Raw genomic sequence first — 52400 nt, 5'->3', positions numbered from 1 at the left:
TAGGGAGGTGGGTACCACGCGGTTCTACGCTTTCGAAAGGCGGAGCCCCCCTCCCGCTATTGCAGGAGAATTCTGACCCCAATCGAAATGCGAGTCTGAGAGACAGAGCTTTGTCGGGGGGAGTCAGGGTGTCGAACGCTTTGAAAGCGTTTCAGGCCGTTCACGACCAGTACCTGTCTGTGGTGGAGCACGCCTACCGCACGGGGGAGACGGATCCGGTCCTGCCGTTCCTCGGGCCGGGGTACCACGGGTACTACGGCATGCCCGACCAGGACCGGGCCGACTACTTCGACACGGCCATCGCCATCGAGGGCATGCGGCAGACCGCCAGGCAGCTGCCTTGGGTGCGAGCGGGGTGCGTTAACCGCAGCATCCGCATGCCGTCAGAAACCAGTGCGGTCGTCTTCTACGAAAAGCCGATGGTATTCGGGGACAAAACCATTTCCGCCTTCGCGATCGAGGTATGGCGCCAGATCGATGGGAATTGGGTGATCGTGCGCGAGACGGTCGAGCACCTGTAAATCCTGCACCGCGGTACTGCCAGTCGCACACCCGATTCCGCACGTCCGTCTTGGAGTCTGCCGGACGATTCTCTGGGAGCTGATCGTGCGGATGCAAAGAAACCGCCATCCTGATTCAGATTCGGAGGGGGCACGAGTGAAAGTTTATCCGGACAAAACGGTATTCGGATGGCCGGGGGATAACGGTCTTAGCGAAAGGCTCATCACGAAAGTGCTACGGGGCGAAAAGACGGCGACGTGCAGCCTCAAGCAAGCCTACACGCCCGAAGAGTTGAACCAAATCCGTTCGACTTAAGGGAAGGTGGTCTCCGCTCTTGATTCGCTCGGTCGACATAGATCATATCCTAATTAAGTAAATTTTTGAGACCACCTTTGGAAACCCCGATCCAAGACTGTCAGCCGCGAAGGTTATGGCAGCGATGTGGGTCGCTTCCAGGAGGCTCATCGCAAAGCGTGGGCCGAAGAAATCGCCTTCCCCGCCGCGCCAGCGTCGGGGAAGGGCGCCCTCTTTCGGCGCCGGACTGGGCGCAACCTGGCGCGCCCGCACGACGAGACCTCCCCTGCGGAGCGTTCTCCCGGCAACGCTCCAGCTTGCACATCAGCACGCCCCGGAACGCGCGGCCCGTCACCCGGGGATCAGGCAAACCGGGCGGTGGTCGTGCCCTGCCACCGCGGGGCGTGATCGCCAGCCGAATCTGGTGGTTGCGCCGAACTATTCTATGCTTGCATTTTCGCCAGCCACGAGTCAGTATTAGGAATTGAGGTTATCGCGCGTGGTGGACCTGTGGGGAGAGGTGGTTACACCCGTATATGATCAGGATGGAGAAGGTCAACAAGTATTTCGGCTCGCTGCACGTGCTGGTGGACGTCGACCTCACCGTGAAGCCCGGCGAGAAAGTCGTCATCATCGGCCCGTCCGGCTCGGGAAAGTCTACCCTGATTCGCTGCATGAACCTGCTGGAGCGGCCCACCAGCGGTACGGTCATCGTCGACGACGTCGACATCACGGCGCCCCGCGCACCCCTCACCAAGGTGCGCCAGTCCATTGGCATGGTGTTCCAGCAGTTCAACCTGTACCCGCACAAGACGGTGCTGGAGAACGTCACCCTGGCGCCGATCCTCGTCAAGGGTGTCCCGAAGGAGGAGGCCGAGGCATCCGGCCTCGCGTACCTGGAGCGGGTCGGGCTGAAGCACAAGGCCAACGCCTATCCCTCCCAGCTCTCGGGCGGCCAGCAGCAGCGGGTCGCGATCGCCCGCGCCCTCAACATGCACCCGAAGATCATGCTGTTCGATGAGCCCACCTCCGCCCTCGATCCCGAGATGGTGCAGGAGGTGCTGGACGTGATGATCGGCCTCTCCCAGGAGGGCATCACCATGGTCGTGGTCACCCACGAGATGGGCTTCGCCCGCGAGGTGGCTGACCGGGTGATCTTCATGGACGGCGGGCGGATCCTCGAGGAGGGGCCGCCGGAGCACTTCTTCGAGGCGCCGACCCACGAGCGGACCAAGCTGTTCCTCAGCCGCATCCTGCGCTGATGACAGATACGAATGGAGACACAGGGGGAGTGGTTCGGAATGAAGCGTACGTGGGGGATTCTTCTGGCCTTGACGCTGGCCCTGTCGGTCCTCGCCGGCTGCGGCAGGCAGTCGTCACACATCGAGCAGATCAAGAAGGCCGGCGTCCTCAAAGTCGGTGTGAAAGAGGACGTCCCCAAGTTCGGCTACCTCAACCCGCAGACGAACCAGTACGAGGGCATGGAGATCGATCTCGCCCGGCGCATCGCGAAGGAGATCCTCGGCGACGAGAACAAGGTGCAGTTCCAGGGCGTCAACGCCAAGACCCGCGGTCCGGCGCTGGATAACGGCGAGGTCGACCTAGTGATCGCCACGTTCACCATCAACGAGGAGCGCAAGAAGAGCTGGAACTTCTCCGAGCCGTACTTCACTGACTATATCGGCTTCCTGGTCCGGGCCGACAGCGGCATCACCTCCTGGAAGGACCTCGACGGCAAGAACATCGGCGTGGCACAGTCCGCCACCACCAAGCAGGCCCTGACGGCACAGGCCGAGCAGGACGGCATCAAGCCGAACTTCCTGGAGTTCGCCACCTACCCCGAGATCAAGGCTGCGCTGGACTCCGGCCGCGTCGACGCCTTCTCGGTGGACCAGTCGATCCTGTGGGGCTACAAGGACGACAAGAACGTGATGCTGCCCGACAAGTTCGCCCCCCAGGAGTACGGCGTTGCCACGAAGAAGAGCAGCACCGATCTGGCCGAACTCGTCGACAAGCTCATCAAGGACATGAAGGCGTCGGGTGAACTGGACCAGCTGTACGAGAAGTGGGGGCTGAAGTAGCCCGTGGACCGCTTCGCCGCCTTCAAGTGGCAGGCGCTCTTCAGGGACTGGCACATCCTCCTCGAGGGCCTGGGCCGGACCGCCTCCACGGCGGGTCTGGCCCTCCTTCTCGCGCTGGCGCTGGGCGTGCTCTTCGGTGTCCTCGCCACCGCCCCGTGGGGAAGCGGCCGGGCCGTGAGCCGCCTGTACGTGAGCATCATTCAGAACACGCCGCTGGTCACCCAGGTCATCTTCCTCTACTACGCCCTGCCCCACTTCAACCTGGTGCTCCCCACCCCGGTGGTGGGCGTGCTGGGCCTGGGCGTCTACCACGGCGCCTACGTGTCGGAGGTGGTACGGGCCGGGATTCAGGCCATCCACCGGGGGCAGCTGGAGGCGGCACTGTCGCAGGGCTTCACCTACGTCCAGGCCATGCGCTACATCATCCTGCCCCAGGCCTGGCAGATCGTGCTGCCGCCCATGACCAACCAGGCGGTGGCCCTGATCAAGAACTCATCGATCCTGGCCATGATCTCCGGCGGTGACCTCATGTTCCAGGCCGACTCCTGGTCGGCCGCCACCGGCTACTACGGCCCGGCCTACCTCACAGTCTGGGCAATCTACTTCGCCATCTGCTTCCCCCTGGCCCAGCTGGCCAAGCGGTGGGAGGAGCGGGTGCGGCTGAGCCGCGGCGGGGAGGTGACGGCCGCATGATGGAGGAACTGGCCGCCCTGGCCCAGTGGCACAACGTGCGCTTCCTGGCGCAGGGCCTCCTGATCACCCTGCGGATCGGCCTGCTGACCATCATCTTCTCCTTCATCCTCGGCACGCTGCTGGGCGTGATGCGCTTCAGCGGCCACTGGCTGCTGAGCCGGGTCGCGGCCGTCTACATCGAAAGCTTCCGCGCCTCGCCGCTCATCCTCCTCATCCTGCTCTTCCGGTTTACCCTGCCGCTGAAGCCGATCAACTCGGGCACCCTGGCCATGACGCTCTTCACCGCAGCCATCGTGGGCGAGATCGTGCGGGGCGGGCTCAACTCGGTGGACAAGGGCCAGTGGGAGGCCGCCTTTTCCCAGGGCTTCACCTGGCTGGAGACATTGCGCTACATCGTGCTGCCCCAGGCCCTGCGGAAGATGGTCCCGCCGCTGACCGGCCAGTTCATCACGGTGGTGAAAGACACCTCGTACGTCTGGGTCGTCGGCGTGCAGGAACTGACCGGCAAGGGGGTCATCATCCTGGGCCAGTACGGTTCCACGGTCCAGTTCTTCGCGATCTTCGGCATGATCGGCCTCATCTACTGGGCGCTCTGCCTCGCCGTCTACCGGCTCGGGCGCTGGCAGGAACAGCGGATGTCGTGGCTGACGATGTGAACGTGCAAAAGGGGGCTGTTCTGGACCTGCCGGAACAGCCCCCGTCTCGTTCGAACCTCCCCCGGCCACCGGGGAGCACCTGCGCCGGTCCAAGCGCGGGAAGCCTTCGACACGATGCGGATGAGTGCGCAAGGATATCCCCTGTTGATCACCGTATTCCAGCTTGCATTGCCGAATGTCTAAGTTATAAAATGATTTTGGTAGGTAAGTGATAATGAAAAGCTGCCGGAACACAAGGCCCCCCTGGTCCCCTTTCCGGCGATTTCGCCGGCGAAGCGCTCATGGCTCTGAGAAGTGCCCAGCCCCACCATCATGAAGTGACCCGCACAGTCTTCGATACAGGTAAGGAGGCAGCAATCGTGTTTGGGATCTTCTTCAACCGGACTAGGGAACAAGTCGGGGAGGAGGCCTACCGGAAAGCCATCGCCCGCTGGGCAGCGCACGACTACGCTGGTGCCCTGGTCTACTGGCGCAAGTGCGCAGAGTCTCTCCCTACGAGCCCGATTGGCCTGTTGGCCAGGGGAATGGTCTGGTACGAGGAGGCGCCCGAGGGAAGCGAAAGTGGCCCCGCGAAGGAATACCGAGAAGCGGTTAAGGCCTTCGGTGAAGCTGTTCTGACATCTGACCAGTTCTTTGCGATCGCCGTGCACTACCTGGCGGATACTTGCGCAAAACTGGGAACAGGGTTTGTTCGTGGCTACGAGACGGAGCAGAAGGTATGGCGGCAGTGCGCGCTCCAGTGCTGGCGGGACCTCCTGTACGGGTATCTGAATGGTCACCCTTCGTGCAAGACCGTGGCTGATACCCTGGGTCCTGACGTCATCCTGGACCGTTTCGTCTCCCTGCGGGGGTTTCACGAGAGGCGGGGAATGGACCCGGGAGATCTGCAGCTCTTGGATCTGGACTGGCTTCCCCAGTCGGGGTCCGAAGTATATCACCGCAACTTGCTGCAGTTTGTGACGACCGTTCAGAGTCACTACGGCCCAAGCGAGCCCCTCGACCTCCTCATGAAGGCTTGCGTGTTAAGCGTGAAAGACCGCGGCAGTGATACCGCCGCGCTCATCCGGCAGGCCGTGCGGGCTTGCGGTTAGTTCACGGCGTGGTGCCGCAGGGCGCCGGCGACAGTCGTACCTCACCGTATCACAATCGGGGCTGCACGCCTTCCAGAGTGCAGCCCCTCTGCTCTTTCATCCCAGGTTTCTACTGCAGGGCGACGTCATCGATGAAGAAGCTGGTGGGCAGCAGCCAGTCGTTGGTGGCGCTGAACTCCAGGCGCACCGTCTGGCCGGCGTAGGAGGAGAGGTCGATGGTCTCCTGCACCCACTGATTCGGGGTGTCCTGGTTGGTGTGGGTGGCCAGCTCGGCCAGGAGGGCGCCGTTCGGGCTGTAGAGCCGCACCCGGAGGTAGTCGAAGGCGGCCCAGGGGAAGTCGCTCGAGGACATGTACCACCAGTAGGTCAGCGTGCCGCCCTGGGGCACCGTCACCGTCTGGCTGATGGTGTCGGTGCCGTAGTTGTAGCCGCCCAGCCAGGCGCTGTAGCGCCCGGTGCGGGGCCGGTAGTTGCTGACCAGCTGGTAGCCGCCCGAGGAGCTCGGCACCCACGGGGCGGTGCCGTTCTCGAAGCCGCCGTTCTGAATGCGGTTCTCGCCCGGCTGGCCCGGATTGCCGGGATCACCGGGATCACCAGGATCACCAGGATCGCCCGGGTCGCCGGGATCGCCCGGATCCCCCGCCTGGTCGACGGCCCGGTAGGCGTTGATGCGGCCGCCGACCCAGTAGGTGCCCGTGCCCGGGATGTCGTCAGCCGTCTCCATGATCCGGTCCCAGATCTCCTGGTTGCTCAGCCCCTGCGAGGCCAGCAGGCCCGCGAGGCCGGCGACGTGCGGCGTGGCCATCGACGTGCCGCTGATGGTGTTGTAGCCGCTGCCCAGCCAGGTGGAGTAGATGTTGGAGCCCGGAGCGGCCACCTCCACCCAGTTGCCGTAGTTGGAGAAGGAGGAGCGGGAGTCGGTGCTGGTGGTGGAAGCGACGGCGAAGCACCGGTCATAGTAGGCCGGGTAGGACGGGCTGCTGGTGTTCTCGTTGCCGGCGGCGCAGGCCAGGAAGACGCCCCGGTTCCAGGCGTAGTTGACGGCGTTCTGCAGCGTGGTGGCGCCGGTGGAAGCCCCCAGGCTCAGGTTGATCACGTCCGCACCGTTGTCCGCCGCCCAGATGATGCCGTTGGCCACGGCGGCCAGGGTGCCGGAACCCGAGTTGTTCAGCACCCGCACGGGCATGATCTTGCACTCCGGGCAGAGGCCGGCGCCGCCGGTGCTGTTGTTGGTCTCGGCGGCCGCGGTCCCGGCCACGTGGGTGCCGTGGCCGTTGCCGTCGTCGGGGGCGTTGTCGTTGCCGACGAAGTCCCAGCCGGGAACGATCTTGCCGTCCAGGTCGGGATGGTTGCGCTGGACGCCCGTGTCCACGATGGCGATCACCACGTCGCTGCTGCCCCGGGTGATGTCCCAGGCCTCATAGGCGTCAATCCGGTCCCACGCCCACTGCTGGGAGAGCCCGGGATCGTTGGGGGTCCAGGTGACGGTGAAGATGTAGTTCGGCTCCGCGTAGACCACGTTGGGGTTCGCCTTCAGGGCCCGCAGCGTGGCCTCCGCCGCCTGCGGGTCCGCGTTGGCCGACAGGGCCGGGAACTCCAGCACGTCGACATCCAGGACGGCGACGCGATCCACCATCTTCGCCCCCAGCTCCTCCGCGATCGCCGCCCTCTGGGCCGCAGCGAGGCCCGGCTTGAACTTCACGAGGAACTGGCCGGGAACCGCCGGGGCCTTCAGGTCGGCTCGCACCTGGTCCTTCACCGACGTCGCGGGCGACTGGGCCAGCGCCGGGTTCTGGGCCGAGGCCGCGAGCACCGTGCACAGAGCCGTGAGCCAGATCGCCACTCGCTTCATGGTTCCTCCTCCTTCCCGAGTCTTCTGGCCTCAACGAGGCCTGTCCCGCATCGCTTGCGGTGAGGCTATCGTAAGGGCAGCTTGTCCGGAAGGACAAGGGAGGACTGGAGCTTTTCGCCATCGGGTGAACCTGGGGATCTGAAGTTGAACCCGTCGCCGCTCGCGCTCCCGAATCCCCAGGCCCACCGCCCTGGCAAGACCTGGCGCACAGAAAACACAGAACGCACCGACAGTCTGTAACAGACCGCAGGTGCGTTCCGTGTCCGTCTCGTCTTGAGGCGACAACATGCGGGCTCCCGTGGGCACCCTCTCGGGTGCCCATCTGCATCATGCCCCATCTGAGCGCAGGCTATTCACCGGGGCGCGCCGGGAAAGAATCTCCGCGGCCAGCGCCAGCTGCTTCTCCACCTCGGCCGGTGCGGTGCCCCCCTGAGAAGTACGCAGGTTCACGCACGTCTCGGGAGCGATGGCCTGGTAAATGTCCTCCTCAAACAGAGGCGAGAACGCCTTGAACTCCTCCAGGGTGCAGTCGGCCAGGAACTTGCCCCGCTCGATGCAGTAGAGCACCGCCTTGCCCACCACCTCGTGGGCCTCCCGGAACGGCATGCCCTTCTTCGCCAGGTAATCGGCCATGTCGGTGGCGTTGGAGAAGTCCTGCCGCACCGCCCGGGCCATCCGCTCCCGGTTGAACTTCACCGTGGCCATCACGCCGGTCATCACCGTCAGACAGGCCTTGAGGGTATCCACGGCGTCGAAGAGCCGCTCCTTGTCTTCCTGCAGGTCGGTGTGGTAAGTGAGGGGCAGCCCCTTCAGCACCGTCAGCAGGGCCATCAGGTCGCCGTAGACCCGCCCGGTCTTCCCCCGCACCAACTCGGCCACGTCGGGGTTCTTCTTCTGGGGCATGATCGACGAGCCGGTGGCGTACGCGTCATCCATCTCCACGAAGCCGAACTCGGTGGAGGACCAGTTGACCAGCTCCTCCGCCAGCCGGGAGAGGTGCATCTGGCAGATGGCCGCGGCGGCCACGAACTCGATCACGAAGTCCCGGTCGCTCACCGCGTCCATCGAGTTCGGGTAGACCCCAGCGAACCCCAACTCGGCCGCCGTGAACGCCCGGTCGATGGGGAAGGTGGTGCCCGCCATCGCCCCGGCGCCCAGGGGCGAGAGGTCCGCCCGCCTGAGGGCGTCGGCGAGGCGGCCGTAGTCCCGCTCCAGCATCCAGAAATAGGCCATCAGGTGGTGCGAGAGCAGGATGGGCTGCGCCCTTTGCAGGTGGGTGTACCCGGGCATGATCACACCCATCTGCTCCCGGGCCCGGTCGAGCAGGGTTCCCTGCAGATCGCTGATCAGCCGCTGCACCGCCGCGATCTCATCCTTCACCCAGAGGTGCACGTCGGTGACCACCTGGTCGTTGCGGCTGCGGGCCGTGTGCAGCCGCCCCCCCGCCGGGCCGATCTTCTCGATCAGCCGCTTCTCGATGTTCAGGTGGATGTCTTCGTACTCCTGGCGGAAGGGAAACTCTCCCGCCTCGATCTCGGCCTCGATCTCCCTGAGCCCCCGCTCGATCAGGGCCGCGTCCTCGGGCGAGATGATCCCCTGCTTCGCCAGCATGCGGGCGTGGGCGATGGAACCCCGGATGTCCTGCCGGTAGAGCCGCCGGTCGAAGGTGAGCGACGATGTGAACCCCTCGGCGGTCTTGTTGGCGGACTTGGTGAAGCGCCCTCCCCAGAGCTTGGTCATGGCACGCGGCCTCCTCGCAATCCGAATTTCGCATAATTATACTACCTGATGCATAGTCATTCAACCACAGGCGCGAAGACCCGGCCGGGTACCACACCCGGCCGGGTCCACGATTGCGCGGGTCTGGGCTGCGTGGATCGGACAGGCAAGCGAGGTGGGGGGGTCGGCCTGCGTGCGGCTTACCGCGGCCGAACCGTCACGGTAAACCCGCCCTGCCGCTCGACCACGAGCCGGCGGCCCGCCCCGCCGATTACGTCCGCGCCGGCCGCCGCTTCAGCCGCGCCCCCCGCCACGGGCGTCCCGTCCACGACCAGGTCGCCATCGAAGCCGTGGAGCACGACTTCCACCCTTCGCCACGTGGGTGTGTAGCCCCCCTCGGGCCGGCCCACGGTCACCTCGTCCGGCCGCACCGTAACCCGGGTGCGGGCGCAGACGCCCCGCCGGTAGCCGTAGCCCTCGCCCTCGTCCTCGTAGAGGGTGAACGCGCCCTCGCCGGCGTAGACGTGCAGCGTCAGCGTCTCCACCGGCGCCTCGCCGGTGTAGCGCATCACGGGCGCCATCGGCAGCACCGCACCCGCCCGCACGTAGAGCGGCAGCACGTCCAGCGGCGCCCGGGCCACGATGTATTGCCCGCCCTCGTAGCGCTCGCCGGTCCAGAAGTCGTACCAGGCCCCGGCGGGCAGGTAGACCAGCCGTCGCGTAACGCCGGGCTGGTAGACCGGGGCCGCCAGGAGGTCCCGGCCGATCAGCACCTGATCGGAGATGGGGTAGGTCTCCGGGTCGTCCTGGTACTCCAGCACCAGCGGCCGCATCACCGGGAGCCCGGTGCGGGCGGCCTCCTCCATCAGCGTGTAGAGGTAAGGCAGGAGCCGGTAGCGCAGCCGGATGTACTTGCGGCAGATCGCCTCGACCTCGGGGCCGAAGGACCAGGGCTCCTGGTCGCGCGTGCCCCAGGCCGTGTGCATGCGGAAGAAGGGCGTGACGGCGCCCAGGGCGATCCAGCGGGCCACCAGCTCGCCGCTGGGGTTCTCGCTGAACCCGCCGATGTCGGTGCCGACGAAGGGAACGCCGGAGAGCCCCATGCCCGCGCACATGGTCATGTGGGCCACGATGTGCTCCCACCAGGAGTGGTTGTCGCCCATCCAGACGGCCGCGTACCGCTGGATGCCGGCGTAGCCCGAGCGGGTGAGGATGAAGGGACGCCGCTCAGGACGGTGCCGCTTCCACCCCTCGTAGGTGGCCCGGGCCATGTTGAAACCGTAGAGATTGTGCACCGCCGCGTGGGGCACCTGGCTGCCGGGCTCACCCTGGAGGGCATCATGCGGGAGGGTCTTCTCGCCGGCGGCATTGGCCACCCAGCTCACCGGCTCGTTCATGTCGTTCCACACGCCCGCGACGCCCTTCTCGTAGTACGCCCCCCGGTAGAGGTCGCCCCACCAGCGGCGCACCGCCTCCCGCTGGAAGTCCGGAAACACGGCCGCGCCCGGCCAGACCTCGCCCACGGTGAGGGCCCCGTCGGGCTGCGTGATGAAGTACCCCTTCTCCACGCCCTCCCGATAGACCTGGAAGTGCTCGTCCTGCTTCACGCCCGGGTCGACGATGGTGACCACGCGGAAGCCGTCGCGCCCCAGATCGGCGATGAGACCCTCCGGGTCAGGGAAACGCTCCCGGTCCCAGGTGAAGACCCGGTACCCGTCCATGTAGTCGATGTCGAGCCAGATGGCGTCACACGGGATATCCCGCTCCCGGAAGTTGCGGGCGATGTCGCGCACCTTCGCCTCCGGGAAATAGGACCAGCGGCACTGGTGGAAGCCCAGCGTCCAGAGCGGGGGCAGCTCCATCCGGCCCGTGAGCTCGGTGTAGCGCCCGATGATATCCGCCATCCGGGGGCCGGCGAACACGTAGGCGTCCAGCACCGGGCTGTGCACCTCGACCGTGTAGAAATCGGTCGGATCCAGCGATCCCATGTCGAAGATCGACCGGGCGCCGCTGTCGACGAAGAGCCCGTGGGCCCGACCGTCCCGCAGGGCCAGGAAGAACGGGATGGACTGGTACATCGGATCGGCGGTGGGCGTGTGGAGGGTGTTGTCGGTCGCCCACATCTCCATGCGCCGGCCTCGCTTGTCGAGGAAGCCGGTCTTCTCGCCGAAGCCGTAGTAGTGCTCGCCGGGCGGCATGCTCCGCCGCAGCACCACCCGGTCGGGTGCGACGAGCAGCGCCTCGTCCCGGGCGAAGAGCCGCTCGCCCTCGTACCAGGTGAGCTGCAGCGGGGCAAGGCGCACGTCCACGCGCACGCGGCCGGTGCGGAAGACGAGCCCGCCCTCCCGCTCCGTCACCTGCGGTGCAAGCGGCGAGAGAGCACTGATCACGGCGCCGGTCTCCGGGGCCTGGGCGCCCTCGGCGGCGACCCGCAGCCGAACCAGGTCGTCGGCCAGAGGGGTGAGCGTCACGGTGGCGGCAGGGAATCGGAGGACGAGACCTTCTGCGGTGACGTTCCAGTTCAGCGCGTGTTCCAGCGGCTGCATGAAGCGTTCCTCCTTCGAGCCGTCTTGTCAGATCCAGGGCGCATCCTGGCGCAGGCGGAGCCCCCGCTCCAGCTTCGACTGCCCGGCGGGGCAGAGCTGACCGCCGGCCAGCCGCTGCAGTTCCGCCTCCAGCGTGTGCAGGAGCGCCGCGTCAGCCCGGTCCGGCACGGCTTCTACCTCGATATCGTAGTACGGGTCGGGGGCGAGTCCGGGGTAGGTGACCCGGTCCAACGAGAGGAGGGCGACCTCGCCGACGGGGCGCACCACCCGCTCGGTGTGCACGTCGAGCACCGGTGTCAGGGGCCCTGCTGGGCGGCCGGCGGCAAAGGCGGCAAAAGGCACGTGCACGGACCCGATGAGCGGGCGGAGACGGTCGATCAGCGCCTCGAGGGCCTCGGGCTCCAGCGGCACCTCGACCTCCTCGCGGGCCACCAGGGCCCCGTCCTGCTCCCGGGTCACCTTGAGGGTGACGACGGCCCGGCCGTCCTCGTGGCGCAGCCGCAGACCGGAGCGAGCCGCGGCCAGCGCGCCCTGGTCGGTGTCGAAGTACGTATCCCGCACCACCATCGTGCGGGCCGGCCCCAGGGGGTAGCCCGCCAGCTGCTCCGCCTCCGCCAGCCGTGCGAACAGTGCGGCGGGGCCCCCTTCGACGGTGGGCAGCACCTGTAGCTTGATCTCCACTTCCACGGTCGTCACCTTCCTGTGCGCAGCCCGCGGGCGGGCTGTCCTACACGAACTCCGCCCATACCACGTTGCCCAGCCTGAGCCCCCGCTCCGTCAGCCGCAGCCACTCCCCGTTCCATTCCAGGAGCCCCTGCGCCACCAACCGCCCGATCGCCGGCCCGTAGACCTCCTCCGGTTCCTGGCCGAACCGGCCGGCAAAGCGCCGCCGACTCACGCCTTCCAGCAGCCGGAGGCCCATGAACATCGTCTCGGCCATCTCCTCGCGCCGGTCGATCGGCTCGCCGGCCTCCACCGGCAGCACGCCCTGTGCCAGCGCCGCCTGGTAAGTGCCGGGCTGTTTCAGGTTCCAGAAGCGGTACTGCTGCCCGGGCTTCCCCGGCGCAGTCTCGACCGGGCTGCCGCCCTGCACGCGGGAGGCGCTGAGGCCCGGGCGCGGGGCACCCAGGTTCGGCAGCGGCGCCGCCAGCCGCAGGAAGGAGTGCGCACCGCAGCCGAGCCCCAGGTAATGCTCGTTCCGCCAGTAGATCAGGTTGTGCCGGCACTTGAAACCGGGACGGGCGTAGTTGGAGACCTCGTAATGTTCGAATCCATTCGCTTCGAGAAGCGCCTTGCCCTCCCGGAACATCGCCTCTTCCGCGTCTTCAGGCGGCAAGTCGAGCCGGCCGGCCCGCCACTCGTGGTAGAAGGGGGTTCCCTCCTCCACGATCAGGCTGTAGGCGCTGATGTGCGTGGGCCCGAGCGAGAGCGCCCACTCCAGGGTGCGGCGGAAGTCTTCCGGGGTCTGGCCGGGCAGCCCGTACATCAGGTCGAGGCTGATGTTGGTGAAGCCCGCCCGCCGTGCGGCCGCCACCGCCTCCTCCACCTCTGCGGCGGTGTGAATGCGGCCGAGCCGCCGGAGCAGGTGGTCCTGCCTGGCCTGGGCGCCGAAAGAGATGCGGTTGGCGCCGGCCTCACGCAGCAGGTGCAACTTCTCCCCCGCCACGTCCACCGTGCCCGGGTTCGCCTCCACCGTCACTTCCGCGTCGGGCGCAAGGGGGAACCGCGCACGGACCCCCGTCAGCACGCGCGCCAGCAGCCGCCCCTCCAGGAGGGTGGGCGTGCCGCCGCCCACGAAGACCGTGGCGACCTGCTCACCCCGGAGCTCCGGGCGGGCGGCCCAGAGGTCCATCTCCGCCAGCAGGGCGGCCACATACCGCTCCTGCTCGTCCCGGCCGAGGCCGGCGTAGCTGTTGAAGTCGCAGTAGGCACACTTGTGCTGGCAGAACGGGATGTGCACGTAGAGCCCGATCGCCAGGGCGATCCCCTCCCAGCATCACGGCCGGGCTCAGCGGAGCCCGGCCGCTCTTACTTGTCGTCGTCTGGGTCAGTGGAGAGCACCGCCATGAAAGCCTCCTGCGGGATCTCGACGGAGCCGACCGCCTTCATCCGCTTCTTGCCTTCCTTCTGCTTCTCCAGCAGCTTCCGCTTGCGGGTGACGTCACCGCCGTAGCACTTGGCCAGCACGTCCTTCCGCAGCGGGGCGATGTTCTCACGCGCCAGGATCTTGTTGCCGACGGCGGCCTGGATGGGCACCTCGAACAGGTGCCGTGGAATCAGCTTCCGCAGCTTCTGCACCAGGGCGCGCCCCAGCCTCTGCGCCTTATCCCGGTGCACGATGCACGAGAGGGCATCCACCGCCTGGCCGTGCACCAGGATGTCCATCTTCACCATGTCCGCCGGCTCGTAGCCGGTCACCTCGTAGTCGAAGCTGGCGTAGCCCCGGGAGCGGGTCTTCAGCTGGTCGAAGAAGTCGTACATGATCTCCGAGAGCGGCAGCTTGTACTGCAGGTTTACCCGCTTCTCGTTCAGGTATTCCATGGTGATGAAGGTGCCCCGCCGGTCCTTGCAGAGCTCCATCAGCTGGCCGACGTATTCGGACGGCGTGATGATCGAAGCCCTGACAACGGGTTCCTCCACCGACTCGATCTTGGACGGGTCGGGCCAGTGCGCCGGGTTCTCGATCATCACCTGCTCGCCGCTGGTCAGGTTGATGCGGTACACCACGTTCGGCGCGGTGGTGATCAGGTCCAGGTCGAACTCCCGCTCCAGCCGCTCCTGGATGACGTCCATGTGCAGCAGGCCCAGGAAGCCGCAGCGGAAGCCGAAGCCCAGGGCCTCCGACGTCTCGGGCTCAAAGGAGAGCGAGGCGTCGTTCAGCTGAAGCTTCTCCAGCGCGTCCCGCAGGCGGTTGTAGTCGTTGGTCTCTACCGGGTACAGGCCGGTGAAGACCATGGGCGTCGCCTTCCGGTAGCCGGGCAGGGGCTCCTGGGCCGGGTTGGTGGCGAGGGTGATCGTGTCGCCCACCCGGACGTTCTTCACCTCCCGGATGGCCGCCGCCAGCGCGCCCACCTCGCCGGCCTTGAGCTCGTCCACCGGGGTGAGCCCGGGCCGGAAGATGTAGAGGTCGTCCACGATGAACTCCTTGCCGGTGGCCATGAACCGGATCCGGTCGCCCTTCCGCACCGTGCCGTCGAAGACGCGGAAGTAGGTCACAACGCCCTTGTACGAGTCATAGAACGAATCGTAGATGAGCGCGCGCAGCGGCGCCCGCTCGTCCCCCTGGGGCGGCGGCACAAAGTTGACAACTGTTTCGAGAATTTCCTTGATCCCAGCGCCCGTCTTCGCCGACGCCATGACGGCGATCGAGGTGTCGAGGCCGATGACCTCCTCGATCTCCTTCTTTACCTTCTCCGGCTCGGCCGAAGGCAGGTCGATCTTGTTGATCACCGGGATGATCTCGAGGTCGTGCTCCAGGGCCATGTAGACGTTAGCCAGGGTCTGCGCCTCGATGCCCTGCGAGGCGTCGACAACCAGCAAGGCGCCCTCGCAGGCCGCGAGGGCGCGCGAGACTTCGTAGTGGAAGTCGACGTGCCCCGGGGTGTCGATCAGGTTCAGGACGTAGCGCTCACCGTCGTCGGCCGTGTACTCCATGCGCACCGACTGGGCCTTGATGGTGATGCCCCGTTCCCGCTCGAGTTCCATCGTGTCGAGAACCTGATCTTCCATCTCCCGCTTGCTCAGCACCCCGGTGTACTCGATCAGCCGGTCGGCCAGGGTGGACTTGCCGTGGTCGATGTGGGCGATGATGCAGAAGTTGCGGATGTGCTTCTGGTCGACCATGCCCTCCTGTTTCGCCCCCCCAAAATAGGCTTCAGATTATTATAGCACGCTCAGGGGGCACCAGGGTACTCCCCGGACCGCAGCAGCTCCGCCAGCGCCTCCGCCAGGTAGTGGATCGCCCGCTCCGCCTCCTCGAAGGTGTTGAGAGCGTTGCCGATCTCCAGGAGGATCGCACCGGGCAGCAGGTCCTGGTTGTAGCGCGCCTGGGGAGTGAGCGTCGGCAGGGTGATGCCCGGATGGGCCTCCTCCATCTTCGCCATGAGCGCGTTGCAGAACGCCAGGTTCTCCTGCCAGTGGACCAGATCCTCGCGGGCCCCGATGACGCACCGGACCCGGGCCACCGGCAGACCGTCGATGTACGTGGTGGAGTCCAGGTTCATGTTGCCGTCGCGGTGCAGGTCGAGGAGCACCTTCACGGTGGGCGCCTCCCGCAGAATCCGCTGGGCGGTCACCCGCGAGGCCTGGTAGGCATAGTCGTACCCCAGTTCCTGGTGCCGGAAGGGGGCGTGGACGGTCGTCACGCCGAGATCGCGCAGCCGCCGGGCAAGAATCTCCCCGACGTCCACGATCGTCCGCTTGCTGTGGTCGAACGAGGCCACAAGCATCAGGTCCTGGTCAGTGCTCACCGCAAGGTCGGGAAACTCCGAGATGTACGACTCGTAGTCGTGGGTGTGGTAGATGCCCACCAGCGGCAGCCCGCCGTTTACCACCTCCATCGTCCGCTGCTCGGTCGCGGGCGCCGGCGGCGGCTCCTGCGCGGGTTGAACCTCAGGACCGGGGCTCTCGCCCGTCGGGACCGCCGGCTCTGCCTCCGGGCCGGCCGTCGGGGGCTCGGGGGTCTCCGCCGGTTCAGCCGGCGGGCGCAGGAACGGCAGGGCCGCCTGGAAGAGGGTCTGGGGCTGCGGCTGCCCGGGGCCTGTCCACCAGAAGCGCAGATCGCGGGCCGCGCCCTCGGCCGCACCGGTGGCGGGTGCGAGGGCCGGCAGCGCCGTATGCAACACCCGCCGGGCGGTGGGCAACCCGGGGCGGAAGAGCTGCAGCCAAAGCGGCGGCCCTTGCCGGTCCGGCTCAGTGCGGGCGACGGCGGCAGCAGAATCGGTCATCGCCGGAATGGTGCCGGCGCCAGAAGGCTGGCGGTTCACGAGCAGGCCAAGGGTGGCGGCGGTCACCACCGCGTAGGCGACCAGGAGCGGCCGCGCCGTCCAGAAGTTCCGGAGAATCGGACTCACCTCGCCTGCATGGGTTGGCTTACCCATTTGTACGGACAGGGCGCAGGCGTTATGACAAGTCGCGGTGCGCGGTGACCAACCAATAGGGAGCGGGGATGGGGAGAGGGCGGGAGCCCCCTCCCCGCTTCGGACAAAACTAAACCCCCGGCCCGGAATGGGTCGGGGGTTCCTTGTGTTACTTCACGTCGAGGATCTCGTACTTGATCGTCCCGATGGGGGCATGCACCTCCACGATCTCCCCCTTGGACTTGCCCATGATGGCCTGGCCAACCGGGGACTCGTTGGAGATCTTGTTCTTGGAGGGGTCGGCCTCCACCGTCCCGACGATCGTGTACTCCAGCACGTCGCCAAACTCCAGGTCCTTCAGCACCACCACGGAGCCCAGCCGGACCGTGCCGGCCGCCGCGGCGGCGTCCTCTTCGTCCAGCACCACGGCGTTGCGCAGCATGTTCTCCAGCTGCGTGATCCGCCCTTCGACGAATGCCTGCTCATTGCGGGCATCGTCGTACTCCGAGTTCTCGGAGAGGTCGCCGTACGAGCGGGCCTCCTTCAGGCGCTCGGCCACCTCTTTGCGCTTGACGTTGCGCAGATAGTCCAGCTCCTCCTGGAGCTGCTGAAGGCCTTCCGGCGACAGAACAACCGGCTTGTTTTCCTCCATGTGGCATTCTCCTCACAATACGCCGAATTGCCGGCTCTCGCCGGCACAGGAAAAAAAGAAGAACCACGCAGACGCTCGCCCGCTGGCTTCCGGAGCCTATTGTACATCCGGCAGGGAGCAGAATCAAGCGATTTGTCTGTGCTACTCCACCGGCCTGCCGGACAGCCAGCCCTTCAGCCGGTATTCCAGCATCTCCACGGCCTCGCCATAGAATGTAACCGGCTTCTGGTCCGGCACATACAGGGTCGCCTGCCAGCCGCCGAAGAAGCCGGCCACCACGAAGCGATACCCTTTCCCTCTCACGGTCACCTCCGCGGCATCCTCGGGCCCCGGTTCGACGGTGCAGTTCATGCGCCTGGCCAGCTCGGCTGCGACCTCTTGCAAGCGCATCACACGTGGCCCCCCTTGGTTTCGGAATGATGCCAATAGATTATCACATCGGCGCCGCGCCGGGTAGGCTGAACGTCGGCTACTTCTCCGGATTGAGCCGGAAGGCGCCCATGCGGTGCCACCACTCCTCGGGCTCCAGCCCCAGCCGCCAGACGGCGACCCCCTTCAGGTTATACTGGTAGGCGAGGCGCAGCTTGGCGTCCAGGCTGCGCTCGTCCGGGTACCAGGCGATGCGCGTGCCCTCGTCGCTGACGAAGACCGCCTTGTTCTCCCCGGCCACGGGGTCCCAGTACACCTCGGCACCGAAGTCGGCGGCACGGCGCGCCATCCGCCCCGGGCCGTAGGCAGCGTTGGGCGACGCCCCCTCCTCGAATTCGGCGGCCCACTCGTAGCCATACGACGGGACGCCCAGCACGATTTTCTGCGAGGGCATCACGCCGATGGCGTACCGAATCACCTGCTCCACCCAGCCCAGCGAGGCGACGGGCCCGGGCTCCCCGCCCAGCCAGTGCTCATCGTATGCCATGATGTAGAAGTGGTCCACGATCTGGCCGACGGCGGCGTAGTCCGTGGCGGCGCCCCAACCCGTGGCGGTGTCGGCCGTCTTGGCCGCAGCGGCCACGGAGAGCGTGAGCCCCAGCGGCTCCAGCCGGTCCTTGAGTCGGGTGAGGAACCGGGTGTACGCATCCCGGTCTTCCGGATAGAGGTTCTCGAAGTCGATCTGCAGGCCAGCCACGCCCAGCCGGGCCGCCTCGTTCAGCATCCCGGAGATCGCCCGCTCCTGCACCTGCGGATCGGTGAGGATCAGGTGGGCGAGGTCGGCGTCGAAGCCACCCTCGTGGAAGTTGCCAAACAGCAGCACGCGCTTCTGCTCGCCCGTCACGCCCCGGAGCAGGTGTTGATCCTTGCCGACCACGTTTCCTTCCCAGTCGAACCCGTGCCCGAAGATGATCACCTGGTCCAGGTGCGGCGCGTTCAGGCGTACCGACTCCAGCGAGTCGTCGTCGTAGTCCACATAGTAGCCCGTGATCCAAAAGCCTTCCCCCGGTGCCGACTCATCCAGCGGCCGGTTCAGGTAAGCGCGGACCCAGAGCGGGTCCAGGAGCGAGTGCGGAGCCGTGTACTGCCCCAGAAAAAAGCCGCCGACGCCGGTGGCTGCCGCGAGGAGCAGTGCGGCCAGCAGCGCCCGCCAGGAGCGCCTCCTGCGCGGTGCGTCGGTCTGGTGCCGGGTTTCCGGAAGGGACAAGCGGCATCACCTCAGCGACGGTGCCGGGCCGCCTGCACGGCCGGCTGTTCGCTGATAGGACGATGCCGGGGCTCCTAATGGTTCGCCGCATGCAAAGAACCCCCCTGCCAAGCAGCAAGGGGGGCCGCCCGGGAGGCCGGGTCCATCAGCGCAGTGCGGTGGGAACCACGGCGTCGGCGAGTCCGATAATGAAGGAAGCGATCAGCGCCCCCCACCAGGTGACGGCCAGCCACCCGGGGAAGAGCCAACCTGTCAGATAAATGATGATCGCGGCAGAGATGAACCCTGCGAATCCCCGTCCGGCGGGCGACGCCCCCCGACCCAGCATGGCCTGCGCGGCCCAACCGAGGGCGGCGATCACCAGCGACGCGAACAAGGCGCCCCAGAAACCGCTCACCTGAAAGCCCGGGGTCAGCCAGCTCACCACCATCAGCACCAGCGCAGAGACGACGAAACGCACCACTGCACCCAGCACGGCCATTCACACCTCCGTTTCCCTGACGGGTAGTGTGAACGCGCGTCACGTCCCTTATTCGCGGCGCGATTTCCCTTGCATGCCATACTTACGCGTGCTAGAATAGCCACGTTGGAGGTGAGGAATTGGCTAACACGAAGTCCGCGAAGAAGCGTGCCCTGATCGCCGTGAAGCGCACGCTGCGCAATAAGATGGTCAAGTCCAGCCTCCGGACCGCTATTCGCAAGTACCGGGAGGCTGTTGGCACCGAGAACGCGCAGGTCCTCCTGAACAAGGCCTTCTCGGCGCTTGACCGGGCCGCGTCCAAGGGTGTCATCCATAAGAATACTGCTGCCCGCAAGAAGGCACGTCTGGCCCGGATGCTGCTCAAGGCCACCCAGTCTGGCCAGGCCGCCAACAGCTGAACGGCCAGAACTCCGCCGAATCCCACACGAAGCGTGAAGCCCCAACCGCACAGGCTGCGGTTGGGGCTCCTGTCTTGTCGCCCTTCATTCTCCCATGAGTTCCACGATCACCGTCTCCAGGGTGAGCCGCGGGTCGAAGCCCGACTTCATGGCCACGTCGGCGTCCAGGAGCCGCTCCAGGGCGCGGACGATGTCCTCCCGCGGCACGGCCCGCGCCTGCTCCGCCATCTTGGCGTAAGCGTAGGGGTGCATGTGGGCCCGGGCAGCCCCGTCCCGTTGGGAGAGACCCTCGGTCGAGAGCGCCTTCACCAGGAGCAACTGCCGGAATCGGTTGGTGACGGCCACGAGCAGCTGCAGCGGGTGGTCCACCTGCGCGAGCAGCCGGTCCAGCAGCACCATCGCCCGGGTGCGGTCCCGCCTCAGCACGGCGTCGGCCAGGCGCCAGATTTCCGTCTCGGCGAGGTTGGAGACCATGGCCTCCACGGCGCGGGCCGGAATCTCCCGGGCCTCGCCCACGTAGAGCACCAGCTTCTCCAGTTCGCTGTCCAGGAGCGAGAGGTCCGGCCCAATGCGCTCCACCAGCAGGTTCGCCGCTTGCGTGCCCAGCCGCTTGCCCCGGGACTGCGCCCGCTGCTGCACCCACATCACCGCATCCTCCGGCTTGAGCGGCTGGCATTCCACCACCGCCCCGGCGGCGGCGAGCGCCCGGGTGACCTTTCGCCGCGCGTCCACGGCGCCGGCCAGGAAGAGCAGGACGGTGGACGGTGCCGGCGCCTTCAGGTAGCTCAGCAGGGCGGCGTCGGCCCCGCTCGCGGGCGGCTCTCCGGAATCCGCCGGCCCCTCCGCGCCCTCCGGCGGCTCCTTCTCCGCCGCCCCCTTCCGCCGCGGCACCACCGCCGGGCATTCCTTCACCACCACCAGGCGGCGCTCGGCGAAGAACGGCTGGGTCTGGGCCAGGGTCAGCGCCTGCGTCACCTGATCTGGGCCGGGTTCGAGCACGTGGTAGTTGAAGTCGGCCGATTCCGGCCGGACCACCGCGCCCTTCAGGGCGCGGTGCACCTCGTCGATGAGGAACGGTTCCCCTCCGTACACGAGGTAGACCGGCCGGATCTGGCCCTTCTCGATTTCTGCCAGGGCTTCCCGGTAATGCACGCCGCGCCACTCCCTCAGCTTGCTCTGCCTGCAAGGATTCGGGGCGCCGCACCCGGCTCCCTGCAGGAGGGCCACCGCCACAGATGGAATCTATGAGCATTCACCGTCAAACAAGGGGGCGATCCCGTGCGCCGCGGTCCTGCCGTGCTGCTGCTCATCTGCCTGCTGTTCGGTGCGGCCTACGGCGCCTGGCGCGCTGCGGCGGAAGGCGTGGCCCGGCTGTCCAACTTCCGGCCCGTCGTCAGCGCCGAGCCGCTGACGGCGGGGTCGGCACCTCTCGCCGACCGGGTCGTCTTCCTCATCATCGACGGGCTCACCACCGAGGATGCACACCGGCTGCCGTCGGTAGACTGGCTGCACCGCCGGGGCGCAGGCTACCGGCTGACGGCGTCGGGGTTCGCCGGCGAGGCGCCGCTTCTGGCCAGCCTGCTCACCGGTGCACCGCCCGCCTACCACGGCGTACTCGTGGGCGCGGGCGAGGCGGCGCTGACCGCCGACGACCTGCTTCAGGCGGCCGCCCGGAGCCAGGTCCGGGCCGGCGGTGCGGGTGGCCGGGCCCTGGATGCCCTGGCTGCCGGACGGCTCGATCCCTGGCTGGGAGAGCAGGATTTGGGTGCCCCCGCGGTGGCCGACCTGCTGGCTCCCGGCGGCCCCGGCCTGGTGGTCATCGAGGCGGACGACCTCTCCCGGGGCCGCAGCGACGACGCGCTGGCGGAACTGGACGCCCGCCTGGTCGCCCTCTTCGACCTGATCGACTGGCGCGAGACCGCTGTCGTGGTGCTCGGCACCGCCGACGCCGCCTCCGGGAGGCCTTCGACCCTTCCGCTGGTCCTGGCCGGCAGCGGGGTGGTCTCCGGCGCCGGCGGCGACGCCACCGTCTACGACGTGGCGCCGACCCTGGCCGCACTGGCCGGGCTGCCGGTGCCCGTATCCGCACAGGGGCGGCCCATCGACAGCGCCCTCGCCGCCCAGGGGCGGCCCCTCGATGCCGTGGTACAGGTGTACCTCTCCTCCCGGCGGGCGTTTGTGGCTGCGGCCCTCGCCGCCTACGGCGCCCCGGCGGAGGTGCCGGAGCCGCCGGCCTCGGCGGTGGAGGCCGAAGACTACCTGAGCGGCCTGGAGCGGCAGATGGCGGAGGCACGCGAGGCCTGGCTCGTATCGGGCGCCAAGGCGCGCCTGCCTTACCTGGGGCCCGGGCTTCTGGTTCTGCTGCTTTACCTGCTGGTGCTCTACCGCACCCGTCTGGGCGGCGCCGCTTTCCGTGCGCACCTGGCGTACGCCGCCCTGTTCACGCTCATGCTCCTGGCCCTCTGGGGGCGGCACGTTGTCTTCGGGGAGCTTTCGTACGCCTCCCTCCGGCAGGCGGCCTACCTCGTGGCGGGGGCCTCGGCCATCGCCGGGCTGCTCTCCATGGTGGTGGCCGGGTTCGTGCTCTCGCGGCGGGACTACCGACAGGCCCGCTACCTGGCCGCCGGCGGGCTCCATACGGCCCTCGGGCTCGCCTCCCTCATCGCCCTGCCTGCGGGCGCACTGGTGCTCCTGATCGGCTGGAGTTTCCCGGTGGCCCTGCCGCCGGCGGGACTCTGGGCCGTGTTTTTCATCGCCGCCCTGCAGGTCGTCACCATCGGCGCACTCGCCCCGCTGTGGGCCTGGACCACCGTGCGGGCCGCCCGGTTCGCCCGCTACCGCTGGCCGCCCAAGGAGGTGGGCGACCCTGAGATCAACGCCGACAAGGTGGTCCGCCTGAGGGCCATCCGGCGGGCGGACCGCGTGCAGTCCGACTCGCCCGGAGGAGACCGCCGTCGGGGAAGCCGGCGCGGGGGAGACCGTCGCCGCCGCTGAGGGAAGTTGCCCGCGCCGGGTGCCCGCTCACCACGCCCCGAACCAGCGCCGGCCCCAGAGCCCGGGGGGCCGGCTTTCCGCGTCCTCCGGACTGCCCGCACTCCCTGCCGTCCAGATGCGGAACCCATCCGTCCGCACCGTCACCGTACCGTGCCGGTCCGTGCGCCAGACCGCAGCGCCGGCGGCGTGCAGTCGTTCCAGCACCTCGTCGTGGGGGTGGCCGAACGGGTTGCCGCTCCCTGCGGAGATCACGGCGATCGCGGGGGCGACCGCACGGAGGAACGATTCGGTCGTCGAGTGGCGAGAGCCGTGGTGGGCCACCTTCAGCACGTCGGCCGACAGGTCGTAACCCCGCTTCAGCAGCCGCTCCTCTGACTCCGCCTCCAGGTCGCAGGCCAGGAGGGCCGCCACCCGCCGGTAGGTGAGCCGAAGGGCCACGCAGTTGGCGTTGTCGTCGGACCGGCTGCCGGTGATAGGCACGGCAGGCGGGCCGAGCACATGAAGCCGCACGCCCTCCCCGAGGGCAAGCGTCTCGCCCTCCCGGGCCACCCGCACGGGCACGCCCCGTTCGGCGGCCGCGACCAGAGCCGCGACATGCCGGGGCTCGGCGCCTTCGGTACTGCTCACCAGCACCAGGCCCACCGGAATCTGGCGCAACACCGCCTCCGCCCCGCCCACATGGTCGGCGTCGGGGTGCGTCAGCACCAGGTAGTCGAGCCGGCGCACCCCTGCGCGGCGCAGGTAAGGCACCACCACCTCGGCACCGGCGTCAAAGCCGCCCCCGGACTGCGCCGCGTACGCCAGGCCCGCGTCCACCAGGGCGGCCCGCCCGCCAGGGGCCCGAATCAGGATGGCGTCGCCCTGCCCGACGTCGAGGAAGACCAGTTCGAGCCGGTCGGGCGGTGCGGCAAGGGCCAGGCGCCAGGAGAGCACGGCGCCCAGGGCCAGCAGCAGGATGAGGGCCCCGGTGGCCCGGTTTCCCGCGAGAGCGGCGCGCAGGCGTTGCCAGGCGGACCGCGAGACGGCGGAGAGCCGCGTGCGCAGGGCGGGAATCGCAAGCAGAAGCAGGCCGTACCAGAGGAGCACGCCGGCCAGGGGCAGCCGGCCCACCTCCAGCTGCGCCAGCGGGAGCGCGCTCAGGGCCTTCACCGTGTAGATGAGCCCGGTCAAGGCCCACCGGCCCACGGCCCCGAGCAGCCAGACGGCCGGAGGGAAGATGAGCCCCAGCACCACGGCCGCCATCCCGCCGGGCACCAGCCAGCCCACGAAGAAGACCACCACAAGATTGGCCACGGGAGCCACGGGAGAGAACACGCCGAAGGTATGGAGGCTCAGGGGCTCCACCAGCGCCTGCGCCGCGAAGGTGACCGACAGTCCGTCCGCCGCCCCCCTCGCCACCGGCTCCGGCAGGAACAGCGCAAGGCGGGGCGCGAGCCAGCTTCGGATCGGCTCCGCGAGGAGCAGAATGCCCAGCGTCGCGCTCACCGAGAGCTGAAAGCCCAGGTCAAAGAGCAGCCCGGGCATGAGCCCCAGCAGAAGCCCGGCGGCGGCGCCGAGGGTGTTGAGCGGGTCCCGCTCCCGCCCCAGTATGTCGCCCGCCAGCACGAGCATCGCCATGAGGCCGGCCCGCAGCACGGAGGGCGTCGCGCCGGTGAGAAAGACGAAGAACAGGACCGCGGGGATGGCCAGGGCCGAGGCGCCGGCCCGGCTGAACCCGGCCCGCCGGAGCAACCAGAGGAGCGGCACGACGAGCATGGCGACGTTGCCGCCGCTCACGGCCAGCAGGTGGAATACGCCGGTGGCCCGGAAGGCCGCCGCCACGTCCTCCGGCAGGTCCGACCGGCTCCCGAACAGCAGGCCCGCCATCAGGGCCGCGTGGCTCTCCGGCAGCGCCCGGTACAGCACGCCCTCCAGGCGCAGCCGTGTGGCCACCGCGGCCCGCCGGACCGGATCCAGCGCCCCGGGCCCCAGCCGCTCCGGGGTTCCGGCCTCCATCACCACGTAGACCGACTGGCGGGCGAGGTAAGCCGCCTCGTCGAACCCGCCCGGGTGGCGGGGCCCAGAAGGGCGCTCGAGGCGGCCCGACAGGGCAACGCGCTCGCCGAATGCGGGTTGGGACCCCGCCCGCTGGGTCACGCGCACCCGGCCCCGGACGGGGTGCCCGTCCACCGACTCCGCGGCGAGGGTGTACGCCACCCGGCCCGGCTGGCGCAGCTCGGGCTCGCTCACCACGGTCCCGGTGAGGCGGACGCGCTGGCCCGTCCATGCCTCCAGGTTCCCCCGGCCCACCATCTGCGCGTACGTATGACGCAGGGCGCCGAACGCGACCACCAGCGCCAGGAGCATCACCCCGCTCCGGCGCCCGGTGAGGAACCGCCCGACCAACAGTGTGAAGGCAGCCAGGCAGAGCGCGAGATGGGGCCTCGCCCACTCCGCCAGTGCGATGCCCACCGCCAGGGCCGCAGCCAGAACAAGCGCAGGGCGCGACCACACGGCCAGCCCTCCTGCATCCATTTTCTGGTAGTCTTCGCTGCAGCGCGGCCGGTTCCTGCCTGTGGACGGGTAGGCCTACTCCCTCCCTCGTAGCCGCGTGCCTACGGCTCCTCCACCAATGGGGGTCTCCCAAATGGGGCGTCCGGGTCATGGGCGCCGGTGCAGCCCTCGGTTACAATAGATTTGGAACGAAGGGTTTGCCCTGGCTTGTTCGAGCTTTCACGAACGATACAGCTGACGGCCTGCGGAAGGGGGAGATCGCATGCTGTTCCAGGTGACTCCCGATACCCACGCGCTGCTCTGCCTTCTGATCATGGCCGTGGCATTCATCGTGGCCCAGTGGATCGCCCTGCAGGAGCCCGCACCGGCGCCCGCGCAGGAGCGGCGGCGGGCGCCGCGGCGGCGCGCCAAGAGCCGCGCCCGGCTGCGGGTGATCCGGCCGCAACGGGTGCACGCCTCCGATTGCCTGACCCACCGTCCCAGCGCCTGAAAAGCAGCCGCACGCGGCCGCCCGCATCTGGCGGCCGCTGATTTTTTCGTTTGGAGGCCAACCATTGAAGGAACCGATCCCCGGGGGGACGAATGATCATGGCTGGCGTGTGCCCTATGCGATCGCGCAGGGGAGAACACGCCCAAAATCTTGGAAGAAAGGCGTGAGACCGCTACGAACAACATGGTCGAGTTTCGGGGCGTGTCGAAGACGTTCGGTTCGACCGAAGCCCTCACCGATCTCAACCTCGAAATTCGTCCGGGAGAGTTCCTGACGCTCCTCGGCCCCAGCGGCTGCGGCAAGACGACCACCCTGCGGCTGCTGGCCGGGTTCGAGGAGCCCACGTGCGGCGAGATCTGGCTCGCGGGCAAGCCGGTTCAGGGACTCCCGGCTTACAAGCGACCGGTGAACACGGTCTTCCAGCATTACGCCCTCTTCCCCCACATGACCGTGTTCGACAACGTCGCATTCGGCCTGCGCATGCAGAAGGTTCCCCAGGCCGAGATCAAGCGGCGCGTCACTGCTGCCCTGGAACTCGTCCGACTGGAGGGCATGGGGGGTCGGCGGCCCCACGAGCTCTCCGGGGGGCAGCAGCAGCGGGTTGCCCTTGCGCGCGCCCTCGTGCTGGAACCGAAGGTCCTGCTGCTGGACGAGCCGCTGGGGGCGCTGGACCTGCAGCTCCGCCGGGCCATGCAGGTGGAACTGCGGCAACTGCAGCGGCGGCTGGGCGCGACCTTCCTCTACGTGACGCACGACCAGGAGGAGGCCCTGGCCATGTCCGACCGTATCGCGGTGATGCGGAACGGCCGGATCGAGCAGCTGGGGACGCCCGAGGAGGTCTACCTGCGCCCCGCCACCCGGTTCGTGGCGCAGTTTCTGGGCGAGGCCAACCTGCTGGAGGGCGAGGGTGCCGCCTCCGGCCGCCTGCGCTGGGGCGACTACCACCTGCTCGTGGACCGGCACGTGGGGCCGGGCCGCACGACGGTGGCGCTGCGGCCCGAGCAGGTGCGCGTGCGCTGGCCGGGTTCTGCGACCCCGGTGGGCCCGGCGGAGAACCGGGTGCACGGCATTGTGGCTGAACGGCTCTTCGTCGGCACGGGTGTCCGCCTGGTCGTGGAGGTGGCTGGACGGCGCCTGGCTGCTCTGCTGCCGGCAGGGCCCGGACCTGATCTGGGCGACCAGGTGGAGCTCTGCTTCAGCGCCGAGCACTGCGTGGTGGTGGCGCCATGACGCGGCGAAGCGGATGGGCGGCACTCGCCCCGACCGTGCTCTGGCTGCTGGCCCTGGTCGCAGCGCCGCTCGTGCTCATGCTCGCCTACAGCTTTGCGGCGCACATCGCCCCGGACTCGCCGTTGCCCCAGGGCTTCACCCTCGAGCACTACGCCCGCCTGGCCGATCCGATCTACCTGCGCATCTTCGTGCGCTCGATCCTGCAGGCGGGACTGGCCACCTTCCTCTGCCTGCTCCTGGGCTACCCCCTGGCTTACTATATCGCCCGCAGCCCGCTCCAGCGGCGGGGCAGGCTGCTCCTGTTGGTGATCATCCCGTTCTGGACCAATTTCCTGGTGCGTACCTACGCCCTGATGGCGCTCCTCCGGGCCCAGGGGGTGATCAACTCGATTCTCATGGCCGCGAAAATGATTGATGAACCGCTCCCCCTGCTCTATAATGAGGCGTCGGTGCAGGTGGGGCTCGTCTACACCCTGCTGCCCCTCCTGATCCTGCCGCTGTACGCCAACCTCGAAAAGCTCGACCAGCGGCTCCTCAACGCCGCCCAGGACCTGGGCGCGAGCCCGTTTGCCACGTTCTGGAACGTGACCTGGCCGCTTTCCCGCCCTGGCGTGCTCGTGGGCTGCATGATGGTCTTCATCTCGGCCTTCGGCATGTACCTGGTGCCTGACCTGATGGGCGGCGCCAGGTCCGTCATGGTGGGCAACCTCATCCAGAACCAGTTCCTGCAGGCCCGCAACTGGCCCTTCGGCGCCGCCGTCGCGCTGGTCCTGGCCGCGGTGGCACTGGTGGTGGCCCTGCTGGTGCAGCGGGCCGGGCGCCTGGACGGCGGGGAGGTGCAGCGGTGAGAGGAAGGCGTAACTGGCTGGGCGCGTACGCCGCACTGGTCTTCGGTTTCCTCTATCTGCCGGTGTTCATCCTCGTCGTTCTCTCCTTCAACAGTTCCCGCACCAGTGCGATCTGGAAGGGCTTCACGCTGGACTGGTACGTGCGGTTGTTCCACAACCGCCTGCTCTGGGAGGCGGTCCAGAACAGCCTGATCATCGCCACCGCCACGGCCGTGATCGCCACCACCCTGGGCACGGCCGCCGCCCTCGCCCTGCACCGGCGGCAGGTGCGCGGCCGCCTGTGGGTAGAGGGGCTCCTTTACCTGCCCCTGGTGCTGCCCGATATCGTACTGGGCGTCGGGGCGCTGGTGCTGTTCACGGCACTGGGCATCCAGCTCGGGCTGGGCACCATGCTGGCGGCCCACGTGGGCACCTCGATCTCATACGTGGTGCTGGTGCTGCGGGCCCGCCTGAGTGACATGGACGAGCGCCTGGAGGAGGCGGCTCGCGACCTGGGTGCCACTCCGTGGCAGACGATCCGGCACGTGACGCTGCCGCTCCTGGCCCCCGGCATTCTGGCTGCCGTGCTGCTCTCGTTCACCCTTTCGCTGGACGACTTCATCCTCTCGTTCTTCACCGCAGGCCCGGGGTCGACCACCCTGCCCCTGCGTGTCTACGGGATGATGAAGACCGGCCTGACCCCCGAGGTCAATGCACTGTCCACCGTCATGCTGCTGGTGACGGCCGTAGCCACCACCCTTTTCCAGCGGCTGACCCAAAACCGAATTTTCTAATGAAGTGGGAGGATGAGCGGAATGCACAAGCGCGTGGGGCTGGCGGCCGCCACCGTCCTGCTGGCGGCCTTGGCCCTCTCGGGGTGCTCCTCTGGCAGCACCAGCATGGCCTCGGACCTGCCCCGGCCCGAGCGGGATCCCGGCGTGGACATGAGCCGGCTTTCTGGGGAGCTCAACGTTTTCACCTGGACGGAGTACCTGCCCCAGTCGGTGATCACGGAGTTTGAGCAGCTGTACGGCGTGCGCGTGAACTACGACACCTACTCCAGCAACGAGGAGATGCATGCCAAGCTGAAGGCCGGCGCCTCCGGCTACGACATCATCATCCCCGAGATCTACATGGTCAAGGTGCTGCAGCGCGAGGGGCTGCTGGAACAGATCGACCACGCCAACGTGCCGAACCTGAAGAACATCGACTCGCGCTTCCGCGGGCTCGAGCACGATCCGAACAACGACTACTCGGTGCCGTACGTGTGGGGAACCACCGGGATCGTGGTGAACAAGGAGAAGATCGACCCGGACCAGATCAAGTCGTGGGACGACCTGTGGAACCCGGAGTTCGCGGGCAAGCTGGTGGTGCCGGACGACGCCCGGGAGATGGTGGGCATCGCGCTGCGCACCATGGGGTACGGGCTGAACACCACCGATCCCGAGGCCCTGGAGGCGGCCAAGGAGAAGCTGAAGGCGCTCAAGCCCAACGTGAAGGCCTTCAACAGCGACAGCCCCAAGGACCTGCTCTTAGGCGGCGAGGTCTGGGGCGGCGTGGTCTGGAGCGGCGAGGCGGCCCTCGTGATGCGGGAGAGCGACGAGTTCGAGTGGATCATCCCGCCGGAGGGCGTGACGATCTGGATCGACCACGTGGCGATTCCGAAGGACGCGCCGCACAAGTACACGGCGGAGGTCTTCATCAACTTCCTGCTGGATCCGCTGGTGAGTGCGCGCATCTCGGCAGCGTACCCCTACGGCAACCCCAACAAGGCGGCCGAGCCCTACATCTCCGCGGAGGATCTGGCCAACAAGGCCATCAACCCGCCGGCGGAGTGGCTGGAGAAGGCGGAGTCGCTGGACGATCTGGGTGACGAGATGAACCAGATTTACGATAAGATCTGGACTGAAGTGAAGGGCTAGTGCCCTTCCGGGGAGCGGGCAACCGCTCCCTCTTTTTTTATGCCGTGAACCCGAAAGCCCGTTTTCGCATTCCACTTGGCTGGCCTGGAGAAAGCCTGCAACGTGCGGCAAAGGGCAGGATTTTGGCGGTGTGATTCGAAAGTGTAAAAGATCGTTTCACACTGTTGGGGAGGTTGAGGCATGTCGCTGTACAGACCGGATCGGCCGGAAGCAGTCCTGCAACCGAAAGACCTGGGCCAGATTCTGGACCAGACGTTCAGGACTTTCGGGCGGTACTGGCGCCCGCTGGTGGCCGTCGGACTCCTCGTCGGCTTACCCGGACTCATCCTCGCGCTCTTGCAGATCAGTCTGATGCCCGGCTTGATGGCGGACCCCACGGACCATCCCCTGGTCCTTGCGGCAACAGCGGCTGAGATGGGCGACTTCACGCCGCTGTTCTCCGTGCTCGGAGTCTTCTTCGGGATGAGCGTCGGCGGCCTGCTTCTGTACCCGCTCTTCCAAGGCGCCCTGATCGACGTCGCGGCGCGGGCGGTCCTGCACATGGAGCCCGTCCCGCTGGGCGAGACGTTCCGGGTCGCCGCCGGCCGCTACTGGCCCATGCTGGGCGTGTTCGCCCTGCTCATTCTGGTCTGGATCGTGGCCTTGCCGGTGCTGATTCTCGCCGGCCTGGTGGTGCTCGCCCCCATCACCCTGCTGGTCGGGTACGTGGCACTGCTCGTCCTGAGCATCTTCTCCACCCACGCCGTGGTAGTGGAACAGTTGGGGCCCATCGCCGCCATCCGCCGGTCGTTCAAACTGGCCTGGTCCCGCTTCTGGCCTCTCCTGGGCACCGGCATCGTCTTCAGCCTGATGACCGGCGTGCTCTCCATGATCATCATCGGCCCCGTGAGTTTCGCCGCCGCCATCACCACGGCGCTCACCGCGTCCTTCATCCCCACTGCCGTGAGCTCGCTGCTGCAGTGGGCGGTGACGAGCATCATCGTGCCCTTCACGATGGTGGGCCTGACCCTCATCTACTTCGACACCCGCGTGCGCAGGGAGGGGTACGACCTGGAGCTCATGGTTGCGGCACAGGCGGCAGCATCCGCTCCCGCAGACTACCAGCCATGAGGCGGGGGATCGCCCTCCTCCTGCTCCTCCTCTGGCTGCCGGTGGCGGCACCCGCCGCGGCCGCCCCGATACCGGCCGAGGCGTACGCAAAGCGCCTCTCGGAAGCCGGTGGGCGGCTGGCGGCGGCAGAGGTGTCGCTGCGCCGGGGGGACGAGGAGGGGGCGATCGCCGCGGTGCGCGCCGCCCGTGAACGGCTGGAAGGCATCGCCGAAGTCACCAGCGCGGCCGGCGTGGCGCAGGCCGACCTGAGCGACCTTCTGGACGCCCTGCGCGCAGCCGAGGAGAACCCGCGCTCTGCGCTGGAACACGCCCAGCGGGTGCTTGACGTGCACCTGGATGCGGCCGAGGAGTTGCGCGACGGCCGGCCCATAACCGTCCGCGATGCCCGCCGCAGCCTCGACCGGGCCCTGGCCGAGATCCACAGCCAGTCGGTCCTGGTACGGTTACAGGTGCGGCTGCAGGATTGGGTACACGACACGCTCGGAAGACTGCGGGCCTGGTGGCTGGGGCTGTTGGGGCTCGACGAAGAAGACGTGGCGTCTGCCGAGGAACTGGGCCTGTTTGCCTTCGCCATCGTAAGCGTCCCCGTCCTCATCTGGGCCGGCGTGAAGGTCTACCAGATGCTGTCGGGACATGGTGCGGGCCGCGATGCCGTGTGGCGGGGCGGAAAGGGGCCGGCGCCGGAACGACCGCTGCGCCCGGCCGAGCTCCTTGCGCGTGCCCAGGCCGCCGCCGGGCGCGGGGAGTACCTGGAGGGCATGCGGACGGCCCACCTGGCCCTCCTCAAGCACTTCGACGAACTGGGCCTCATTCGGTACCACCCGGCCCAGACCAACCGGGAGCACGAAGTGCAGTTGGGGCGGCGCCAACCGGCACTCCGGCCGGCACTCCGCAACCTCCACGACCTGGTGGACGCCTGCCTGTACGCAGGCCGGTCGGCCTGCATGGACGACTACCAACAGGCCGAGGGGCTCATCTTGCAGCTCTGGCGAGAGGGGGATGCCGTATCGCAAGCCGCAAAGGAGACCTCTGGTGGGTCATCGTCGGCGTCATCGCGCTGATCTTCGTCGGCACGCTGCTGAACGACCAGAGCCCGTCCTTCCTCAGCCAGGTCGGCTCCACGTACTCGCAAAGCCCCACGGGACTCTCGGCCATCTACGCCGTGTTCGAGGACCAGCGCGCGGCCCGGCGCTGGACCCTGCCCCTCAGCAAGCTGGACGGCAGCGTGGAGCGCCTGGTCATCTGGGACGTGCCCCGCCTGATGGAGGACGAAATCCGGGCCCTGGAGGACTGGGTCTCCCGAGGCGGCGTCGTCCTGCTGGGCGGAAGGCCGGACGGGCTGCCCGGCGCCTGGCAGGTTCGCCTGAGAACCGGGGAGGCCGGTGCGGCGCGGCCCGCCGCGCCCCACCCCGTCACGGTGGGCATCCGCACCGTCTCGGTGGGTTCCGCCCGCTTCACCGGCGACGTGGGTGATCGCCTGGTCCACCTCAAGGATGCCGATGGCCGGCCGGTGCTGATCTCGTGGCGCATCGGCAAGGGCCGCGTCTTCTGGTCAGCCGACACCGACTGGCTGAGCAACGCCCATATCGGGGAGGAGCAGAATCTGGACCTGGCTCTCCAGATCCTGTGGCCGCCCGGGGGCGGACAGGTGGCCTTCGACGAGTACCACCACGGCTTCACCTCCCCCATTCACTGGTGGCAGGTCCTGCGGGGGCCGCTGAGGGTTTCCGTGGCGCTGCTGGGCCTGGCGGTGGTGCTGCTCTTCTGGGCCTACGGTGCCCGCTTCGGCTCGCCGAGGCCCGTTCCGGCCCGCCCGCCCCGCGCCGCGGTGGAGTACGTGCACTCCATGAGTCAGCTGTACCGCAGGGCCCGGGCTGCCGAGGTGGTCCTGCGGGCGCTGTACCGCTCGCTCCGGACCCACCTGGGCCGGCTGACGGGCAGCGTTGCGGAACTCCCCCATGACGAGATCGCCCACCGGGCGGCCGCCCGGTGCGGGGTCCCGGAGAAAGAGATCGAGCAGCTGCTGGACCGGGCGTCGGCCTCCACCCCTCCGCGGTCTGACCTGGAGCTGGTCACCCTGGCCCGCGCTGTTGAGAGTCTGCAAAGGAGAATCGATCATGCCGGACACCGCTATCGTTGACACGTTGCGGCGGGTGGAAACCGAACTGCGAAAGGTGATCGTCGGTCAGGACCAGGTCGTGGAGCAGCTCCTCGTGGCCCTGCTTGCGGGCGGGCACGTGCTCATCGAGGGCGTGCCGGGGCTCGCCAAGACCCTGATGGTCCGCAGCCTCGCCCAGGTGCTGGGCATCGAGTTCCGGCGCATCCAGTTCACGCCGGACCTCATGCCCGCCGACGTCATCGGCACCACTGTGTTCAATCCCAAGGACCTCACCTTCGAGGTCAAACGAGGCCCGATCTTCACCAACCTGCTGCTGGCCGACGAGATCAACCGCACACCGCCCAAGACCCAATCGGCGCTGCTGGAGGCTATGGAGGAGCGGCAGGTGACCCTCGACGGGCAGCCCTACCCGCTGCCCCAGCCGTTCATGGTGATCGCCACCCAGAACCCCATCGAGTACGAGGGCACCTATCCGCTGCCGGAGGCGCAGCTGGACCGGTTTCTGATGAAGGTACGCATCGACTACCCCGCGGAAGACGAGGAGCGCACCATCCTGGAAAGGCACTACCAGGGCTTCCGGGCCCAGGAACTGGAGCAGGCGGGCCTCGAGAAGGTGCTCGACGCCGGTGGCCTGCTCGCCCTGCGCGCCGCGCACCGCCGGGTGACGGTGGAGGCAAAAGTGCTGGACTACATCAACCACGTGGTGCGGGCGACCCGCAACTGGTCCTCGCTGGCGGTGGGGGCCAGCCCCCGGGGGGCGGTAGCCCTGCTGGTGAGCTCCCAGTCGCTGGCGCTCCTGCGCGGCCGGGACTACGTGGTGCCCGACGACGTGAAAGAGATGGCGCGCCCCGTGCTGCGCCACCGGGTTCTCCTCCGACCCGAGGCCGAGGTGGAGGGGGTGCAGGCCGACCAGGTGCTGGAGCAGATCCTCCAGTCCCTGCCGGTCCCGCGCTGATGAGAGCCGCACGGGTCACGCGCCGTTTCAGCCCGACGCCTCTGCTGCCCCTCCTCCTTGCGGTCACGGCGGCCCCTTCCCTCGTGCCGGGGCTGCTCTGGCTCAGCCTCCTCCTGGCCAGCCTGCTGGGGGCGGTGGCAGTGGCCGACCTCCTCGCCTCCCGCCGGCGCATCGAAGCGCTACGCCGCATCGACGGGCCGCTCTCGCTGGGCGAGGCCAACCCCGTGGGGCTGGCGTTCCGCTGCCTCGGTGGGCCGGTGACGCTGGAGGTGCGGGACGACCTGCCCCTCCACCTGGAGCCGGCGGCCGAGTGGCCGGTCGTCCGGCTGCAGCCCGGCGTCTGGACCGAGTCGTCCTACCGCGTGCGGCCGAAGCGGCGCGGGCGGTACGTCATCGGCCCGCTGCACGGGCGGTTCCGCTCGCCCCTGGGGCTCTGGCGGCAGACCATCACCTGGCCGCTCTCGGATGAGGCGCGGGTCTACCCCAACCTGATACCCGTGAGGCAGTACGAGGTGGCGATGCGGACGGGCCGCCAGCTGGAGGGGCTGAAGCGGGCCCGCCGGAGGGGCGCCGGCACCGAGTTCGAGTCGCTGCGGGAGTATCAGGTCGGGGACGAGTTCCGGGCGATCAACTGGCCGGCATCCGCCCGGCGCGGCACCCTGGTGACCAACCTGTACCAGGCGGATCGCGCACAGCCCATCATGCTCCTGATCGACGCCGGCCGTCTGATGGTCCCGCAGATCGGGGGGCTCACCCGGCTGGATCACGTACTGAACGCCGCGCTGTTGCTGGCGACGGTGGCGGTGGAACGCGGGGACCAGGTGGGCCTGATGCTCTTCGGGGGCGAGGTGAAGTGCTTCGTGCCCCCCCGGAAGGGCCGCGGCCAGGTCATGGCGATGTTGGAGAGCGTGTACGACGTTGCCCCCGAACAGGTGGAGCCCGATTACGGACGGATGCTCGGCTGGTTCCGGGCGAAGCACCGCAAGCGCTCGTTAATCGTGCTCTTCACCGACCTGATCGACCCGGAGATCAACCAGGGACTCATTACCCATCTCTCCGCCATGGCGGCGCGCCACCTGGTGCTGGTGGTGACCCTGACCGACCCGGAGTTGCTCGCGCTGAGCCGCTGCCTGCCCGCGAGCGCGCGTGAGACATACGCGAAAGCCGCCGCGCTGGAGGTGCTGGCCGCGCGCGCAGAGGCGCGGGCCAGGCTGCAGCGCAGCGGCGTGCTGGTGATCGACGTGCCGCCGGAGTCGTTCTCTACGGCCGTGGTGAACCAGTACCTGGAGATCAAGGAGCAGGGCCGTCTGTAAGGCCGCCCGCGCCCGCACTGTGCGAGCCCCTGCGCCCGGGCAGGAGCCAGTAGGCCAGGCCCAGGACGAGGGTCAAGGCAGCCACGGCGTACTTGGACCATTCCGGCAGGGCGGCGGGGGTGATGAAACCCTCGATGGCCGCCGCGATCAGGAGCAGGGGCACCGCCCCCACCACGAGGACGGCGGCCCGCCGGGCCCCGGCCACGAAGGCGTCCCGCCGGGAGAGGTCGCCGGGCGCCACCAGGGGCCAGCCGAGGCAGAAACCGGCCCCTCCGGCCATGAAGATCGCCATCAGCTCCAGGACGCCGTGGGGCAGAATCAGCGCCCAGAACGAGAAGGAGAGCCCGACCTGGAACCAGTGCGCCGCCAGCGCCCCCACGATGAGGCCGTTCCAAAAGAGCACCAGCGCGGTCCCCACGCCCAGGGTGACACCCAGTCCGAATGCCAGCAGGGCCACCCACACGTTGTTCTGGAAAATCGCCGCGGCAAACAGCGTGCGCCACTCTGCCGGGAGGATCTCACCGTCGCGGGCCTCTGGCTTGTAGTAGCGGAAGTCAGCGGGCACCAGGGCTTCGGCCAGGTTGGGATCGGTGAGGATGGCGAGAAAGCCCACCAGCCCACCCAGGAGCATCAGCCCGCCGGCGAGCAGCACGGGTCGCCAGGCCCCCCGCACGCCGGCGGGGACGGTGTAGGCGAAAAAACGCCAGAGGGAGCGCAGCCGCTGTGTCTCCTCGGCGTAGATGATGTTGTGCGCCCGCCCCACGAGCTGGTTGAGGTAGGCCTCGGCCTGGCTACCGGGGAAGTACGTGCGGGCATATGCCAGGTCGGACGCGGCCTTCCGGTAGAGCCGGCCGAGCCGCTCCACCTGTTCCAGGGGCAGCCGCCGGCCCCCCCGCTGCTGCACGGTAGCGAGGATCTGGTCCAGCTCCTTCCAGGTCTCCTGCCGCCGTGCCACGAACTGGTCGAAGTTCAACCGCCAACACCCTCCTCGAGGTGATCCCATGGAGCCCATTCGCATCGACACGCCGGAGAGTGTGGACTTGTCCCTTGAACCCGTAGGCCTCGGCAGCCGCTTCGTGGCGGCCGCGATCGACTCCATGATCCAGTGGATCGTGGGCACGATGCTGGTCGTGGTGTTCGCCATGGTCCTCGCCGCCACCCAGACAAGCCCTGCCGCAGAAATCACAATAATGGTGATTCTGGCTCTGGCCGCCTTGTTCCTGTTGGTGCTGTACAAGCCCGTCTTTGAGGCCGTCTGGAACGGCCAGACCATCGGCAAGCGCATCGTGGGCATCCGCGTGGTGCAGGTCAGCGGCATGCCCGTGACCTTCCCGCAGGTGGTGGTGCGCAACCTGCTGCGGATCATTGACATCATGCCGTCCAGTTACCTCATCGGCGCGATCTGCGTGCTGGCCACCCAGCGGCGCCAGCGCCTGGGCGACCTGGCGGCCGGCACGGTGGTGGTGCGCGACCGGCCCCAGCAGATGCCGGTGCTGCCCGACCGGCTTTCCCACGACCCCACGGTGGACCTGACCCGCCTGCGGGAGCATGCGCTGCGGCTCAGCGAAGACGACCTGCAGCCCGCCCGTCGTTACTGGCAGCGGCGGCAGCAACTGGACCCGGCGATGCGCGCCCGACTGGCCGCGCAGGTGGCCGAGGCGCTCGCCGTGAGAATGGACTGGATGGATCCGCTCCCGGCGAACCCAGAGGAGTTCATCGAGGAGGTCCTGTACGTTCGGGCGCAGTGATGCGCCCCAATCGCCTCAAAAGCGTTATACTCACCCTTGAGGTGAAAGTACGTTGAAGATCGGCTGCCATCTGAGCATCAGCAAGGGCTTCCCCACGGCGGTGGAAAACGCCCACAAGCTCGGCTGCGAATCGTTCCAGTTCTTCACCAAGAACCCGCGGGCATTCCAGGGCAAGGCCGCCGACCCCGAGGCGGCGGCGAAGGGGCGGGCCCTCATGGCCCAGTACGGGCTGGTGGCGGTGGCCCATGCCCCCTACATCACCAACCTGTCCACGCCCGATCCGGAACTCCAGGCGATCTCCATCGCCTCGCTGAAGCAGGACCTGGAGAACGCCGAGGCGTTCGGTGCCGTGGGCTGCGTCTGCCACATGGGAAAGCACGTGGGCGAGGGCGAGGCCTACGGCATGTCCCGGATGGTGGAGACCATCAACCGCCTGCTGGAGGCTTACACCGGCCCGTGCCTGCTGCTCCTCGAGAACACCGCAGGGCAGGGATCGGAGCTGGGCACCCACCTGGAGCAGCTCATGGAGGTGCGCAGCCGGGTGGAGCAGCCGGAGCGCATCGCCTTCTGCTTCGACACCTGCCACGCCTTTGCGGCGGGCATCTACCGGCCGGAGGACTGGGAAGACTTCGTGGCGCACGCCCGCGCCCTGGGCTACTGGCAGCTCCTCAAGGCCATTCACCTGAACGACTCCAAGTTCGAGCACGGCAGTCACAAGGACCGCCACGCCAACCTGGGCAAGGGCTTCATCGGTGAAGAGGGCCTCGCGATCCTGCTGCGCTCGGGGGCCTTCGACGGGCTGCCGGTGGTGCTGGAGACGCCGGTGAAGGATGAGGCCGAGTACGGCCCGGAGATGGCGTACGCCCGGTCGCTGCTCCAGTAGGCTCCGTGCCTGGCACCGACCCGGCATACGCAGCTCCTGACCCGCCTGTGCGCGAACGACCCCCACCGCGCATCCGCCCGGTGGGGGTCGTCCGTTCCCCCTGCTGATGGTGCCCCCCCGATGGCCATTCGGAGGAATTCAGGTAGGATTTTGCGCTTCAAAGTCTAATATTCTCGGTTACTCTATCGTCCCTTGGAGGTGTCGTACATGACAGCCCCGCAGGTGCTGCCCAGCCTTCCGCCAGCGACGTTCCCAGCGGGCAGCAGAGCTGCGCTGCCAATCGTCCTCGGTTACCTGTTCATCGGCTTCGCCTTCGGCGTGCTCGCACAGACGGCCGGCCTGTCGGTGGCCGAGGTAGCCCTGATGTCGCTCCTGGTCTACGCGGGCTCCGCCCAGTTCATCGGCGTGGAGATGCTCGCCGCCGGCGCGGCCGCCCCTGCCATCATCTCCACCACGTTCCTGGTCAATCTGCGGCACCTCCTGCTGAGCACGGCCCTGGTGCCTTCCTTCGGGCAGAACCGCCCGGTGGTCAACGCCCTCCTCTCCTACGGCATCACCGACGAGACCTTCGCCGTGAACGCCTCGCTGCTGCGGGGCCGGCCCATCGGGCCCGCCTTCGTCGCCGGGCTGCACATCACGTCTCAGGCCAGCTGGATCGCCGCCTCCGTGGCCGGCGCCCTGGCCGGCGGCTTCGCGGGCAACCACGAGGCCCTGGGGCTGGACTTTGCGCTTTCCGCCATGTTCATCGGCCTGCTGGTGCCCCACCTGCGGGGCGAGGGTGCGCGCAGCCGCCGGATCGCAGCCCTGGTGGCCGCCGCCACCGCGGTGGGCATGGGGCTGCTGGGGCAGCCCAGCTGGGGCGTGATCGTCGCCACCGTCATCGCGGCCACCGTGGGGGTGATGGTCAGGTGATGACCGTGCGCACCGAGGTGCTGCTGCTCTTCCTGGGCATGGCCCTGGTCACTTATCTGCCCCGGATGCTGCCCATCGTGGCCCTGAGCCGCTTCCAGCTGCCGCCGCTGCTCCTGAAGTGGCTCCAGTTCATCCCGGCCGCCGTGCTCTCGGCCCTGCTGGCCCAGGGCCTGCTGCTGGACGGTGCCAGGCTTTCACTGCCGCCGGCCAACCCGGCGCTGCTGGCCGCCCTGCCGGCGTTCGCAGTGGCGATCTGGACCCGGAGCCTGATGGGCACGGTGGTGGTGGGCATCGCGGCGATGGCGCTGCTGCGGGCGTTCCTGTGAGCCCCCGCTCACCGGCCGCAGCCTGCAACCCCCACCGCCCGCAGCCCACCGCTCAGACGGTCACGTAAGGCCTGATCTTCTCCAGCGTCTTCTGCCCGATACCCGACACGTTGATGAGCTCATCCACGTTCCGGAACGGCCCGTGCTCGGTGCGGTAGGCGATGATCGCCCGGGCCAGCGCAGGGCCGATGCCGGGTATGCTCTCCAGCTCCGCCTGGCCGGCGGTGTTGATGTTCACCAGCCGCTGGCCGCCCGCGGCCGCTCCCGACCCCTCCAGCGTTGTCTTCACCGGCTGGTAGGTGGCCTCGCGAGCCCGCGGCGGCTCCGGGGCGTTCGGTTCCAGCTCCGACTCACGGTAGACGTAGACCTTGGCCCCGTCCACCAGCGGCGCGGCCAGATTGAGCACGCCGGGGACGGCGTCGGGCAGGGGCCCTCCCGCGGCCAGGATGGCGTCGTTTACCCGCGACCCCTCGGGCAGCCTGTACACGTCGGGGCGCTCCACGGCGCCTTCCACGTGCACGACCAGCATGCGGGGCTCAGCCGCGGCCGGCGGGGCGACGTCGGGCGCCGGGGAAGCGCTGGTCTGCTTCCCGCCCGAGGCTTCCCCGGACGTGGCACCCGTCCTGCTCTCGAGTTCGGCGAGGAACGCCGCCGCTTTCAGGGCCCGCTGGTCGGCCTGGTAGAGGGTGACCGCCCGCCAGGCGAGGCCCGCCACGCAGAGCGCCAGGAGCACCGACACGGCGATCCGCACCGCCGGCGTGAACTGGACGATCGAACCCATTTCGCTCACCCCCGGGGACGGGGAGTTCGACGGTCACCCACATTTTTCCTGCCAAATCCTTACAGGACCCTCCCGGCCGTGCCGGCCGGTGGGGTCCTGCGCCTTTCAGTGGATCTCGTCGTCCTGGAGCATCTCGTCCCCGGAGACCAGGAGCGCCTCGAGTCGGGCCACTCCCCGGAGGCCCCGCAGGGCCGTCTGGATACGGGTCCGGTCCTCACGGGTGGCCACGATGCCCTTCACGTGGAGCACGCCGTCGACGCAGTAGACCTGGAACTGGTCGCGATCGTACCCCATCTCCTCCAGGCGGCGCAGGGCCGTCCGGGAGACATCGGCGTCGTCCTCCTCCTCCCCCACGCCGACCTTGACCTGCTCCGACCGGACCTCCCGCACCCCCGGCACCTGCTCCGCCAACCGAGCGGCCGCCTCCAGGTCGTCGTAGGTGCGCACCTCGCCCATCAGGGTGACGACGCCCTTCACCACCTTCGCCCCAAGGCGGCTGTACGCGGGCACCTCGGCCAGCCTGGCGGCAACGGCGCCCTCCAGGTCCCGGTCGCTCAGCGTCTCCTCGTTGGCGACCGTGATGTCGTTCTCGATGCGGCGCACGCCGGGGATCTTCCGCACGATCTCCTCTGCCGCCGACTTGTGGGAGAGCGCATCCACCACCCCCGTAAGGCGTACCTTCCCGTCCTCCGCCGACACCTGGATGCCGATGCCTGCCGAGTCGGTCTGCGCCAGCAGGGCGTCCTTGATCTCCCGCACCAAGTGCTCATCGTGGTTGAACGTCTGCTCGCTCATTCGCATTCTCCTCCCCCTGGAGCGCTCGCCCGCTAGTCTGCCCGACGGCGCGCCGCCCTATGGGCTCCGCGTGTCCCGGTCGCCTGCGCCCCGATCCGTCCGCCCCGGCCAGTGCCCACCGGAAAGGACGAGTCAACCCGGACCCAACGTTGACGAGCCCGGCGGCTCCCTCCTAGGATAAGAACTGTCGCACTTCTGCTGCGAGGAGGGTGATCTGACGTGCTGATCTGCGAACTGTCCCAGCGCTTCCGGATACGCTCACTTTGAACTTGGTGCGCGCGGAATTCGCCCATACGCACAGGCCAGGTTCGATTGTGAGCGGGTAGAGGTCTCCTCCACCATCACAACCAACCGAAAGGGGCCTGTTTTTTCATGTCCAAAATGGGAGCCCTCCGTTTCCTCCAAACCTACCTGAAGCCGCTGCGCGCCCGCATCCTGCTGCTGACCGCCCTGCTGCTGGGGGCCACCGGCCTCCGCCTCCTCTTCCCCCAGTTGCTCCGGTCGCTGGTCGACCAGGCCCTGGCGGGGGCGCCGCTGCGGGCGCTTCTCCTCCCGGCTGCGCTCTTCCTGGCCGGGGCGCTGCTCATCCAGGTGCTCCGCATCACAGCGACCTTGCTTGCGGAGCGCATCGCCTGGGCCGCCACCAACGCGCTCCGCCTCGACCTGGCCCGCCACGTGCTGGGCCTCGACCTCGCCTTCCACAAGGAGCACACCCCGGGCGAACTGATCGAGCGGATCGACGGCGACGTGACGACCCTGGCGGGCTTCTTCTCGCAGTTCGTCGCCCAGGTGGGCACCTCGCTCCTCCTCATCTGCGGCGTGCTGGTGGCCCTCTTTGGGGAAGGCTGGCTCCCTGGCCTGGTGGGTCTGGGCTCCTTCGCCCTGAGCGCCACGGCCGTCCTCAGCGTCTCCTCCCTCACGGTGCAGGCCTGGTCGGACATCCGGGCCTCCTCCACTGAGATGATGTCCTTCGTGGAGGAGCGCATCGCAGGCCGCGAGGAGGTGAAGGCCCTGGGGGCCGACGGCTACGTGGTGCGCGGGCTCATCGCCATGTCGGCCCGACACTGGCGGCTCCGCCGGCGGGCCCGCTTCCTGGAGTCCACGGCCTCGAACATCACCGTGGACGCCTGGGTGCTCAGCCAGTTTGCCATGCTCCTGCTCTCCTTCTTCCTGTATCGCTCCGGCGCCCTCTCCCTCGGCACCGCCATGATGCTCTTCTTCTACGCCGACCTGCTGGGCGAGCCGATCAACACCATCCGGGAGCAGATGGACGAGATGCAGCGGGCCCGGGCGGCGCTGGGACGGCTCGTCCGGCTCAAGGCGGTGGCGCCCGCCATCACCGACGGCACCGGTGCCCTGCTGCCCGACGGCGCCCTGTCGGTCACCCTCGATCGGGTCTCTTTCCAGTACGAGGACGGGCACCCGGTGCTGAAAGGGCTCTCCTTCCACCTGGAGCCCGGGCAGACGCTGGGCGTCCTGGGGCGCACCGGCAGCGGCAAGTCGAGCCTCATCCGGCTGCTCTGCCGCTTCTACGACCCGCAGGAGGGGGCGGTGCGCCTCGGCGGCGTGGACATCCGTCAGGTACCGCTGGACGCCCTGCGGAGCCGCATCGGCCTCATCTCCCAGGAGGTAGGCCTCTTCGGCGGGACCCTGCGGGAGAACCTGGCGCTCTTCAACCCGGCAATCACCGATGCGCAGATCTGGGACGCTGTGGCCAGGCTGGGTCTCACCGGGTGGTTCGGACGCTTCGAGGAGGGGCTCGACAGCCGCATCGGCCCGGCGGGAGGCGGCCTCTCGGCGGGCGAGGCGCAGTTGCTCGCCCTGGTGCGTCTGGCGCTCCGGGATCCCGGACTGGTTATCCTCGACGAGTTCACCGCCCGCATCGACCCCGTCACCGAGGCCCTGCTGCAGACGGCGGTGGACCGGCTGCTGGCCGGCCGCACGGCCATCATCATCGCCCACCGGCTGACGACGGTGGAGCGGGCCGACTACATTCTCGTGCTGGAGGAAGGCCTGGCGCGAGAGTGGGGGCCGCGCAGCCTCCTGGCCCGGGACCCGCACTCCCACTACAGTCGGCTGCGCAGCGCCGGGCGTGAGGAGGTGCCGCCCTGATGGGTGGATTGGCTTTCGTGCAGAGGCTCTACCGTCTGATGCTGCCGGCCGCCGTGCTGACCGCCTTCGGCTACGGCCTCGGCTCCGCACTGAGCGCCCTGGGGGCGGTGATGACCTCCCGCTTCTTCGACTCCCTGCCCGCCGGAACACGTGAACCGCTGCTGTACGCCATCGCCTTCCTGGTGGCCAACGTGGCCGCACAGCTCACCGACTTCATCTGGCAGACGGGCGTCACCCTGATGGACCGGTTCACCACCACCCTGCTCCGGGTCAACATGCTGCGGGGCATCTACCGCCGGCCGGGGGCTCTGCCCCTGCCCGTCACCCCCGGGGAGGCGATCACCCGGTTCCGCGACGACGTGCAGGAAGCGTGCTTCCAGGTGAACCGGTTTCCCTTCGCCCTGGTGCACGTGGGCACCGCCCTGGGCATCTTCGCCTACCTGTTCACCATCCAGCCGCTGCTCGCCGCCCTCGGTGCCGTTTCCATTGCAGCCATCTTTCTGGCCATGCGGCGGATTCACCAGAACATCGTCGTCTACCGCGACCAGGTGATGGAGCGGACCGAGGCGGTGACGGGCTACCTGGGTGAAATTTTCAGCGCTGTCGCAGTACTGCAGGTGGCCGGTGCCGTGCCAGACGCCCTGCGCCGATTCCAGGCGCTGAACCGAGAGCGCGAGGCCGTGAGCCTCAAGGAGCGGCTCCAGTGGGGGCTGCTCTGGGCCCTCTCGGAGAACGGCTTCTACGTGGGTCTGGGCCTGGTGATCCTCGCCGCCGCCCCTCTGCTCGCCAGCGGGCAGTTCAGCCCGGGCAAGTTCGCCGTCTTCCAGATGCTCCTCCAGATGGTGGGCTGGCGGATGTGGGGCCTGTCGGAGTCGGTGGCCCAGCTTCAGGCGATGGGCGTCTACCAGGCCCGCATGGCGGAGCTGGCCGGCGACGAGGCGCTCCTCTCCCGGGTGAGGCTGGAATTCCGGGAGGAACTGCGTCCCGAACCTGCACCGGCGCTGGGCCCGAACGACACACTGGAGCGGCTCACCGTGACCGGCCTGACCTACCGTCACCCGGAGACGGGGCGCGGGGTTGAGAACGTCTCCTTCACCATCCCGCGGGGCTCCTTCTCCGTGATCACCGGGAAAACCGGCGCGGGCAAGACGACGCTGGTGCGGACGCTGCTGGGGCTGCTTCCGGCCGAGGCAGGGGAAATCTGCTGGAACGCACGGCGGGTGGACGACCCCATGTCGTTCTTCACCCCGCCCAGGGCGGCCTACACGCCCCAGGTGCCGCGCATCTTCTCGGGAACGGTGCGGGAGAACATCCTCATGGGCCTGGAACCGGGGGCTGTCGACCTGGACGCGGCCATCGCCGCCGCCGTCCTGGAGCCCGACCTCGCCCAGTTCCCCCGGGGGCTGGAGACCCAGGTGGGCTCCCGCGGCCTGAAGCTCTCCGGCGGCCAGGTGCAGCGCGCCGCGGCTGCCCGGATGTTCGCCCGGTGCCCGCAGCTGCTCGTGCTGGACGACATCTCCTCGGCCCTGGACGCCGAGACGGAGGCGCTGCTCTGGCGCAGGCTCTTCGCACAGAAGGGTGCGACGGTGCTCTGCGTCTCGAACCGGCGGGCGGCGCTCGAGCAGGCCGACCAGATCCTCTTGCTGGAGGAGGGCCGTCTGGTCGCTGCCGGGCCGCTCCATGAACTGCTCCGCACCTCCCCGGAGATGCGGGAACTGTGGGCAGCCGTGGCGCCCGAGTCCGACCAGGCGGACATGGCGGAGTAGCGAAGCGGCCCCGCGGATACAGAGGGGGCTGTGCTGCAGGCGGAGTCTCCCGCCTGTGGCACAGCCCCCTGGATTGTCAGCGAGTTGTCTGCCGTGCTCGCGCATCCTGCCACCCGCCTGGCGCTTGGGGACTCACTGGCCGCACGGCCCGGACCCCGCTGCCTGTGCCCAACGCCTAGCGGGGGGTCTCGCCGAAACAGAAGTGGTGCGGCTCGTTCTCGTAGATAATCGTCCGCACGTTGGCCGCGTCTGCCCCCAGCGTCTCAGCCACCACCCGGGCCAGGGCCACCATCAGCTTGCGCTTCAGTTCCAGCGAGCGGCCGGTCATGAACTCGACCCGGACCATCGGCAGGGCGCCCGTGACGTCGCCGTCGCCCCGATACACGTCCTCGGGGGCGAAGGCGCGGGTGAACACGCGCACGTTCTGGGGCGGCACGCCCAGCGTGTCGACGACGGTCTGGGCCACCCGCTCCTGCAGCCGGCGGCGGACCTCCGGATCGACGCCGGCGAGGTGGTCGACGGTGATGAATGGCATGGGAAATCGCTCCTTCCTTGGTGCATCGCGTGGACGCAATGTTGCGCTGTCCGAACTCAGACAAGAGGATGCCCGCCGGGGAGCGGACGATCCGTGCCGGAGCCTCTCTTGCAATTCGACCGTTGCCCGCCTTCGCCCTCCTGCGTGGGTGCAGGGGCTGCGGGCTCATCCGCCCCCGGACTGGTCACCCAGGTGCAGGCACATCTCACACATGCGCGTGGCGTGGCCCATGATCTCGTCGTCGTACTCCCGCACGTAGTGGAACCCCAGCCGCTCGTAGGCCCGCCGGCCGATCTGGTTCTCCGCCTCCACCTGGACGAAGAGGCGGTTGACCGGTCCCCTGGCCCGCAGGGTCTCCAGACAGGCCTGCAGCAGCTTCCGCCCGATCCCCCTGCGCTGGTGCTCCGGCAGGACGTAGATGCGCCAGAGTTCGGCGTCGCCGGCCTCCTTCCGCGGCCCGGCCTGGGCGAAACCCACCACCTGCCCGCCCTCGCCCTCCGCCACGAAGAAGGCGCTCTCGGGGTTGCCGGCGGCCCGGGCCAGCCGGTCCTCGGCGTACCACTGCGGCAGGACCGCCTGCTGAATCTCCGCGGGGATGATCCCCCTGTACGTGTCTGCCCAGGTGATGCGGGCGACGGCGGCGATCGCAGGTGCGTCTTCCGGCGCGGCATGGCGTACATGAAAGCTCATCTCACCCCTCCTCTCTTGCCGTGTATGACGACGGTGTGCGTCAGTCCGTTCAGAAACGCCGCCCGATTCTGCGCCTCCGCCACCGGGACCTTCACCGGCCCGCCGACTGGTCCCACCAGCTTCGCCGCACCGTGTGCCCTCCGCCCGAGACGCGCCGCGGATCGGCGGCCCCGTTTCGCCGTCAGATAGATTATGTCCGCGCGCCTTCCTTTCGTTCCACTATTGAGTAGAATCATACTTATCTATACCAGCCGCAAAGGAGAGGGGGGTATGCGAAAGCTGGTTCTTCGGTTCGTGGGGATCTGCATGCTCCTGGTCCTGCTGGCCCAGATGGCTCCGGCCTCACCGGCGGTGGCGAAAGACGCCTCCACGCCCGACGTCCCCTACGTGCCCGGTACGGTGCTGCTGAAGTTCCGGTCCGACGTGGCCTCCGTCCGCCAGGAGGAGTTCCTGAAGGCGCACGGCCTCGAAGTGGTCGGCAAGGTCTACGGCGATGATGTGCTCATCCTGAAGGCCGCCGAGCCCAAGGTCACTTCCCTGGTCGAAAAGCTGAACCAGCATCCCTATGTGGCTTACGCCGAGCCCGACTACATCGCCACCATCAGCTGGACCCCCAACGACCCGTACTGGTCGCAGCAGTGGGGGCCCAAGAAGATCAACACCACTCAGGCCTGGGACGTGACCCGTGGCTCCTCCTCCGTCATGATTGCCGTCGTGGACACCGGCGTAGACCTGGACCATCCCGACCTCCGCACAAAGGTGCGGACGGACATCGACTATGACTTCATCAACAACGACAGCACCGCCCAGGACGACAACGGGCACGGCACCCATGTGGCCGGTATCGCGGCGGCGGCCACCAATAACAGCACGGGCGTGGCCGGCACGTGCCCGAACTGCAGCATCCTGCCCGTGAAGGTGCTGAACGCCAGCGGCAGCGGCAGCTACAGCGCCATCGCCAGCGGCATCCGGTACGCGGCTGACAAGGGTGCGAAGGTCATCAATCTCTCCCTCGGCGGCTCCGCCGGCTCCTCCACTCTGGAGTCTGCCGTCAACTACGCCAACTCCAAGGGCTCTCTCCTCATCTGCGCCGCCGGCAACGAGAACACCTCGGCTCCCTCCTACCCGGCCTACTACAGCGCCTGCGTCGCCGTGGCGGCCACCGACCAGAACGACCGCCGGGCCTCCTTCTCCAACTACGGCTCCTGGGTTGACGTCTCGGCGCCGGGTGTGAGCATCTACAGCACCTACTGGAACGACCGGTACGCGTCGCTGAGCGGCACCTCCATGGCCACGCCGCACGTGGCCGGGGTGGCGGGCCTCCTCTTCTCGCAGGGCCGCAGCCAGAGCGCCGTCCGGACCCGCCTCACCTCTTCCACCTACACCGACCCCGTGAACTCCACCGGCATCCCGCGCCGCGTCAACGCCTACAAGGCGGTCGCCTACTAGGTTGCCGCCGGCGCCCCGGACGGACGAAGGGCCGATCCCCCGCGGGGGTCGGCCCTCATGCGTGCACGGCGGCCTGGATGGTCGACCGGCTCTCCGCTCAACGATGGAAAGGGCCGCCCCCACGCGGGATCGGCCCTCCACAGATATCGCTTACCCTTTCACCACGATGTTGACCAGCTTGCCCGGCACCGGGACAACTTTCACGATCTGCTTCCCGGCCACCAGCGCCCGCACCTTCTCGGAAGCCAGGGCCATCTGCTCCATCTCGGCGGCGCTGATGCCCGCCGGCACCTCCATCCGATCGCGCACCCGGCCGTGGATCTGCACCACGATCTCCACCGTCTCGGCCCTGGCGACCTCCTCGTCGTAGGCCGGCCAGGACTCCAGGTGGATGGAGCGGGTGTGGCCCATCTGCGCCCAGAGCTCCTCGGCCAGATGGGGGCAGAACGGGGCGATGATCAGCACCGCCTTGTGGATGGCCTCTGCCAGCACCAGGGCGCTGGCGTCCCGCTCTTCCGCTTTCACCTTGTCCCGGTAGGCGTAGATGGCGTTGGTCATCTCCATCAGGCCCGAGATGGCGGTATTGAAGGCGAACCGCTCGTGCAGGTCGGCGGTGATGCGCTTCACCGTGGCGTGGATGACCCGCCGCAGTGCGCGGTCATCTGCGGTAAGGCTCGAGGCGATACGGGCCAGTCCTCCGGCGATCGCGGCCTCGGTGGGCCCCCGGAGCCGTACGGGTGAACCCCGGGCCAGGCCCGGTGCATAGCCCGTGCCTGCTTGCCCGAGGGGTAGGGAAACACGGGAGCCTTGTCAACAATCGTCGCACTGCCGGATCAGCAAACGGCAAGGCGCCAACTGGCTGCGGTCGTCGACAACTTGCGGCCCCAGTTCCCCCGGGCCGTTCAGATGCTTGAAGACGCCGAGGATGACCTCCTGGCCTACATGAGTTTCCCAGCTGAGCACCGGCGGCAACTGCACTCCACAAACCCGCTGGAACAGCTGAACAGGGAGATCAGCCATCGGACGGATGTGGTCGGCATCTTCCCCAACCGCGAAGCTATGGTACGGTTGGTGCGAGTCGTTCTGATGGAGCATCAGGGCGAGTGGACGGCAGCGCCCTCGGAGGTACCTTAGCTAGGTACCCATGGCCAAGCTGTACACCAGCAACCAGAATGTCAGCAGTACCGACTTTCTGGCGACCAACTGCCATAGATCGTGGGCACCCAAAGTACATCGTTTGACTGGACATGAACCGTCAAGGGTGTAGCTAGACTTGGCCCAGGCACGCGTTGAGGTCCGTCACTGTTGCTGAACCTGCGCCGTTGCTACCGCATCAACCCCAGTTCGCGTTAAACGGCGCTTAGGTACGGAGTTGCTGAGCGGGGTCTGCCTGCTCTGGAAATGGACACTCGCCTTCGTTACGTTGACAAACAATACAGCTCTCTGAGGCGGGGGATCAACTTACCCCCTAACTCATCAGCGAAATACACCTTCCGGTTGTATGGTAAGAGCCAGGGCGGCTGCACACCTGACAGGTCTATCATTTCAACGGGAGAACGCCAGTCGAGTACCGGTACCTCCCCTGCGTATCTGGGGGCCCTCTCCTTGATGACTGTGAGACCTTGTAGCAGCCGCTGGTCGCGGTACAATCCTTCAAAGTAGTTGACATCGTGGAGGGCTAGGTTCCTTGGACTGGCGGTCGGCCGGACACCGTCTCTGAGACGTCTCTCTAGGGTGCGCACGACGAGCGCGCATTCGAAGCGGGAGGCGTCGATCGCCTCACTCAGCCGGCGTGCGTGCCCCATTCCAAATGTGACACCACCTGCCTCACGGGGCCTCCCGGTGACCCTGGCAATCGTATATGCCAAGTAAAGATCCAGCGCAGGAATATAGAATGGAATGGTAATCGCCAACTCCACGGACTCAGACAGGTCAGGAAGTGATGCAGAATCGTACACCAACGGCGTACTGAACTCCCCCAAGCGCAGCATGCACGCAGCGATGGTACTCACCAGCATGGGAAAAACCCGGCGCTCTACCAGTTCCCCAGCTGCGTTGTGCTTGGCTGCGGCCCTGACTGGATGTGCAGCCCACCCCTCCGTGCTGTAAGTACCAATCGCAACTCCGCTGGACAGGAGATCCCTCCAGGTGATGAACCACACAACCCTCTCGACCATTTCCGAAGTCGCCTTCTCAATTGCGTCCTGTTTTTCCCGAGCGGACGCGCCATAAGGAATGCGGAAAGCCATTCCACCCGGCTGCACTTCTGCCGCAAGAACTCCCTTGGCCCAGTAACCTTCTGCGCCTAGTTCGACGCGGAGCGGAGATGCCCGCCAGGAGATGGAATAGGACCGCCTAGCCAATCAGGTTCCCCCCAATCCGCGCCCGGGTTCGGAGCAGCCCTACAGCAAACAGGAGAGTTGCAACCACTATGATCCCGATACCGCTGACCGCATACAGGCTGGGTATACTTAGCCAGACGAGGAGAGCACCTGCAATAGCCCCACCTGCCGGCTCGCCAAATCGGCCCACGAGTCCCATCAGGTGGAACACTCTTCGGAGCAACAAGCCTTCATGCTTAGTCCTCGCCGTGGTTAGGAATGCGGTGGGAACAAAACCACTGAACAGTCCGGAGGCCAACAACAGCACTCCCATCACCAGCGGGTGTGCTTTGCCGAGCGGGAGGATGCTTATGGAGAGCCCGAAGAAGATAGTGACTAGAACCAATCCATAGTCTCGACTAAGAAGGGTCCGAAATATCTGGGATCCTCTCTTTGACGCCACAATAAGTCCAGCGGTAAGATGGCCGGCTACAAACGTAGCGAACAGAACTCCCTGGGAGATATCGTATGACCACGTTGACGCCGGGAACGACGCCTGCCATAGCAGAGGCGTGGTGCGGCTCACGAGGCTTCCCAGCACAAACACAATCCCGTAGGGCAGCACCGTGGTCAGCAAGGCCGCAGAGTCTCCAACCGTGTCGCGTTGCGGTTCGGACTGCGTTGACTTTAGCATGGCCACACCCTGGGTTCGCCGCGCCCAAACCAACAACAGCACTGTGATGGGGATAAATGAGACAAAGTCCACCCAGATCAATCCGACCGTCGAGAAGAGTGCAACCAGCACTCCGCCAAGCAACCATCCGGATAGGACAGCAGTGCGACCGACCACTTGGTTGAATCCTGATACCTGTACGAACATCTCCTTCGGAAAATGCTCAGCGAGGATCGCGTTCACTGCGCCAGCAGTCAATACGGCCACCATCATATCCATGACCTGAACCAGACCGGCAAAGGGCAACAGGGAGGTGTCCCCTGCCGAGGCGGCCAAGGCTAGCGCAAGTACTGCCAGAGCACGCAGTGCTGATCCAGCAGCAAGAAAATACGCTTGGTTCCTCAGCCTTGTCACGTAGGGAGCCAGCGTCAGCCCCAGTGTGATGCCGATGGCGCTCAGGATGCCCAATGACGAGAGACCAAGAGTCGGGTTGTACGGTATCAACTTGGCATTCCACAGGAAGGACAGGAGCACATCGCCCAGAGCACTTGCGCCCGCTGCGAGAACCAGCGTAAACGGAGAATAGAGGATGCTCGTGCCGGACCGACTCACGGGAGATCATCCCCTTCCCTGAGTAACTTTCGCTTGAGTTCTCCCGTCACCGGATCGAGACTGTAAAATCCCCTGGCAGTGGCCACCTCGCCGAGCCCGGTAACTCGCCTTACCAGCTGGTCTACCGCTGTGGCACAAACGATCGCAATCCCCGGTGCGTAGCTCGGATGCTTGTTCAAGGCCGCCTTGAACTGGCGTTGTTCAGCCCAGAGACTTGCAAGTTGAAAAGCGCGTCGTGCCCATTCCGAGTAACGGTCTATGTCATCCACCCGGGTCAGGAACGGGCCCACATCGTGTTCCCCGACGCAGAGGATTGGGATCCCCCTCGCGAGGATCTGCACATATAGTCTTCTGACCGACTCATTGTTCGGCAACGGCAGACCGGTAACTGCGGTGACATGGCCGCACTGGTCCAGTACACGGCCGACATTCTCCGATGTCAGCCGTTCCACAATGGGTGTAACCACAGTCAGACCACGGGCGTTGCATCGCTGGGCCAGGACTTCGACCTTGAACTTGCCCAGGTCTGCCTGCGTATACAGCGCCTGCCTGGCCAGGTTGTGGATTTCGATCCGATCAAAGTCCACACAGAAGACCCTTCCAATACCGACACTGCACAACAGGCTTACCAGTGTCGACCCGACCCCTCCGGCGCCGATGACCAGAATCGATGCGTTGGTCAACAGTTCCTGAAAGCAAAACGGCGAGCGATCGGTTCGATTCCATGAATCAAACACCTCGATCTGCCGCAAGAAAGGATTTGTACGATGCTCTGAGCTGTCCATGGACGAGATGAGGCCCTTGTTGAGAAGGAACTCCAGCACCTTGCGGGCAAAGCCCTGCACTTGCGCAACCTGGTCGTCGTCCATGCCACGTGCGATGCTCTCCATGAGCTCCTTGACGTCGGCATGCAGGGATGGATCGAACGACAGCTGCCACTTCCGTTTGACGGGGATCAACTCGTAGAGGGTCATGCCCCCCGGAGTGAACTCGTAGTAGACATCATACTTAAGGGACAGCATGCTGATCGCCCTTTCTCGAGGCATTCTCTACGTATGTCAGAATGGGCCGCGCAAGGTGGAAGTCAACTCCACAGCACTCAATACCCACAATGTGAGTACACTTTGACTTCGAGCAAACCGATGCGTTATAGAATAGAGGCAGTCCGTTCCGGAGAGCAGAGGTAATCCCACCCCTGGGAATGCGAAGACGCAAGGATCTTACTCGGTCCCCGATCCTGAGCAAACACTGTATGGCGAGGGTTCCACTGGCGGAAGAGACCCCGGCAGCAGCTACGACCGCATTCCTGCCGGAGGCCTTGTCGACACGTGCGAAGGCCCCGTTGCGGACGCGTAGGTTCCGTTGTCGCACCAACATGTGTCCGCCCTCGTGCTTCATGCCCAGGAAAGCATTCCCCGTGTCGTAAGTAAGAAGGTGCCCCGCACCAATGTTCACAGGAACGCCTGAAATACCCCGGTCGTCGGTACTGTAGTTCGGCCCTGCAACGCCCACCGGCTCATCCCAGATATCAAGGTCTTCTACCGGGATCAGCGGCCTAGAGGACGGGTAATCTTCCTCCGCAGGATGTCCCACCAACTCATGGAGCAGAATCCCGGCCGAATGACCGTCCACCCGTAGTACGCTGTCCTCCGTGTTCACTGGCTCC

General features: G+C 67.4%; 48 protein-coding genes. 26 read left to right on the top strand and 22 right to left on the bottom strand.

Annotated features, from left to right (window positions below; all coding sequences use genetic code 11):
* Positions 1–128 precede the first annotated feature (128 nt).
* The 6 genes from AB2385_RS09285 (at position 129) to AB2385_RS09260 (ending at position 5316) form a co-directional block, all read left to right on the top strand.
* The gene (locus AB2385_RS09285; RefSeq protein WP_367654687.1) at positions 129–521 is read left to right on the top strand and encodes a hypothetical protein; all 393 of its coding nucleotides are present in this window, start codon (positions 129–131) and stop codon (positions 519–521) included.
* Between the two features lie 810 nt (positions 522–1331).
* Complete coding sequence (locus tag AB2385_RS09280; RefSeq protein ID WP_367654686.1) at positions 1332–2057, top strand: amino acid ABC transporter ATP-binding protein; 726 nt, start codon at positions 1332–1334, stop codon at positions 2055–2057.
* Positions 2058–2096: 39 nt separating this feature from the next.
* Entirely contained in the window at positions 2097–2876 is a 780-nt protein-coding gene (locus AB2385_RS09275; protein ID WP_367654685.1) for a transporter substrate-binding domain-containing protein, read from the top strand.
* Positions 2877–2879: 3 nt separating this feature from the next.
* Positions 2880–3569, top strand: coding sequence for an amino acid ABC transporter permease (locus AB2385_RS09270; RefSeq protein WP_367654684.1), 690 nt, complete (start codon positions 2880–2882; stop codon positions 3567–3569).
* On the top strand, positions 3566–4225 hold the full coding sequence (locus tag AB2385_RS09265; protein WP_367654682.1) for an amino acid ABC transporter permease: 660 nt from the start codon (positions 3566–3568) through the stop codon (positions 4223–4225). The genes AB2385_RS09270 and AB2385_RS09265 overlap by 4 nt, the downstream gene beginning before the upstream one ends.
* A 359-nt stretch (positions 4226–4584) precedes the next feature.
* A complete protein-coding gene (locus AB2385_RS09260; RefSeq protein ID WP_367654680.1) occupies positions 4585–5316 on the top strand; it encodes a hypothetical protein in 732 nt (243 codons plus the stop codon).
* Positions 5317–5425: 109 nt separating this feature from the next.
* On the opposite strand, the gene AB2385_RS09255 is transcribed toward AB2385_RS09260, so the two are convergent.
* The 11 genes from AB2385_RS09255 to AB2385_RS09205 form a co-directional block, all read right to left on the bottom strand.
* Entirely contained in the window at positions 5426–7168 is a 1743-nt protein-coding gene (locus AB2385_RS09255) for a S8 family serine peptidase (protein ID WP_367654679.1), read from the bottom strand.
* Between the two features lie 327 nt (positions 7169–7495).
* On the bottom strand, positions 7496–8908 hold the full coding sequence (argH, locus tag AB2385_RS09250) for an argininosuccinate lyase (RefSeq protein ID WP_367654678.1): 1413 nt from the start codon (positions 8906–8908) through the stop codon (positions 7496–7498).
* A gap of 179 nt (positions 8909–9087) precedes the next feature.
* Positions 9088–11433, bottom strand: coding sequence for a TIM-barrel domain-containing protein (locus tag AB2385_RS09245; RefSeq protein WP_367654677.1), 2346 nt, complete (start codon positions 11431–11433; stop codon positions 9088–9090).
* Positions 11434–11460: 27 nt separating this feature from the next.
* The gene (locus tag AB2385_RS09240; RefSeq protein WP_367654676.1) at positions 11461–12120 is read right to left on the bottom strand and encodes a CYTH domain-containing protein; all 660 of its coding nucleotides are present in this window, start codon (positions 12118–12120) and stop codon (positions 11461–11463) included.
* Between the two features lie 40 nt (positions 12121–12160).
* The gene (hemW, locus tag AB2385_RS09235) at positions 12161–13393 is read right to left on the bottom strand and encodes a radical SAM family heme chaperone HemW (protein WP_367654675.1); all 1233 of its coding nucleotides are present in this window, start codon (positions 13391–13393) and stop codon (positions 12161–12163) included.
* A 68-nt stretch (positions 13394–13461) separates the two neighbouring features.
* On the bottom strand, positions 13462–15276 hold the full coding sequence (gene lepA, locus AB2385_RS09230; RefSeq protein WP_367654674.1) for a translation elongation factor 4: 1815 nt from the start codon (positions 15274–15276) through the stop codon (positions 13462–13464).
* Between the two features lie 50 nt (positions 15277–15326).
* Positions 15327–16505: a stage II sporulation protein P gene (spoIIP, locus tag AB2385_RS09225; RefSeq protein ID WP_367654673.1), complete on the bottom strand. Its 1179-nt coding sequence runs from the start codon at positions 16503–16505 to the stop codon at positions 15327–15329.
* A 175-nt stretch (positions 16506–16680) separates the two neighbouring features.
* Entirely contained in the window at positions 16681–17163 is a 483-nt protein-coding gene (gene greA / locus AB2385_RS09220) for a transcription elongation factor GreA (protein WP_367654672.1), read from the bottom strand.
* Positions 17164–17304: 141 nt separating this feature from the next.
* Positions 17305–17556 (bottom strand): hypothetical protein, encoded by a 252-nt coding sequence (locus tag AB2385_RS09215; RefSeq protein WP_367654671.1) that lies wholly within the window; start codon positions 17554–17556, stop codon positions 17305–17307.
* Between the two features lie 76 nt (positions 17557–17632).
* Positions 17633–18799, bottom strand: a complete 1167-nt coding sequence (locus AB2385_RS09210; RefSeq protein ID WP_367654670.1) for a glycosyl hydrolase family 18 protein — start codon at positions 18797–18799, stop codon at positions 17633–17635.
* A 145-nt stretch (positions 18800–18944) separates the two neighbouring features.
* Positions 18945–19280 carry a phage holin family protein gene (locus AB2385_RS09205; RefSeq protein ID WP_367654669.1) on the bottom strand — a complete coding sequence of 112 codons (336 nt, stop codon included), beginning with the start codon at positions 19278–19280 and terminating at the stop codon, positions 18945–18947.
* Between the two features lie 119 nt (positions 19281–19399).
* Here AB2385_RS09205 and rpsT point away from each other — a divergent pair, with 119 nt between their 5' ends.
* Positions 19400–19678 (top strand): 30S ribosomal protein S20, encoded by a 279-nt coding sequence (gene rpsT, locus AB2385_RS09200; RefSeq protein ID WP_367654668.1) that lies wholly within the window; start codon positions 19400–19402, stop codon positions 19676–19678.
* Positions 19679–19762: 84 nt separating this feature from the next.
* On the opposite strand, the gene holA is transcribed toward rpsT, so the two are convergent.
* Positions 19763–20830, bottom strand: coding sequence for a DNA polymerase III subunit delta (holA, locus tag AB2385_RS09195; protein WP_367654667.1), 1068 nt, complete (start codon positions 20828–20830; stop codon positions 19763–19765).
* 126 nt (positions 20831–20956) lie between these two features.
* Between holA and AB2385_RS09190 the strand changes: the two genes are divergently transcribed.
* The gene (locus AB2385_RS09190; RefSeq protein ID WP_367654666.1) at positions 20957–22672 is read left to right on the top strand and encodes a hypothetical protein; all 1716 of its coding nucleotides are present in this window, start codon (positions 20957–20959) and stop codon (positions 22670–22672) included.
* 27 nt (positions 22673–22699) lie between these two features.
* Here the strand turns inward: AB2385_RS09190 and AB2385_RS09185 are convergent, their stop codons facing one another.
* Positions 22700–25165 carry a DNA internalization-related competence protein ComEC/Rec2 gene (locus tag AB2385_RS09185; RefSeq protein ID WP_367654665.1) on the bottom strand — a complete coding sequence of 822 codons (2466 nt, stop codon included), beginning with the start codon at positions 25163–25165 and terminating at the stop codon, positions 22700–22702.
* A 262-nt stretch (positions 25166–25427) separates the two neighbouring features.
* Between AB2385_RS09185 and AB2385_RS09180 the strand changes: the two genes are divergently transcribed.
* The 10 genes from AB2385_RS09180 (at position 25428) to AB2385_RS09135 (ending at position 35131) form a co-directional block, all read left to right on the top strand.
* Positions 25428–25655 (top strand): hypothetical protein, encoded by a 228-nt coding sequence (locus AB2385_RS09180; RefSeq protein ID WP_367654664.1) that lies wholly within the window; start codon positions 25428–25430, stop codon positions 25653–25655.
* A gap of 183 nt (positions 25656–25838) precedes the next feature.
* Positions 25839–26885, top strand: a complete 1047-nt coding sequence (locus AB2385_RS09175; RefSeq protein WP_367654691.1) for an ABC transporter ATP-binding protein — start codon at positions 25839–25841, stop codon at positions 26883–26885.
* Complete coding sequence (locus tag AB2385_RS09170; RefSeq protein ID WP_367654663.1) at positions 26882–27733, top strand: ABC transporter permease; 852 nt, start codon at positions 26882–26884, stop codon at positions 27731–27733. The genes AB2385_RS09175 and AB2385_RS09170 overlap by 4 nt, the downstream gene beginning before the upstream one ends.
* Complete coding sequence (locus AB2385_RS09165) at positions 27730–28506, top strand: ABC transporter permease (RefSeq protein ID WP_367654662.1); 777 nt, start codon at positions 27730–27732, stop codon at positions 28504–28506. The genes AB2385_RS09170 and AB2385_RS09165 overlap by 4 nt, the downstream gene beginning before the upstream one ends.
* A 21-nt stretch (positions 28507–28527) precedes the next feature.
* Positions 28528–29634 carry a spermidine/putrescine ABC transporter substrate-binding protein gene (locus AB2385_RS09160; RefSeq protein ID WP_367654661.1) on the top strand — a complete coding sequence of 369 codons (1107 nt, stop codon included), beginning with the start codon at positions 28528–28530 and terminating at the stop codon, positions 29632–29634.
* 180 nt (positions 29635–29814) lie between these two features.
* Positions 29815–30744 carry a hypothetical protein gene (locus AB2385_RS09155; RefSeq protein ID WP_367654660.1) on the top strand — a complete coding sequence of 310 codons (930 nt, stop codon included), beginning with the start codon at positions 29815–29817 and terminating at the stop codon, positions 30742–30744.
* Positions 30741–31805 carry a DUF4129 domain-containing protein gene (locus tag AB2385_RS09150; protein ID WP_367654659.1) on the top strand — a complete coding sequence of 355 codons (1065 nt, stop codon included), beginning with the start codon at positions 30741–30743 and terminating at the stop codon, positions 31803–31805. Before AB2385_RS09155 ends, AB2385_RS09150 begins: the two co-directional genes overlap by 4 nt.
* Positions 31730–32884, top strand: coding sequence for a DUF4350 domain-containing protein (locus tag AB2385_RS09145; protein WP_367654690.1), 1155 nt, complete (start codon positions 31730–31732; stop codon positions 32882–32884). The genes AB2385_RS09150 and AB2385_RS09145 overlap by 76 nt, the downstream gene beginning before the upstream one ends.
* Entirely contained in the window at positions 32862–33818 is a 957-nt protein-coding gene (locus AB2385_RS09140) for an AAA family ATPase (RefSeq protein WP_367654658.1), read from the top strand. Before AB2385_RS09145 ends, AB2385_RS09140 begins: the two co-directional genes overlap by 23 nt.
* On the top strand, positions 33818–35131 hold the full coding sequence (locus AB2385_RS09135) for a DUF58 domain-containing protein (RefSeq protein ID WP_367654657.1): 1314 nt from the start codon (positions 33818–33820) through the stop codon (positions 35129–35131). The genes AB2385_RS09140 and AB2385_RS09135 overlap by 1 nt, the downstream gene beginning before the upstream one ends.
* Here AB2385_RS09135 and AB2385_RS09130 read toward each other — a convergent pair.
* On the bottom strand, positions 35109–36104 hold the full coding sequence (locus AB2385_RS09130) for a stage II sporulation protein M (protein ID WP_367654656.1): 996 nt from the start codon (positions 36102–36104) through the stop codon (positions 35109–35111). The genes AB2385_RS09135 and AB2385_RS09130 overlap by 23 nt on opposite strands.
* 28 nt (positions 36105–36132) lie before the next feature.
* On the opposite strand from AB2385_RS09130, the gene AB2385_RS09125 reads away from it, so the two are divergent.
* From AB2385_RS09125 to AB2385_RS09110, 4 genes are all read left to right on the top strand, one after another.
* Positions 36133–36879, top strand: coding sequence for an RDD family protein (locus AB2385_RS09125; RefSeq protein WP_367654655.1), 747 nt, complete (start codon positions 36133–36135; stop codon positions 36877–36879).
* Between the two features lie 52 nt (positions 36880–36931).
* A complete protein-coding gene (locus AB2385_RS09120) occupies positions 36932–37762 on the top strand; it encodes a deoxyribonuclease IV (RefSeq protein ID WP_367654654.1) in 831 nt (276 codons plus the stop codon).
* 207 nt (positions 37763–37969) lie between these two features.
* A complete protein-coding gene (locus tag AB2385_RS09115; protein WP_367654653.1) occupies positions 37970–38674 on the top strand; it encodes an AzlC family ABC transporter permease in 705 nt (234 codons plus the stop codon).
* Entirely contained in the window at positions 38674–39000 is a 327-nt protein-coding gene (locus AB2385_RS09110; RefSeq protein WP_367654689.1) for an AzlD domain-containing protein, read from the top strand. Before AB2385_RS09115 ends, AB2385_RS09110 begins: the two co-directional genes overlap by 1 nt.
* Before the next feature lie 52 nt (positions 39001–39052).
* On the opposite strand, the gene AB2385_RS09105 is transcribed toward AB2385_RS09110, so the two are convergent.
* Both AB2385_RS09105 and AB2385_RS09100 read right to left on the bottom strand, forming a co-directional pair.
* Entirely contained in the window at positions 39053–39781 is a 729-nt protein-coding gene (locus AB2385_RS09105; RefSeq protein ID WP_367654652.1) for a helix-hairpin-helix domain-containing protein, read from the bottom strand.
* A 105-nt stretch (positions 39782–39886) separates the two neighbouring features.
* Positions 39887–40576 (bottom strand): BON domain-containing protein, encoded by a 690-nt coding sequence (locus tag AB2385_RS09100; protein WP_367654651.1) that lies wholly within the window; start codon positions 40574–40576, stop codon positions 39887–39889.
* Positions 40577–40948: 372 nt separating this feature from the next.
* Between AB2385_RS09100 and AB2385_RS09095 the strand changes: the two genes are divergently transcribed.
* Together AB2385_RS09095 and AB2385_RS09090 are read left to right on the top strand one after the other, a co-directional pair.
* Positions 40949–42688, top strand: coding sequence for an ABC transporter ATP-binding protein (locus tag AB2385_RS09095; protein WP_367654650.1), 1740 nt, complete (start codon positions 40949–40951; stop codon positions 42686–42688).
* Positions 42688–44454, top strand: a complete 1767-nt coding sequence (locus AB2385_RS09090; RefSeq protein ID WP_367654649.1) for an ATP-binding cassette domain-containing protein — start codon at positions 42688–42690, stop codon at positions 44452–44454. The genes AB2385_RS09095 and AB2385_RS09090 overlap by 1 nt, the downstream gene beginning before the upstream one ends.
* 175 nt (positions 44455–44629) lie before the next feature.
* Here the strand turns inward: AB2385_RS09090 and AB2385_RS09085 are convergent, their stop codons facing one another.
* A complete protein-coding gene (locus tag AB2385_RS09085; protein ID WP_367654648.1) occupies positions 44630–44989 on the bottom strand; it encodes a 4-oxalocrotonate tautomerase family protein in 360 nt (119 codons plus the stop codon).
* 165 nt (positions 44990–45154) lie between these two features.
* Positions 45155–45679: an N-acetyltransferase family protein gene (locus AB2385_RS09080; RefSeq protein WP_367654647.1), complete on the bottom strand. Its 525-nt coding sequence runs from the start codon at positions 45677–45679 to the stop codon at positions 45155–45157.
* Between the two features lie 270 nt (positions 45680–45949).
* Between AB2385_RS09080 and AB2385_RS09075 the strand changes: the two genes are divergently transcribed.
* Entirely contained in the window at positions 45950–47128 is a 1179-nt protein-coding gene (locus tag AB2385_RS09075; protein WP_367654646.1) for a S8 family peptidase, read from the top strand.
* A gap of 150 nt (positions 47129–47278) precedes the next feature.
* Here AB2385_RS09075 and AB2385_RS09070 read toward each other — a convergent pair whose 3' ends face one another.
* Entirely contained in the window at positions 47279–47779 is a 501-nt protein-coding gene (locus tag AB2385_RS09070) for a class I tRNA ligase family protein (RefSeq protein ID WP_367654688.1), read from the bottom strand.
* A 156-nt stretch (positions 47780–47935) separates the two neighbouring features.
* Here AB2385_RS09070 and AB2385_RS09065 point away from each other — a divergent pair, with 156 nt between their 5' ends.
* Positions 47936–48262, top strand: a complete 327-nt coding sequence (locus AB2385_RS09065; protein WP_367654645.1) for a transposase — start codon at positions 47936–47938, stop codon at positions 48260–48262.
* Positions 48263–48546: 284 nt separating this feature from the next.
* On the opposite strand, the gene AB2385_RS09060 is transcribed toward AB2385_RS09065, so the two are convergent.
* From AB2385_RS09060 to AB2385_RS09050, 3 genes are all read right to left on the bottom strand, one after another.
* Complete coding sequence (locus AB2385_RS09060; RefSeq protein ID WP_367654644.1) at positions 48547–49305, bottom strand: hypothetical protein; 759 nt, start codon at positions 49303–49305, stop codon at positions 48547–48549.
* A 178-nt stretch (positions 49306–49483) separates the two neighbouring features.
* Positions 49484–50734 (bottom strand): hypothetical protein, encoded by a 1251-nt coding sequence (locus AB2385_RS09055; RefSeq protein ID WP_367654643.1) that lies wholly within the window; start codon positions 50732–50734, stop codon positions 49484–49486.
* Positions 50731–51708 (bottom strand): ThiF family adenylyltransferase, encoded by a 978-nt coding sequence (locus tag AB2385_RS09050; protein ID WP_367654642.1) that lies wholly within the window; start codon positions 51706–51708, stop codon positions 50731–50733. Before AB2385_RS09050 ends, AB2385_RS09055 begins: the two co-directional genes overlap by 4 nt.
* Positions 51709–52400: the final 692 nt, after the last annotated feature.

Origin of the sequence: Symbiobacterium sp., from assembly GCF_040797425.1 — a bacterium.
Taxonomy (GTDB): domain Bacteria; phylum Bacillota; class Sulfobacillia; order Symbiobacteriales; family Symbiobacteriaceae; genus Symbiobacterium.
This window is presented reverse-complemented; position numbering and strand designations above follow the sequence as displayed.

Excerpts from the sequence above, each read along its gene's own strand:
- AB2385_RS09280 (WP_367654686.1), top strand. The coding sequence starts at position 1,332 with ATGATCAGGATGGAGAAGGTCAACAAGTATTTCGGCTCGCTGCACGTG.
- AB2385_RS09275 (WP_367654685.1), top strand. The coding sequence starts at position 2,097 with ATGAAGCGTACGTGGGGGATTCTTCTGGCCTTGACGCTGGCCCTGTCG.
- AB2385_RS09265 (WP_367654682.1), top strand. The coding sequence starts at position 3,566 with ATGATGGAGGAACTGGCCGCCCTGGCCCAGTGGCACAACGTGCGCTTC.
- AB2385_RS09255 (WP_367654679.1), bottom strand. The coding sequence starts at position 7,168 with ATGAAGCGAGTGGCGATCTGGCTCACGGCTCTGTGCACGGTGCTCGCG.
- argH (WP_367654678.1), bottom strand. The coding sequence starts at position 8,908 with ATGACCAAGCTCTGGGGAGGGCGCTTCACCAAGTCCGCCAACAAGACC.
- AB2385_RS09245 (WP_367654677.1), bottom strand. The coding sequence starts at position 11,433 with ATGCAGCCGCTGGAACACGCGCTGAACTGGAACGTCACCGCAGAAGGT.
- lepA (WP_367654674.1), bottom strand. The coding sequence starts at position 15,276 with ATGGTCGACCAGAAGCACATCCGCAACTTCTGCATCATCGCCCACATC.
- greA (WP_367654672.1), bottom strand. The coding sequence starts at position 17,163 with ATGGAGGAAAACAAGCCGGTTGTTCTGTCGCCGGAAGGCCTTCAGCAG.
- AB2385_RS09205 (WP_367654669.1), bottom strand. The coding sequence starts at position 19,280 with ATGGCCGTGCTGGGTGCAGTGGTGCGTTTCGTCGTCTCTGCGCTGGTG.
- AB2385_RS09180 (WP_367654664.1), top strand. The coding sequence starts at position 25,428 with ATGCTGTTCCAGGTGACTCCCGATACCCACGCGCTGCTCTGCCTTCTG.
- AB2385_RS09175 (WP_367654691.1), top strand. The coding sequence starts at position 25,839 with ATGGTCGAGTTTCGGGGCGTGTCGAAGACGTTCGGTTCGACCGAAGCC.
- AB2385_RS09170 (WP_367654663.1), top strand. The coding sequence starts at position 26,882 with ATGACGCGGCGAAGCGGATGGGCGGCACTCGCCCCGACCGTGCTCTGG.
- AB2385_RS09160 (WP_367654661.1), top strand. The coding sequence starts at position 28,528 with ATGCACAAGCGCGTGGGGCTGGCGGCCGCCACCGTCCTGCTGGCGGCC.
- AB2385_RS09155 (WP_367654660.1), top strand. The coding sequence starts at position 29,815 with ATGTCGCTGTACAGACCGGATCGGCCGGAAGCAGTCCTGCAACCGAAA.
- AB2385_RS09150 (WP_367654659.1), top strand. The coding sequence starts at position 30,741 with ATGAGGCGGGGGATCGCCCTCCTCCTGCTCCTCCTCTGGCTGCCGGTG.
- AB2385_RS09140 (WP_367654658.1), top strand. The coding sequence starts at position 32,862 with ATGCCGGACACCGCTATCGTTGACACGTTGCGGCGGGTGGAAACCGAA.
- AB2385_RS09135 (WP_367654657.1), top strand. The coding sequence starts at position 33,818 with ATGAGAGCCGCACGGGTCACGCGCCGTTTCAGCCCGACGCCTCTGCTG.
- AB2385_RS09125 (WP_367654655.1), top strand. The coding sequence starts at position 36,133 with ATGGAGCCCATTCGCATCGACACGCCGGAGAGTGTGGACTTGTCCCTT.
- AB2385_RS09115 (WP_367654653.1), top strand. The coding sequence starts at position 37,970 with ATGACAGCCCCGCAGGTGCTGCCCAGCCTTCCGCCAGCGACGTTCCCA.
- AB2385_RS09110 (WP_367654689.1), top strand. The coding sequence starts at position 38,674 with ATGACCGTGCGCACCGAGGTGCTGCTGCTCTTCCTGGGCATGGCCCTG.
- AB2385_RS09105 (WP_367654652.1), bottom strand. The coding sequence starts at position 39,781 with ATGGGTTCGATCGTCCAGTTCACGCCGGCGGTGCGGATCGCCGTGTCG.
- AB2385_RS09100 (WP_367654651.1), bottom strand. The coding sequence starts at position 40,576 with ATGAGCGAGCAGACGTTCAACCACGATGAGCACTTGGTGCGGGAGATC.
- AB2385_RS09095 (WP_367654650.1), top strand. The coding sequence starts at position 40,949 with ATGTCCAAAATGGGAGCCCTCCGTTTCCTCCAAACCTACCTGAAGCCG.
- AB2385_RS09090 (WP_367654649.1), top strand. The coding sequence starts at position 42,688 with ATGGGTGGATTGGCTTTCGTGCAGAGGCTCTACCGTCTGATGCTGCCG.
- AB2385_RS09085 (WP_367654648.1), bottom strand. The coding sequence starts at position 44,989 with ATGCCATTCATCACCGTCGACCACCTCGCCGGCGTCGATCCGGAGGTC.
- AB2385_RS09080 (WP_367654647.1), bottom strand. The coding sequence starts at position 45,679 with ATGAGCTTTCATGTACGCCATGCCGCGCCGGAAGACGCACCTGCGATC.
- AB2385_RS09075 (WP_367654646.1), top strand. The coding sequence starts at position 45,950 with ATGCGAAAGCTGGTTCTTCGGTTCGTGGGGATCTGCATGCTCCTGGTC.
- AB2385_RS09060 (WP_367654644.1), bottom strand. The coding sequence starts at position 49,305 with ATGGTCGAGAGGGTTGTGTGGTTCATCACCTGGAGGGATCTCCTGTCC.
- AB2385_RS09050 (WP_367654642.1), bottom strand. The coding sequence starts at position 51,708 with ATGACCCTCTACGAGTTGATCCCCGTCAAACGGAAGTGGCAGCTGTCG.